Origin of the sequence: Acidihalobacter yilgarnensis (assembly GCF_001753245.1) — a bacterium.
Taxonomy (GTDB): domain Bacteria; phylum Pseudomonadota; class Gammaproteobacteria; order DSM-5130; family Acidihalobacteraceae; genus Acidihalobacter; species Acidihalobacter yilgarnensis.
The window spans coordinates 565257-622075 of sequence record NZ_CP017415.1; the positions used below are offsets into that span (position 1 = coordinate 565257).

At 59.6% G+C, this 56819-nt stretch carries 54 protein-coding genes and 2 pseudogenes (2 of these 56 cut by a window edge); 39 read left to right on the forward strand and 17 right to left on the reverse strand.

The window, feature by feature from the left end; genetic code table 11:
* The 4 genes and pseudogenes from BI364_RS02775 to BI364_RS02785 form a co-directional block, all read left to right on the forward strand.
* On the forward strand, positions 1-80 hold the final stretch of the coding sequence (locus BI364_RS02775; RefSeq protein ID WP_156782598.1) for a hypothetical protein. 133 nt of this gene lie to the left of the window's left edge; only the last 80 of its 213 coding nucleotides appear in the window; its start codon lies off the left edge, out of view; the stop codon is at positions 78-80.
* A 201-nt stretch (positions 81-281) separates the two neighbouring features.
* Positions 282-422 (forward strand): annotated as a pseudogene (locus BI364_RS17195) (LemA family protein); the annotation flags it as partial.
* Positions 423-739: 317 nt separating this feature from the next.
* Complete coding sequence (locus BI364_RS02780; protein ID WP_070077460.1) at positions 740-2152, forward strand: APC family permease; 1413 nt, start codon at positions 740-742, stop codon at positions 2150-2152.
* A gap of 353 nt (positions 2153-2505) precedes the next feature.
* Complete coding sequence (locus BI364_RS02785; protein ID WP_197495808.1) at positions 2506-3087, forward strand: dienelactone hydrolase family protein; 582 nt, start codon at positions 2506-2508, stop codon at positions 3085-3087.
* A 123-nt stretch (positions 3088-3210) separates the two neighbouring features.
* On the opposite strand, the pseudogene BI364_RS02790 reads toward BI364_RS02785, so the two are convergent.
* The 4 genes and pseudogenes from BI364_RS02790 to BI364_RS02805 form a co-directional block, all read right to left on the reverse strand.
* A pseudogene (locus tag BI364_RS02790) lies at positions 3211-3905 on the reverse strand (helix-turn-helix transcriptional regulator).
* Between the two features lie 80 nt (positions 3906-3985).
* Positions 3986-4633, reverse strand: coding sequence for a glutathione S-transferase family protein (locus tag BI364_RS02795; RefSeq protein WP_070077461.1), 648 nt, complete (start codon positions 4631-4633; stop codon positions 3986-3988).
* Between the two features lie 549 nt (positions 4634-5182).
* Entirely contained in the window at positions 5183-6055 is an 873-nt protein-coding gene (locus tag BI364_RS02800; RefSeq protein WP_156782599.1) for a PEP-CTERM sorting domain-containing protein, read from the reverse strand.
* Positions 6056-6288: 233 nt separating this feature from the next.
* The gene (locus BI364_RS02805) at positions 6289-7278 is read right to left on the reverse strand and encodes an aldo/keto reductase (protein WP_070077462.1); all 990 of its coding nucleotides are present in this window, start codon (positions 7276-7278) and stop codon (positions 6289-6291) included.
* 434 nt (positions 7279-7712) lie between these two features.
* On the opposite strand from BI364_RS02805, the gene BI364_RS02810 reads away from it, so the two are divergent.
* The 6 genes from BI364_RS02810 to BI364_RS02835 all read left to right on the forward strand — a co-directional run bounded on the left by BI364_RS02810 (position 7713) and on the right by BI364_RS02835 (position 17176).
* Positions 7713-9227 carry an esterase/lipase family protein gene (locus BI364_RS02810; RefSeq protein ID WP_070077463.1) on the forward strand — a complete coding sequence of 505 codons (1515 nt, stop codon included), beginning with the start codon at positions 7713-7715 and terminating at the stop codon, positions 9225-9227.
* A 255-nt stretch (positions 9228-9482) separates the two neighbouring features.
* Positions 9483-10691: a PAS domain S-box protein gene (locus BI364_RS02815; RefSeq protein ID WP_083251117.1), complete on the forward strand. Its 1209-nt coding sequence runs from the start codon at positions 9483-9485 to the stop codon at positions 10689-10691.
* An 18-nt stretch (positions 10692-10709) separates the two neighbouring features.
* Entirely contained in the window at positions 10710-11795 is a 1086-nt protein-coding gene (locus BI364_RS02820; RefSeq protein WP_070077189.1) for an IS5 family transposase, read from the forward strand.
* Positions 11796-11909: 114 nt separating this feature from the next.
* Positions 11910-12704, forward strand: a complete 795-nt coding sequence (locus BI364_RS02825) for a sensor domain-containing diguanylate cyclase (protein ID WP_083251118.1) — start codon at positions 11910-11912, stop codon at positions 12702-12704.
* 478 nt (positions 12705-13182) lie between these two features.
* Positions 13183-14511 (forward strand): GGDEF domain-containing protein, encoded by a 1329-nt coding sequence (locus BI364_RS02830; protein ID WP_070077466.1) that lies wholly within the window; start codon positions 13183-13185, stop codon positions 14509-14511.
* A 298-nt stretch (positions 14512-14809) separates the two neighbouring features.
* A complete protein-coding gene (locus BI364_RS02835) occupies positions 14810-17176 on the forward strand; it encodes a TonB-dependent receptor (protein WP_070077467.1) in 2367 nt (788 codons plus the stop codon).
* Between the two features lie 137 nt (positions 17177-17313).
* On the opposite strand, the gene BI364_RS02840 is transcribed toward BI364_RS02835, so the two are convergent.
* A complete protein-coding gene (locus BI364_RS02840) occupies positions 17314-17721 on the reverse strand; it encodes a hypothetical protein (RefSeq protein WP_070077468.1) in 408 nt (135 codons plus the stop codon).
* Positions 17722-17994: 273 nt separating this feature from the next.
* Positions 17995-18219, reverse strand: a complete 225-nt coding sequence (locus BI364_RS02845; protein ID WP_156782600.1) for a hypothetical protein — start codon at positions 18217-18219, stop codon at positions 17995-17997.
* Positions 18220-18625: 406 nt separating this feature from the next.
* Between BI364_RS02845 and BI364_RS02850 the strand changes: the two genes are divergently transcribed.
* Together BI364_RS02850 and BI364_RS02855 are read left to right on the forward strand one after the other, a co-directional pair.
* Positions 18626-19759 (forward strand): porin, encoded by a 1134-nt coding sequence (locus tag BI364_RS02850; protein WP_070077470.1) that lies wholly within the window; start codon positions 18626-18628, stop codon positions 19757-19759.
* A 243-nt stretch (positions 19760-20002) separates the two neighbouring features.
* Positions 20003-20458, forward strand: a complete 456-nt coding sequence (locus BI364_RS02855; protein WP_070077471.1) for a bacteriohemerythrin — start codon at positions 20003-20005, stop codon at positions 20456-20458.
* Between the two features lie 546 nt (positions 20459-21004).
* Here the strand turns inward: BI364_RS02855 and BI364_RS02860 are convergent.
* Entirely contained in the window at positions 21005-21811 is an 807-nt protein-coding gene (locus BI364_RS02860; protein ID WP_070077472.1) for a transglutaminase-like domain-containing protein, read from the reverse strand.
* Positions 21812-22328: 517 nt separating this feature from the next.
* Between BI364_RS02860 and BI364_RS02865 the strand changes: the two genes are divergently transcribed.
* The 9 genes from BI364_RS02865 to trxC all read left to right on the forward strand — a co-directional run bounded on the left by BI364_RS02865 (position 22329) and on the right by trxC (position 31786).
* Positions 22329-23423, forward strand: coding sequence for a hypothetical protein (locus tag BI364_RS02865; protein WP_156782601.1), 1095 nt, complete (start codon positions 22329-22331; stop codon positions 23421-23423).
* 562 nt (positions 23424-23985) lie between these two features.
* Positions 23986-25908, forward strand: coding sequence for a PrkA family serine protein kinase (locus tag BI364_RS02870; RefSeq protein ID WP_070079841.1), 1923 nt, complete (start codon positions 23986-23988; stop codon positions 25906-25908).
* A 13-nt stretch (positions 25909-25921) separates the two neighbouring features.
* Entirely contained in the window at positions 25922-27187 is a 1266-nt protein-coding gene (locus BI364_RS02875) for a YeaH/YhbH family protein (protein WP_070077474.1), read from the forward strand.
* Positions 27184-28686, forward strand: coding sequence for a SpoVR family protein (locus BI364_RS02880; RefSeq protein WP_070077475.1), 1503 nt, complete (start codon positions 27184-27186; stop codon positions 28684-28686). The genes BI364_RS02875 and BI364_RS02880 overlap by 4 nt, the downstream gene beginning before the upstream one ends.
* Positions 28687-28730: 44 nt before the next feature.
* Positions 28731-29363, forward strand: coding sequence for a LysE family translocator (locus BI364_RS02885; protein WP_197495812.1), 633 nt, complete (start codon positions 28731-28733; stop codon positions 29361-29363).
* Between the two features lie 313 nt (positions 29364-29676).
* Positions 29677-30633: a DnaJ C-terminal domain-containing protein gene (locus BI364_RS02890; protein WP_070077476.1), complete on the forward strand. Its 957-nt coding sequence runs from the start codon at positions 29677-29679 to the stop codon at positions 30631-30633.
* Positions 30630-30944, forward strand: coding sequence for a chaperone modulator CbpM (locus tag BI364_RS02895; protein ID WP_070077477.1), 315 nt, complete (start codon positions 30630-30632; stop codon positions 30942-30944). Before BI364_RS02890 ends, BI364_RS02895 begins: the two co-directional genes overlap by 4 nt.
* A gap of 154 nt (positions 30945-31098) precedes the next feature.
* Positions 31099-31311, forward strand: a complete 213-nt coding sequence (locus tag BI364_RS02900) for a hypothetical protein (RefSeq protein ID WP_070077478.1) — start codon at positions 31099-31101, stop codon at positions 31309-31311.
* A 37-nt stretch (positions 31312-31348) separates the two neighbouring features.
* A complete protein-coding gene (gene trxC, locus BI364_RS02905; protein ID WP_070077479.1) occupies positions 31349-31786 on the forward strand; it encodes a thioredoxin TrxC in 438 nt (145 codons plus the stop codon).
* On the opposite strand, the gene BI364_RS02910 is transcribed toward trxC, so the two are convergent.
* Both BI364_RS02910 and BI364_RS02915 read right to left on the reverse strand, forming a co-directional pair.
* A complete protein-coding gene (locus tag BI364_RS02910; RefSeq protein ID WP_070077480.1) occupies positions 31783-32295 on the reverse strand; it encodes an Lrp/AsnC family transcriptional regulator in 513 nt (170 codons plus the stop codon). The genes trxC and BI364_RS02910 overlap by 4 nt on opposite strands.
* Before the next feature lie 50 nt (positions 32296-32345).
* A complete protein-coding gene (locus BI364_RS02915) occupies positions 32346-33350 on the reverse strand; it encodes a succinylglutamate desuccinylase/aspartoacylase domain-containing protein (RefSeq protein WP_070077481.1) in 1005 nt (334 codons plus the stop codon).
* Positions 33351-33666: 316 nt separating this feature from the next.
* Here BI364_RS02915 and BI364_RS02920 point away from each other — a divergent pair, with 316 nt between their 5' ends.
* The 5 genes from BI364_RS02920 (at position 33667) to BI364_RS02940 (ending at position 39894) form a co-directional block, all read left to right on the forward strand.
* Entirely contained in the window at positions 33667-35142 is a 1476-nt protein-coding gene (locus BI364_RS02920; RefSeq protein WP_070077482.1) for an NAD-dependent succinate-semialdehyde dehydrogenase, read from the forward strand.
* A gap of 22 nt (positions 35143-35164) precedes the next feature.
* On the forward strand, positions 35165-36601 hold the full coding sequence (locus BI364_RS02925) for an aminotransferase (RefSeq protein WP_070077483.1): 1437 nt from the start codon (positions 35165-35167) through the stop codon (positions 36599-36601).
* Positions 36591-37577, forward strand: a complete 987-nt coding sequence (gene eutB / locus BI364_RS02930) for a hydroxyectoine utilization dehydratase EutB (RefSeq protein ID WP_070077484.1) — start codon at positions 36591-36593, stop codon at positions 37575-37577. The genes BI364_RS02925 and eutB overlap by 11 nt, the downstream gene beginning before the upstream one ends.
* 1 nt (position 37578) lies before the next feature.
* Positions 37579-38568 carry a cyclodeaminase gene (locus tag BI364_RS02935; RefSeq protein WP_070077485.1) on the forward strand — a complete coding sequence of 330 codons (990 nt, stop codon included), beginning with the start codon at positions 37579-37581 and terminating at the stop codon, positions 38566-38568.
* 75 nt (positions 38569-38643) lie between these two features.
* Positions 38644-39894, forward strand: a complete 1251-nt coding sequence (locus BI364_RS02940) for a M24 family metallopeptidase (RefSeq protein ID WP_083251119.1) — start codon at positions 38644-38646, stop codon at positions 39892-39894.
* Between the two features lie 19 nt (positions 39895-39913).
* Here BI364_RS02940 and BI364_RS02945 read toward each other — a convergent pair whose 3' ends face one another.
* Positions 39914-40885, reverse strand: a complete 972-nt coding sequence (locus tag BI364_RS02945; RefSeq protein WP_156782602.1) for a phosphatase domain-containing protein — start codon at positions 40883-40885, stop codon at positions 39914-39916.
* A 219-nt stretch (positions 40886-41104) separates the two neighbouring features.
* Here BI364_RS02945 and BI364_RS02950 point away from each other — a divergent pair, with 219 nt between their 5' ends.
* Both BI364_RS02950 and BI364_RS02955 read left to right on the forward strand, forming a co-directional pair.
* Entirely contained in the window at positions 41105-42589 is a 1485-nt protein-coding gene (locus BI364_RS02950) for a Do family serine endopeptidase (RefSeq protein WP_070079844.1), read from the forward strand.
* Between the two features lie 130 nt (positions 42590-42719).
* Positions 42720-43319 (forward strand): DUF938 domain-containing protein, encoded by a 600-nt coding sequence (locus BI364_RS02955; protein ID WP_070077487.1) that lies wholly within the window; start codon positions 42720-42722, stop codon positions 43317-43319.
* A 388-nt stretch (positions 43320-43707) separates the two neighbouring features.
* Here BI364_RS02955 and BI364_RS17200 read toward each other — a convergent pair whose 3' ends face one another.
* Complete coding sequence (locus tag BI364_RS17200; protein WP_083251120.1) at positions 43708-44427, reverse strand: PEP-CTERM sorting domain-containing protein; 720 nt, start codon at positions 44425-44427, stop codon at positions 43708-43710.
* A gap of 352 nt (positions 44428-44779) precedes the next feature.
* Here BI364_RS17200 and BI364_RS17205 point away from each other — a divergent pair, with 352 nt between their 5' ends.
* From BI364_RS17205 to BI364_RS02980, 3 genes are all read left to right on the forward strand, one after another.
* Positions 44780-45466 carry a flagellar brake protein gene (locus BI364_RS17205; RefSeq protein ID WP_197495813.1) on the forward strand — a complete coding sequence of 229 codons (687 nt, stop codon included), beginning with the start codon at positions 44780-44782 and terminating at the stop codon, positions 45464-45466.
* Positions 45467-45664: 198 nt separating this feature from the next.
* The gene (locus tag BI364_RS02975) at positions 45665-46363 is read left to right on the forward strand and encodes a YoaK family protein (RefSeq protein WP_197495814.1); all 699 of its coding nucleotides are present in this window, start codon (positions 45665-45667) and stop codon (positions 46361-46363) included.
* A complete protein-coding gene (locus BI364_RS02980; RefSeq protein ID WP_070077491.1) occupies positions 46360-46764 on the forward strand; it encodes a GFA family protein in 405 nt (134 codons plus the stop codon). Before BI364_RS02975 ends, BI364_RS02980 begins: the two co-directional genes overlap by 4 nt.
* A 33-nt stretch (positions 46765-46797) precedes the next feature.
* Here BI364_RS02980 and BI364_RS02985 read toward each other — a convergent pair whose 3' ends face one another.
* From BI364_RS02985 to BI364_RS02995, 3 genes are all read right to left on the reverse strand, one after another.
* A complete protein-coding gene (locus BI364_RS02985) occupies positions 46798-47733 on the reverse strand; it encodes an AEC family transporter (protein WP_070077492.1) in 936 nt (311 codons plus the stop codon).
* Positions 47730-48422, reverse strand: coding sequence for a GntR family transcriptional regulator (locus tag BI364_RS02990; protein ID WP_070079846.1), 693 nt, complete (start codon positions 48420-48422; stop codon positions 47730-47732). Before BI364_RS02990 ends, BI364_RS02985 begins: the two co-directional genes overlap by 4 nt.
* Positions 48423-48631: 209 nt before the next feature.
* Positions 48632-49579 (reverse strand): NAD-dependent epimerase/dehydratase family protein, encoded by a 948-nt coding sequence (locus tag BI364_RS02995; RefSeq protein WP_070077493.1) that lies wholly within the window; start codon positions 49577-49579, stop codon positions 48632-48634.
* A gap of 109 nt (positions 49580-49688) precedes the next feature.
* Here BI364_RS02995 and BI364_RS03000 point away from each other — a divergent pair, with 109 nt between their 5' ends.
* A complete protein-coding gene (locus tag BI364_RS03000) occupies positions 49689-50591 on the forward strand; it encodes a LysR family transcriptional regulator (RefSeq protein WP_070077494.1) in 903 nt (300 codons plus the stop codon).
* 99 nt (positions 50592-50690) lie between these two features.
* Positions 50691-51158: a peroxiredoxin gene (locus tag BI364_RS03005; RefSeq protein ID WP_070077495.1), complete on the forward strand. Its 468-nt coding sequence runs from the start codon at positions 50691-50693 to the stop codon at positions 51156-51158.
* Positions 51159-51224: 66 nt separating this feature from the next.
* On the opposite strand, the gene BI364_RS03010 is transcribed toward BI364_RS03005, so the two are convergent.
* Entirely contained in the window at positions 51225-51974 is a 750-nt protein-coding gene (locus BI364_RS03010; RefSeq protein ID WP_070077496.1) for a ferredoxin--NADP reductase, read from the reverse strand.
* Positions 51975-52104: 130 nt separating this feature from the next.
* Here BI364_RS03010 and BI364_RS03015 point away from each other — a divergent pair, with 130 nt between their 5' ends.
* From BI364_RS03015 to BI364_RS03035, 5 genes are all read left to right on the forward strand, one after another.
* On the forward strand, positions 52105-52539 hold the full coding sequence (locus BI364_RS03015; protein ID WP_197495815.1) for an acyl-CoA thioesterase: 435 nt from the start codon (positions 52105-52107) through the stop codon (positions 52537-52539).
* 1 nt (position 52540) lies between these two features.
* Positions 52541-53038 carry a GFA family protein gene (locus BI364_RS03020; protein WP_070077498.1) on the forward strand — a complete coding sequence of 166 codons (498 nt, stop codon included), beginning with the start codon at positions 52541-52543 and terminating at the stop codon, positions 53036-53038.
* 456 nt (positions 53039-53494) lie between these two features.
* The gene (locus tag BI364_RS03025; protein WP_070079847.1) at positions 53495-54418 is read left to right on the forward strand and encodes an AraC family transcriptional regulator; all 924 of its coding nucleotides are present in this window, start codon (positions 53495-53497) and stop codon (positions 54416-54418) included.
* A 90-nt stretch (positions 54419-54508) separates the two neighbouring features.
* Positions 54509-54949: an alternative ribosome rescue aminoacyl-tRNA hydrolase ArfB gene (gene arfB / locus BI364_RS03030; protein ID WP_070077499.1), complete on the forward strand. Its 441-nt coding sequence runs from the start codon at positions 54509-54511 to the stop codon at positions 54947-54949.
* A 144-nt stretch (positions 54950-55093) separates the two neighbouring features.
* A complete protein-coding gene (locus BI364_RS03035) occupies positions 55094-55636 on the forward strand; it encodes a 2'-5' RNA ligase family protein (protein ID WP_407639343.1) in 543 nt (180 codons plus the stop codon).
* Positions 55637-55640: 4 nt separating this feature from the next.
* Here the strand turns inward: BI364_RS03035 and BI364_RS18190 are convergent, their stop codons facing one another.
* Both BI364_RS18190 and BI364_RS18195 read right to left on the reverse strand, forming a co-directional pair.
* Entirely contained in the window at positions 55641-55985 is a 345-nt protein-coding gene (locus tag BI364_RS18190) for an EamA family transporter (RefSeq protein WP_197495817.1), read from the reverse strand.
* On the reverse strand, positions 55982-56530 hold the full coding sequence (locus BI364_RS18195) for a DMT family transporter (RefSeq protein WP_197495818.1): 549 nt from the start codon (positions 56528-56530) through the stop codon (positions 55982-55984). The genes BI364_RS18190 and BI364_RS18195 overlap by 4 nt, the downstream gene beginning before the upstream one ends.
* A 100-nt stretch (positions 56531-56630) precedes the next feature.
* Between BI364_RS18195 and BI364_RS03045 the strand changes: the two genes are divergently transcribed.
* Positions 56631-56819, forward strand: the 5' end (the start) of a protein-coding gene (locus tag BI364_RS03045; RefSeq protein ID WP_070077501.1) for a LysR substrate-binding domain-containing protein. It continues 702 nt past the right edge of the window; only the first 189 of its 891 coding nucleotides appear in the window; its start codon is at positions 56631-56633; the stop codon falls past the right edge of the window.

A 56819-nucleotide genomic window follows, 5' to 3' on the forward strand; every position in this document is an offset into this window, starting at 1 on the left:
CCTACCGCTATCGAAAAATTGGCGAGTACATCGGGCTGCACTTGGCGACGGGCGGGTACGTCGTTCGCGCGCGATCGTGATAAAGCGCACGGACGCGTATCGGCGGTCGCGCGGCGGGGAGACCTATACTCTTTAGCTTGGGCATCAATGTCTGCCGCATCAATGTCTGCCGCAGCAATGGCTGGCTGATTGACGGTTAATTACACGGTGTGCGGCCAGGACTCGCTGCATGCGACAAGGGCAGGATCTAACCGGGGGGTGAGATTGTGGGAATATCGACGATTGTGGTGTTGGTGCTGATCGGGGCAGGCGTGCTCTATGCCATCGCCATCTTCAACCAGCTGGTGGCGCTGAAGAACCGTTACACCAACGCCTTCGCGCAAATCGAGGTGCAGCTCAAACGTCGCTACGACCTGATCCCCTAACCCATCTGGATTCAGGAACGGCGGTTCCCAATTTGAAGTCGAATATCCGTTCGCGTTGATCCCGCCATCAAAAAGATTGCGCTAAGGGGGAGTCCATATACGCCCGGGTTTTGTGGAGGCCGTTGATCGTCTCGGCCAGGGCATTATCAGAGGTCAGAATACCCTATGCGACCCTGAATGGACTGAACACTGAACCTCGGTCATGGTCAGAACCAGCATAAGCGAAAAACATACAAAGGTTTTCACCACGACGAGACATTTCGCTGCAACGTTCAAATCCGTCGGATCACGACACACCCTTGGGAGAACTGCCCATGACCGGCACATCGCCGCTGCGCCCGGCAAAACTCCGCCAAGGCGAACTCGGCCTTGGCTACATAGTTTCCGCAACCCTGGCCAACATCGCCCCGGCGATGAGTTTCTACTTCGGCTTTGCGGTCATCGCCGTCGGTGCTGGCGTGGCGGCACCGCTGACCATTTTGGCCGCCATGGTTGCGGTGTTGTTTCTGGCCAATACGCTGGCTGAATTTTCACGATTCACGCCTTCGGCTGGTTCTTTTGTCACTTTCATCGGTAAGAGTTTCGGCCCGACCGCAGCGGTTACCGCAGCGGTCTTCCTCATTTTCGGCTACATCCTTGCTGGCTCAGCGGTAGTTGCCATTATGGGTGGTTGGACGGCTGAGACGATCCACAGGTATTTAGGCATTAACATTCCCTGGGAAATTCTCACCCTAGCCGCCATCATCCTGGTCGGGACGATGACGGTACGCGGCGTTCGCCTGTCCACCGCATGGGCAGCCGCCGCTTTTTGGGTGGAATTGGTGGTTCTAGTGGGCGTCGGCATCGCCATTCTGGCGGTCCACGGCCAGCTCAATCTGCATCCCTTCGAGCCGCACTATCTCGACGGCGGATTGAAAGGCCTCGGCCTCGGCTTCCCCATTGCCATTTTTTTATTTGTTGGCTGGGAGAACGCCTCGATGATGGCTGAAGAATCCAAGGAGCCGCGCCGCCTGGTGCCGCGTGCGCTGTTCACCAGCGCCATCGCCATCGGTGTGCTCTACACCTTTCTCGCCTACGCCACCGAAGTGGGTTTCGGCTACGACGTAAAAGCGCTCAACGCTGCGCAAGTACCTTACGTCGACCTCGCCACACACTTGCTCGGTGGCATCGTCGTACTGCTGTATCTGGCCGGGATCACCAGCATTTTCGGCTCGTTGATCGGGCTGGTGAACGCGCAATCGCGAATCCTTTTCAACAGCGGGCGAGAAGGCCTACTACCGAACGTGTTCGGTGCCGTGCATGCAGAGCACCAAACGCCGTGGGCGGCTATCGCCACCTTTTTGCTGATCGCGTTGGCCTTGTTATTCATGTTCGCCGGAAGCAAGCATCCGGTGGTCTACTTCGGCGAAGCAGCAACCTGTGGCACCATTCCCGTCGCTATCACCTACGGCGTGACCAACCTGGCCTTGCCGTTCTACGTTTGGCGCAAACAACGCACTGCCTTCTCATGGCTGCGGCACGCGGTGCTGCCCGTACTCGGCTTCCTGGCCATGATTTTGCCCGTGTGGGGGCTGATCACACCCGGTCAGCCCTATCCGTTCAACCTCTACCCCTATGTCGCACTGGTAGTGTTCGTCCTCGCCTTCCTCTACGCGCGGCACGTGGTCAACCGCGATCCCCGCGTAGGTGAACGTATCGGTTCTGTGGTTGCCGACGAGGCTAAATAGTAACTATTGGTATCGGTGCAGATACACAGGCACCGAGGCCGGTCACGGAGCGTGTTCAGACGGCATTGGAGCGTTGGGCATTATTGCCTGCCGCATCGCAGGGAACCGATACCGCCGTTGGGGGATCAGAGAGTAGCGGGCTGACACGACGTTCAGCGTAATATGCGGACTCTTCGCGTTCGGTATTGCCGAGTCACGTGACAGGGGCCCGATAATTCACATGCAAATTCCAGGAGTTAACAGATGGGCGAAATGATCAGTTTCAAGCGGCCTGACGGTCAGGATTCGAAGGGGTACCTCGTCGAGCCGGCACAGGGCAGCGCTGCACCAGGTATCGTGGTGATCCAGGAGTGGTGGGGCTCAACGACCAGATCAAGGGCGTTGCGGAGAAGCTGGCCGCTGTCGGTTATCGCGTGCTGGTGCCGGATCTTTATCGCGGTAAGTTGGCGCTGGAGGCGAATGAGGCCGAGCATCTGATGGGCGACCTCAACTTCGGGGATGCGGCGGGGCAGGATATCCGCGGTGCCGTGCAGCATCTCAAGGGCACGGGCAGCACTAAGGTTGGCGTCACTGGCTACTGCATGGGCGGCGCGCTGACGGTGCTCGCGGCGGTATTCGTGCCGGAGAGCGACGCCAATGCCATCTGGTATGGTTATCCGCCGCTCGAATACGTCGACGCCACTCAGGTCAAGGCGCCGTTGCTCGGCCATTGGGGCACCCAGGATCAGTTCTTCGCCATCGATGGCGTGGATGCCCTGGAAACCAAGCTGAAGGCCGCCGGCGTCGGTTACGAGTTCCATCGCTACGACGCCAAGCACGCCTTCGCGAATGAGGAGGCGGATTCGAAGAACCTGCCGCCGCTCGAATACAACCCGGAAGCGGCTGAACTCGCCTGGACTCGCACGCTGGCTTTCTTTGACAAGCACCTGCACTGATTGAACGGTTGCCCCGGTCGTGCGCAACGCGCGGTCGGGGCGATGGAACCCGCTCGCCCGGCCACGGCCCCGATCTGCCGACGATGACATCCTGCGACGAATCTGCGCAGGATGATTGTAGTGTCAGGGTAACTGATTCGGCGCCCCGACCGCTTTCAGGTAGGCCGCGAGATCACGGCCGACACCGTCCCCGAAGTTTTCCCCGCTGTCTTCGATTCGCGTCAGGCGGTCGATGCGGAAGTTGCGAAAGTCCTCGCGCAACCGGCACCAGGCGCCGACGGTCCAAGCATCCCCCAGAATGCCAGACACAGCGGTTCGATCTCGCGCCGGCTTTCGCGCCCGGATTCGTCGCGATAATCGATGTGCAGAACCCGGTACTCGTGGATGGCTTCGTGAAGGCGATCGATCATCCCGGAGGTGGCTTCGTACCAGACCTTGGGTGGCGCGAACACGCGAGTTCGGCTGGCGTGTAGTCTCAGCGACGACGGAATGACGGCGTCGATCTTGAGCATGGCCGCGCGCGCGCCAGTCGCGAGATGACCGCCTGCGAAGGCGCATACGAACCGTGCGCCGACGGCCAGCGCCTCGATTTCCGCCGCGCTGAACATTAGCGGCGGTATGTCCGCGCCCTTGCGCAAGACGTAGCCAATGCCGGCCTCGCCTTCGATGGGGATGCCGGACAGTTGCAGATCTGCGATATCGCGATAGACCGTACGCAGCGAGACACCCAGCGTTTCCGCCAGCGCACGGGCGGTCAAGGCCGTGCGCCGGCCGCGCAAGGCATGGACGATCAAAAACAGGCGGTCCGCACGACGCATGGCGGCATCATGCCCGGGAAACGAGGCTGCTGCGAGCGCGACCCGGCCGAGCGATCATGCGGTCCGGCCGGACCATGATCTCAAGTTGTGACCCCGGCATCCTGCGTCTCGGCGAGTTCGATATCGGCGGCATAGGTGCGTTGCACGGCAGGGCGGGCAAGATAGCGGTCGATATAGGCGCGGATCGCCGGGTGCTCCGGTATGAGTTCAAAGTGTGTCGTAAAGTTGAGCGAGGAAGCCCAGAGTATATCGGCCGAGCTGAAACGTTCGCCCAGCATCCAAGGGCCTTGGTGTTCGAGATGATCGGTGAGTGTTTTGAACAAGGTATCGAAATCGCCATAGGGTGAAGTCGAGTAGGGTGCGGGTGCGTGCTGCTGCTGGCGATCGATGACCGCGGGTTCGAAGCAGGAGCCGTAGAGCGCCAGCCAGCGCAGATAGGGACCGCGTTGCGGATCGTCGACGGTGGGTGCGAGTCCGCCCGCTGGGAAACGGTCAGGCAAGTAAATGTGTATGGCGACGCGTTCCGTGATCACAGCGTCACCGTCCTTCAGGGCCGGCACCTTGGCCAAGGGGTTGATGGCGCGATAGCTGGGGTCGTATTCGGCCTCGTCCTTGAGATTGATGGCGTGTATTCGATAGGGCGCACCCAGCTCTTCAAGCAGTACGCGAACGGACGAGGAGCGGCTGTGCGGCGCGTGGAAGAAGGTCAATTCGGATGGGCTGTTCATGGCTTGGCGACTCCTGACGGTGGTTGTGTTGTGCCCGGTTTGCGATGAGGCGAGCTGGGCAAGGAGATGCTCAGTTTGCGAGGGGGCTGCTGACACCCTGCTGTCAGCAGGATTGAAGTCGATTGCCCCGAACGCCGCATGAGGCGTGCTGGGTGATGTCGTCAGGTTGGCGGCCCCATGGATTGGGCCTGCTTTTGATCCGCGCGACTTCGATTCCGTGATGGTGATTGCTGACAGAGCCCCATCGCCCGTACGCCGTGATGCGCCTTGGCGATGGGGCGTTCGAGGCTTTATGAGTAAAAGGATGTGAGACGGGCTTGGCGGGGCAGGCGGTCGGGATGGTGTGTCTACACCGTCGTGACGAAGCTTGTGCCCACTTGGCAGAGGATCTCCGCCCATCACTCTGTACTCGAGTGTGAGTGATGTGTGGTGGCTTGCATGTGGTTCACTTGGGGTGCCCGGTGATGTGCCGGATTTTCTGGAAATCGCCCCACCTGCGTATCGGCAGGTGGGGCGATTGTGGTCTGGACAGATGGTGAGTGGGGCAGCTCAGGCGAGCAATGGATGCCCACTAGGTATGCGCTTGCCTGCGGCGCGCTGGCGCCAGCCGAGGAAACCGAGGATCGACAGACCCAGGCCCCAGGTGATCAGCGTGGAGGGTTCGGCCACATTGAGGCCACCGCCACCGACCGAGCCGATGGGTACCGAGGCGAAGCGCAGCGTACCGCCCGCAACCAGATATTCACCGAAGCCGTCGCCGAAGAAGGTGACCTTCGAGAAGGTGCTCGCGCTATCGATTGCGCCGATGAAGTTGGTATAGCTGTTCGCGGCGGCATAGCCCGGATTGTCGTTGGCACTGAGGGCATTTGCGGGCAGCGTTGCGGTACCGCCATCGAAGGCGATCCACAAGCCGGAACCCGTTGCCGGTACGCCGTAGGTTGACTGGATCGAGGCGGGTCGCGTGCCGGCCATGCAGCACGTGGCCCAATCGCCTACCTCGAAGCCGAAGGCGTTGATCGGCGAGCTGAAGTCGAAGGTGAGTCCCGAGTTGTAACCGGGAATCGGTTCGCCCGCGCTCGTATTCGGGTTGATGATCCAGACCGCGCCCGACAGCGCGATACCGTTACTGCTGTAGCCTGAGGTCATGGTCGGCGTTCCGCCATTCGGGCGGCTGACCGTAACGGTAGCCGCGTTGCCGCCGGCATCGGTGTAGTTGTAGGTGTTTTGCCCGTTAACGACCTGGGTTGTGACTACCGAAGTACCGGCGCCGTTGACCACGTTATCGAATTGGGAACCGATACCGGAGAGCGGCGTATCGACCACGTAAGGAACCGCCAGCGCCGCAGTGCTGGCGACCGATAATGCAATCGCTCCCGCGATCGCGACCGCGCGCGTGTGAAGTTGCAAGCCCGTTATGTGCATTTTGATTTACCCCCTTAATATTTTCGGTGTGTTAACCGGAGACATTTCATGTTTTGAATGTCACATACGGATCAAAGCACAAAACAAGCCATATTTTTATTGTTTTAATATTCAATGTGTTATTTATAATCAATGCGTACAGTGTGGTTTATTGTAAGGTAAATCGACACTGGTTTGGGGGTAAGCGGCCTGTGGGTTGCTTGCCCCCTGGGCGAAATGCGAGCGGGTTAGGCTTAGCGATCCACCATCGCCATCATCCGTTCACTGTAACGTGCACCGGAGGCCGTACCGGGCGGAAGAGCTTCGTCTAGGGCGAGCATTTGGGCCGCATTTAGCGCGATGTCGGCGGCAGCGATGTTTTCTTCCAGGTATTGCCGACGCTTGGTGCCGGGGATGGGCACGATATCGTCACCTTTGCTCAATAACCAGGCGAGGGCGATTTGACCCGGCTTGACGCCAAGCGTGGCGGCCAGATCGCGTACTGTCTGCGCGGCGCGCATGTTGGCGTCGTAGTGCTCGCCTTGGTAGCGCGGGTCGTTGCGGCGGAAGTCGTCCTCGGGGTATTCCTCTGCGCGCTTGACGGTGCCGGTGAGAAAGCCGCGTCCCAGCGGCGAGAAGGGCACGAGGCCGATGCCGAGTTCGCGCAGCACGGGAATGATGTCCTGCTCCAGGTTCCGTTCCCAGAGGGAGTATTCGCTTTGTAGCGCGGAGACGGGATGCACGGCGTGGGCGCGGCGAATGTTGGCCTCGCCAGCCTCCGAGAGGCCGAAGAAGCGTACCTTGCCTTCGCTGACCAGCTCACCGACCGTGCCGGCGACGTCCTCCATCGGGACTTCATGGTCGACGCGATGTTGATAGAGTAAATCGATGTGGTCGGTGCGCAGGCGCCGGAGCGAACCTTCCACTGCCTTGCGGATGCGTTCGGGGCGGCTGTTGGCGCCCGTGATCCCGCCATCCTCGATCTTGAAGCCGAATTTGGTTGCGATCACCACCTGATGGCGTTTGCCGGCCAAGGCACGGCCCAGTAGCGTCTCGTTGGTGTAGGGGCCGTAGACCTCGGCAGTGTCGAGAAAGGTGCAGCCGAGTTCGATGGCACGGTGCAGTGTGGCAATGGATTCGGCTTCGTCCGCCGGGCCGTAGGATTGGCTCATACCCATGCAGCCCAGGCCGATGGCCGGGACTACGAGTCCCTGGCTACCGAGTTTTCGTATGTGCGATGTCATCAAGTGCTTCTCCTGCGTCAAGGGGGCGGTGTGGCGTTTGGCGTCTATATGGGACGCCGCCGCCGGGTGTGCGGTGTTGAATCGCGTGGCCGCGGGCCGGGTCTTGCGAAGCCGATCGAGCAGGTTGCGATTGTGACTGAGAAATCGTTACTCGGCGTCGTCATAGCGTCGCTGATTCGAGGGTCTCGACCGGCCGATTGCATCTTGCTTTAAGGTTTGAGGACACCCGGTGCCCTGGGCCGATTTGCCTGAACGAAGGCGTTCTTTGTACGCCCGCATGTCGGTTAACAAGCGCTTGGATGACCTGGCGTCAGGTGTTACCCGCACAAACGCGTTCGCGGACCCTATATTAATATGTATGCGTCGGCGCGTACGCGAGTGGTCTCGGGAGTGACCTGCGTCGAGGTTGCTGAGACGCGGGAGAGGAGGTGCGGATGGCGTCTCAGACGGGGCGATTGGTGGTGCTGGTGCATGGCTGGAGCGTCTATGAGACGTCGGTATACGGCGGCTTGGCGGAGCGACTGGAGATGGAGGCACGGCGCGAGCCGGGGCTGGGAATTGATGTGCGGCAGATCTGGTTGAGCGAGTACGTCAGCTTTCGCGACGAAGTTCGTCTGGAGGATGTGTCACGGGCCTTCGAGGCTGCCGTGCGCCGCGAGCTGGGCCCACTACTCGACGCGGGGCGTCGATTCGCCTGCATCACGCATTCTACTGGCGGACCTGTGGTACGCGACTGGTGGGATCGCTACTATGTCCAGCGGTCGGGTGGCGGCGTGTGCCCGATGAGTCATCTGATCATGTTGGCGCCCGCTAATTTCGGCTCCGCACTGGCACAGCTCGGCAAGGGCCGGGTCGGGCGTTTGCGAGCCTGGTTTGCGGGCGTGGAGCCAGGCCAACATATGCTTGACTGGTTAGAACTGGGGTCCACGGAGGCCTGGGCGCTTAATCGGTCGTGGTTCGACTACCCCCGCGTGCCGGCAGCGCGACAGCCGGTGTTCCCCTTCGTCCTCACCGGGCAAAGTATCGACCGACATCTGTACGACCCGCTTAATACCTATACCGGTGAATTGGGTTCGGACGGGGTGGTGCGCGTTGCGGCGGCTAATCTCAACGCGACCCTTATTCAATTGGAGCAGCGTGCGCCAGTGCAGACGAACGCGGGCCCGCATCCAGGTTATACGGCGAAAATGTTGCGACTGAAGGCTGTACGCCGTGCGCCGCGTACGGCCTTCGCGCTGATCGCAGGCAAGGCGCATTCGGGCGAGAAGATGGGCATCATGCAAAGCATCCGAGCCGATGCGACGGCGGATGCAACTGTTGATGCGGTCCTGGCGTGTCTCCGGGTAGGCAGTCGGCAGGATTATCTGCGTTTGTGCGATGTGTTCGATACCTTGACCGCTGACGTGCAGCACCGGGAGCGCGTGGAGACACCACCCGGCATTCTGCTGCCGGGACGGCGCTTTATCCACGACCCGTATTCGATGCTAATCTTCCGGGTTCGGGACGATGCTGGTTACATGGTCGAGGACTTTGATTTGGCGTTGACGGCGGGTCCGGGAAACGACCCCAATCACTTGCCGGCGGGCTTTTTCGCGGACCGACAGAAAAATGGGCGTAACAAGAATGCGCTGACCTTTTTTCTGAACCACGCGATCATGGCGGGAGATCATCCGCTGTTGGATGTACAGGGTGGCGTATTACGCGAGGCGCTACCCGGCGCTGGCAGTTTGGGTATTCACATTCGGCCCTACCCCGGTGAAGGCCTGGTGCACTATCTGCCGGCCGCACTGAAGGCGAGCGTGCGGCGTCTGGCGCAATTTATGAATCCACACGAAACCACCTTGGTGGATATCACGTTGCGACGTATCGTCCGGGCGCGCGTGGCGCGTCTGACAAACGACAAAAATCCGAATGATTTCAGGCAGGGAGACGCGGGGCCGGCGTTATGAGGCAAGCAGGTGTCGCCAAGGCTTGCATCCTATCAGCGCGCTTACCGGAACTGATCGGTACGAAGGTGAATACCCATGTCAGCAAAGTGGCATATCGAGGACGATCAAAGACTCGGTTATGGTACGCGGCGCCTGAGGCGGCTTCCGGTTCTTGGCCCGCCTGGGACAATGGTAGTGCGCCCGGAGACACTTTATATGTCTGGCTGAAATTCGCCGGGAATATGAGCATCAATTCTCAATCGAGTCTGTAACACGATGGAAAGAACAAAAATAAATCAGGCAAAAATAATCCTAATGGCGAGGATTATTTTGGTCATAGCAGCCGTATCGGTTGGTATGACGGTATTTTATGTAATGAAGAACAATGCTGAAAATCAGTTAGTGACAGGTTTGCGCTCATCCCTGGAAAATATCGTGGTGCTGGAGGAGGCCACCATAAAGCATGGTTTCGAGAAAACCATGACGATTGCCACGCGCCCGTTTTTGATCAAGCAAATCGAAGTGTTGAATGCGCAGCCTGGCAATGCGACCGCGCAGATCGCATTACAAAAAGGCGTCAATTCGTTTCTCCTGACAGGGCCCTCAGCGATTACGCTGTACGACAAGATGGGACACGAGGTCGCACATGCCGGACGCTTTGTCCGAAGTCCTGAAGTGATGGTCCCCATCCGAGTGCCTGGGCACGCGCAGCTGCTGTATAGAAACGGGTATTTCCTACGCTCGATGATGAAGGTCGAGCTTGGTGGGCAGGCGATCGGGAAGGCGGTCGTGGAAACGCCCCTACCCACCCTGGATCAGCTGTTTAAAAGCACCGGGCGCCGGGGAACCACGGCGGAATTGGTCATGTGCGTGCCCTCAGGCGAAGTCAACATGAGTTGTTTCCCCACCTCGCTGACACGCAAGCCGCTGCACTTGTCGAGGACATCCCGCACTGGGATACCACTGCCGATGAGTTATGCCTTGCAGGGAAAGGTCGGTTCGATTATTGCGAAGGATTATCGTCACAAGGAGGTGGTAGCGGCCTATCGTCCGGTCGGTCGGACAGGACTTGGCGTGGTTCTGAAAATCGATAGCGCGGAGTTGTATGCACCCATCTGGAAACAGCTGAGGTATCTGTTGCCGTTGCTGGCCGGTTTGTTGTTGATCGCCCTGTTGTCGCTGCGCTGGCTGTTCACGCCGCTGGTGGCGGAATTGGTGCGTTCCGAGCGGGACGCCCACGAGGCGAACGAACGCTTGCGCGACAGCGAGAGCCAGGTCCGGACCCTGGTGGAGAGTGTCAACGAAGGTATCGTTGCCATCTCTGAAAATGGAATCATCGAGCTGTTCAATCCGGGGGCGGAGCGTATGTTCCAATATCGCGGTGAAGAAGTCCTGGGCCGAAACGTTTCATTGCTCATGCCAGAGCCCTTCTCTAGCAGGCTGTTGAAAAACTCCCCAGATTGTCGAAGATGGGGTCTCGGATAAATAAGGACGATAGCGAAGATGCGAGGAGCTGATATTCAGCAGGACGGGCTGTTCAGCACGGTGAGTCCGGAGCAACGAGTGCCGAAGGATCACCCACTTCGGCCGATCCGGCAGATGGCCGATGAGGCGCTTGCGGCATTGGATGGCGACTTCGATGCGCTTTACGCAGGACTGGGGCGCGACTCGATCCCACCGGAGAAGCTGCTGCGGGCCCAGCTGCTGATGGTGCTGTACTCGATTCGAAGCGAACGCCAGCTGATGGAGCAGCTCGACTACAACCTGCTATTTCGCTGGTTCGTGGGCTTTTCGATGGATGACAAGGTCTGGCACCACTCGACGTTCACCAAGAACCGCGATCGGTTGCTTGAGGGCGAAGTGGCGCACCGCTTTTTTGCCCAGGTGCTCAAGCAGGCCCGGGGTGCGGATCTGCTGTCCAGGGAGCATTTCAGCGTCGACGGCACCCTGATCGAGGCCCTGGCTTCGCTCAAGAGCTATCGGCCGAAGGATGAAGACGAACCGCCGACGCAGGGCGGCGGCCGCAACCCCTCGGTGGACTTCCGCGGTGAGCGCCGCACGCGCGACACCCATGCCTCGAAGACCGACCCGCAGGCCTTTCTCTTTCGCAAGAGCCAAGGCACGACCGCCAAGCTCAGCTACATGGGCCATCTGCTGATGGAGAACCGCCACGGCCTGGTGGTCGATGCGCGGGTCAGTCAGGCGACGGGCCGGGCCGAACGGGAGGTGGGTGCCGAGATGGTCGAAGCGCTCACAGGCACGCATCGGGTGACCGTGGGCGCGGACAAGAACTACGACACACGGGGCTTCGTGCGGCGGCTTCGCGAGGCGAACGCCACGCCACACGTTGCGCAGAACGACACCCGGCGTACGTCGGCGATCGATGGACGTACCACGGCACATCCTGGCTACCGCAGCAGCCAGACGATCCGCAAGCGGATCGAGGAATGCTTTGGGTGGGCGAAGACGATCGGTGGGCTGCGCAAGAGCCGGTTTGTAGGTCCCGAGAAGCTCGACTTTCAGTTCGTGCTGACGATGGCCGCCTACAACCTGGTTCGGATGCGCAATCTGGGGGTGGCGGCATGTTGAGGGCTGTCATTCGAGGGATTACTGCGTCCGAAACACCGATTTCCAGAACCATTGACCCAACAATTGGCGTAATTCATCCGTATCGGCATTTGCAGACGATCTTTCGCGCCCAAAATGCCGAGAAATCGCGGCCAATTTCAACAGCCTGCTAGTGAACATGACGGGTATCTGACCCGTTATTGGCGAACAGGCGAGGCACATGTGATCGGGCATCCGCGCGAGGTCACCGCCAGGCGAAGCAATGGCGAGATATTCCCTGTTGAGCTACGGATTTCCCAGCTTGATCGAGAGGGTCGTAGGGGATTCATCGGAATGCTCCATGACATCACGGAACGCAAAACCATCGAGGCGCAGATGACACACTTTGCGAATTACGATGCGTTGACGAATCTGGCCAACCGGCGGCTGGTCCAGGATAGAGTCCAACAGGCGATCATGCATGCGCAGCGCGCACAGGCCCGCTTTGCGGTGATGTTCATCGATCTCGATAAATTCAAGCGTGTCAACGACAGCCACGGACACGATGTGGGTGATCAGTTGCTACAGGCGATCGGCCGACGCTTGGCCGCCTGCCTGCGTGCCGAGGATACGGTGGGGCGTCAGGGCGGGGATGAATTCATCGTGTTGTTGGCCAAATTGAGGACGCCCGCGGATGCTGTGCGTGTGGCGGAGAAGATCCTGGAAGGTTTGTCCATGCCGTTTGCGATCATGGGCCACGACTTGCGTATTGGCGCCAGTATCGGCATCGCGGTCTATCCCGGCGATGGTGAAGATTTCGAAACCCTGATCAGGCACAGCGATGCTGCGATGTACCAGGCCAAGAAATCGGAGGACTTAAAGTATCACTTCTTCGATCCGATTGAAGGCGACACGCCTCCTGTCGACGAAGTCGTGGCACCGAGTGAATAAGTATCCGCCAGATGGTCAGGGCAGATCTGTGAGGGGAGAGGCGTAATCGCGGCAATATGCATGCCGATGCCGGGCTCGTGTCGAAGATGCCCGAATTCTGGCGTCGGCGTCATCAGCGGGACTGGCGATTCTTGCTCGCGCGCAGACTACCGTCGCTGAAGGCGATGCGGACCCCAGCGTACACGTTGGCGGCACCGTGGTGTGGTTTGTGGTGTGGCCGTGGGATTTTTCCGGCATGTCTTGTGGTGTGGCAACTTCTGTGCGCGCCAGGACTTCGTTGACGCCATCGTTCTGAACATCCACCCACCATGCGCCTCTATGCGGGGAGGGCCGTGAGTGGTTTGCGGGTGGTATGCGACGGCATCGAGTGAGATTGGGGTGAGTATGTTGTCGGTCGGTCATGGAAGTCAGGAGAGCATCAGACGTCCCAGGGCCATTCCGCCTGCGCAAACACGGACATGTCGCTATCATAAGGCCGATGGATGAGCCTCTTTCCGCCAAAATAATGGACCTGCTGATCGACACCATTTGCGTGGTTGATCATGCGGGATGCTTCATCTATGTGAGTGCATCAGGCGAGCACTTGTTCGGTTATGCACCGGAAGAACTGCACGGTCGTAACATGATCGAGCTGGTGCACCCGGATGATCACGCACGCACGCTGTCAGCGGTCGATGAGATCATGGATGGCGAGCCGTTGATGCATTTCGAAAATCGTTACGTGCGCAAGGACGGACGCATTGTGCACATCATGTGGTCTGCTCGCTGGTCCGAATCCGACCGGCTACGCCTTGCGGTGGCGCGCGATGTCACCGAACTCAGACGCGCGGCACAAATCAAGCAGGCGCTTTACGAGATTTCCGAGGCGGCGCATGCGGCCGAAGGGCTGCCTCCCTTGTATCCGCTGATCCACCGGATTATCAGCAAGCTGTTGCCAGCCGAGTGCTTCCATGTCTGTTTGTACGATATGGCGAGCGGCCGGTTAAGCTTCCCCTATTACATCGACGGACGGGATGGCGAGCCTCGCGCCGAACCGGATCGTTCGTTGCAGGAAGACCCGTTCATCGCAGAGGTGATTCATTCCGGCCATGCCTTAATCAGGTCGGCGACCCTGGCGCCCATGCCGGATGGCTCTGAAGCGGTTTGCGAGGGGGATTGGATAGGCGTACCGCTGGCTTCGCAGAACGGCGTGATTGGAGCACTGGTGCTGCGGACACACGGTTCCAATGGCCGTTACACGGCCGAGGACATGGAGCTATTGCAGTTCGTTTCAACCCAGGTCGCTACGGCCATCGAGCGCAAACAGGCCGAAACTCGTCTTCAGTATCTGGCGTTACATGATGCCCTGACTCGATTGCCGAACAGAACGCTATTTTATGATCGGCTTGATATGGCGCTCGAACACGCAAAGCGTGACGGCAACCAGTTGGCGTTGCTCTATCTGGATCTGGATGATTTCAAGCGCATTAACGATGAACATGGTCATGAAATGGGTGACCATCTGCTACGCGCCGTGGCCGAGCGATTGGTGAAATGTGTGCGTGCGCAGGATACGGTTGGGCGTATGGGGGGAGATGAATTCACCGTGCTGCTGAGCAATATCCAGGGTCCAGTTAACGTACAGACAATAGAAAATAAAATATCAAAAGAGCTGTCGAAACCCTTCGTGATCGGCGCCGAATGCTTATCGATTACCACCAGTATTGGCAGGGCCATTTATCCAGATGATGGCGATAACCGTGAAGCACTGCTCCATCTGGCCGATACCGGTATGTATGCAGGCAAGCGTAACAGCGGCATATCGTAGACTGGGCAAGGCAAGGCAAGGCAAGGCGTAACGTGCGCCTGAACAGGCATGTTTAGCCACGATGGGCCTTGGTAGCGATGATGTTTTCCATGTCATTAATTGATGATGAATTATTCAATAATAATACACAAAAACAATAGTTTTTTGTTTTTTATTGATTTTTTGTGTCACATGAAATGTAAATTAAGTTTCATGTCAGGTTCTAGGGCGCCACTTACTCTGAAAATCCCTCGCTGTTGCTGATATCCACGATCAGGGTGGATGTCCTCTGCAGATCCATTTCAATCGAGGTGAGTCTATGTGTGGTCTCTTTACCGTCCGTCCCATTATGTTTGCGCTGGTGGCATTCGCTGCAAGTGTGATTTCTCCAATGGTTTTCGCCGCGGGCGAAACCACGATGCCGAAGACTACGAAGCCACAAGCCGATATCAACGTCGGTGAAGTGAGTGCGACGGTTGGTTCAAAATCCGGTGAACTGGGCAATGCCGTAAAATCGTTGACGCCAGAAGCGAATTTTAAGTCTGGCCAGTCGGTCAAGGTTCTCGGGCGGCACGAAGTGACAGCTGCAGGCCCGGTTGGGGGCAGCGCACAGGCATTGAGCTATGCGCCCGGCATCAGTGTGTCCGGTTATGGTGGAACCGGTGCGACCAAGAACTCCATCAGCGTCAATGGTATCAAACAGGGTTGGGGTGGTTTTGCCGGCGGACAAATTGACGATGGCAGTCTGTCGGTGACTTTCGATGGCGTACCCATGGTCGATCCATCGACTGGTTTGTGGGAAAGCCCGGAAGTGCCACAGCTCGATTTACTGCAGGGGATTGGCATTACCTATGGTCCTGGTAATCCACTTGATCGTTGGTACAACAACATTGGCGGCCAAATCGCCTTCGTGCCGCTACAGCCGACACGTAAGGTCGGCGGTTCGGTCAAGCTGACTTACGGTAGCTACGGTTCACGCAAGCTCTTCGTGGAAGGCCGCACCGGCAGCGTGGGTGGTTGGTCCACCATCGTTGCGGGTGGCATGGGTTCCAGCAATAGCTACCGCACGAGCTCCGATGGTTTCCTGAATCCTAGCTACAACTACGCCTGGTTCGCCAAAACCATAAAAACTTTTAGTAATGGTGATTTTTCGGCAGGGGCCTATCTGGCCAAGGGTTCCGGTTACCGTCCGGTGCCAATACCGATCAATCCGATTGTCGGTGTAACGATGAATGGTACTGCAAACAGTCCGCTGTACAGTCAGCAAACATCGGGATACTACGCCGCGCTACCAGGCTCGGTATGGCACAAGCAGGACACCAACGGCACTTGGCTGTTGTACAGCAAATTGAATGTAGAGATGGACCAGATTTCTTCGGTACACAATATAGCTTGGTATCGTCATGGTTATCGAGTCCATTTTCATTACAATAACTATGGATTGAGTAATCCCAGCAATCTCTACGAATACAATAATCCACATGATGATGTTTACGGTGACAAGCTCTGGTTCTCCGTTGACCTTCCCTATGACGAATTGGATTTCGGTGGATTTTTTCTCAATAGCCAATACAATTCAAGAAATGCATTTTACAATTCGAATTCACCGTATTACGGCTCAGCAGAAATCCCAAATGCAAGCTATCGCAGTGATTACTGGGACCAGACGGATATCGCTGCCTTCATTCAGGACAGAATCAGTCCTGTCGCGAATGTGCATGTGACCCCGGGTGTGCGTGTGATTAAGTATTTTACGCGTTATTATCCTGCGGCACTACAGGATTTCGCGCAGGCATACGCGCTTTACCCAAGCAATAATCAAGGGCAGTTGCCGCCGTCTAAAAATAACTTTTCCAAAATTGAGCCATCGCTCGATTTCAACTGGAAAGTACAGAAAAACATGGCGATTTTCGCCAATTATTCGATTGCACATAAAGAGCCGCAAGTGGGTGGCGGTGGTGGCTTGTACCAGTCGACGCCAGCGGTTTATAGCTTGGAGAGAAGCACTGATTTCAACGTCGGTGTAAAAATACATGTGCCAGATGAGCGTCATCTGCATGATTTTCTGCTGAGCGCAAGTTATTACCATTTGCATTACGCCAATCAATACATACCACTTTATGATACCAGTGGTAATTATCTCGGCGATGCGAATGGTGATTCGACATATCAGGGTATCAACCTGGCAGTGACTGACAAGCCTTACGCAGGAGCCGATGTGTTCGCTAACCTGAATGTGGAGAAGGCGATATTCACGCGGTATGTGACCGGTGGTGTCAGTTACGATGGCCTACCCGTTTCTAATGTTCCTGACAGCACGTTCAATATCGGAGGTGATTACAATACCTATGTTGCGGGCGGCGTGTTGACGCCTAGGACGTGGTATCAGTACTGCGGTGCGCAGGCAATCTTCAACGACAATACGGGAGCGCCTAGCCGGCAAAAACTCGCGGGTTATGGCACGCTTAATCTTGGAGTGGACTACACGATCCCAACCGCATCGAGCGGTATGGGATTGAAGGATATCAAGCTGAGTCTGGATGTGCTGAACGTGACGGACAGTCACTATAATGTGTTCGAGTACATCACGGGCGGTGGTCTGCTTGGTGGTAATTCTGCAGGCCAAGCGCTGGTCCTGCCGGGGGCGCCCCTAACGATTTACAGCAGCCTTTCGGCCAATTTCTGATATCCCCGACACTAGGGGTGGCGAAGCATCCACCCCTAGTGTCGATTCAAGTCCGTTTTTGTTGATGTTGTCCGTGGGTTACCAATATCGAAATAAAGCCGCCTGATCGTGATATGCCGCCAGTCTCAGCCTGAGATTCAGCGTCCGGGTAGGGTGATCTCAAGGCTTTTGCCGCCATAGCCATAGCGTTGATCCCGAGCCTGAATGATGATGTTGTGTACCGACGGCGGGATTTTTACGCCATAAAGATCTCGGGTGAAAGGCTGTTCCTCCGCGTGATCGTGCCACAGCTTGCGTTCACCATAGATCACGCCATTCGGCCCGGTGACACGAAAACCATCGGCATAGCGTTGAGGGGTATCGTAAGGCGACGAGATGGTGACGTCGAAGTCGAACGTATCCGTGCCGTGTGGTTTGACATCCGCCACCACCACGTCCGGAAATTCCTGTTCGGCGGCTCCTGCCTCGCCCGGCACCGCCGTGAAGTACCACAGGAACGCGAAGGCAAGAAATGCGCAATAGCGATTATGGTTGTGTCGATACATGTTCAGATTTCCAGGTTAGGTCATGCAGGGGCGAGAAACACGACAAGGTTTGGCATACATCGGATGATACGAGCTTATTGATGTGCAGGTAGGGCGTAAAGCGTCTTAAGCTGATTGACGAATTGCAGTGGGTGGGCAATGACACCTGAGAGAGTCCGTATGCGGGCGCCGTTCTTGTAGGCGATTTGGGAGGGCAAGGCAGCGATGCCGAACATCTTTGCCCCTGCTGGCAATTTGTACCATGGCGTCCATTGGACCCGTACGAACGAAATTCTATTGTCGAAATGGGTGGGTGCTCACGGCATCAAACGGCGGGTTGGCATGTACGCAATACGTGCAGTCGGGGTCCGGACTCGTGAATTGAGCCACGACGTTTGCATGCGCGTGCAGGTAAACGGGGAGCGCCTTGACCGGTATGGTCATGACCTCGGCTATGACCGGCGTGGGTAGGCAGGTGCCGAGCAATAATACGGCCGTTGCCCGAATAAATCGTTGCATCGAATGCTCCTTGGTGAGCGAGACCGAATCCATCGGAACACTTAAGCATGCCGCCGTGATGATGACAAGTGCATGTGCTAGCCGGGCCTGGCCGTTTCATATTGGCGCACGAGACCAAGGCGTCATGATGCATGTGGCGGTGGTCAGTTGCGTGCGTGGCTTAACGCCATTGGTGCGCATTAAAATGGTCTCATATTGATCGAAATCAAAGTCCTCGTATTTTCCTGCGTGCGGGTGCTTGCGTGGCGGTAATCGCCTGCGTACTTTCGCTTACCCTCCAGCCTTCTAAATCAGTACGCATTACGCGGATGGTGATGTGCGTGTCCAATTTAAGGTGGGTCTTTATATGGTATCCGGAATATCGGTTCGGGTATTCGCATCGAAAATTCGCAAGGAGTCATGACTCATGAAGAAAACCCTTATCGCTGCCGCGGTGGGCGCGGTGATTGCGGTCCCCGTCGTTGCACAGGCGGATGTGACCCTGTACGGCAAATTCGAGCCATCGCTCGACTACCTCAACACCAACACCACCGGTGGCGTGACCAACGGCAGCTCGACCAGCAAGAGCATCTCTGGGTTCTCCCTGAACAGCTCGCGTTGGGGCGTCAAGGGTTCCGAGGATCTGGGTGACGGCCTGCGCGCGCTGTTCCAGGTCGAGAGCACGATTTCCACCGACGGCAAGGCCGCACTGGGCAACCGCAACACCTTCGCGGGCATCGCCGGCGGCTTCGGCACGGTGATTGCCGGTCGTCACGACACTCCGATGAAGAGCTTGGGCCGTGCGGTCGACCTGTTCGGCGATCAGATTGGCGACAGCCGTAATCTGATCAGCGGCAAGTACAACGGCAGCGTGGGTTTCGATTTGCGCGTACCGGATGTGGTCGCCTATGTCACCCCGCAGATAGGCGGTTTCAAGGGTGTGGCGGCCTATGTGTTTGATGGCGGCGTCAGTAACGCAGGGACGTACAGTCTGCTGGGCGAATACAAGATGGGTCCGGTGATGGTGGGCTTGGCCTACGAGAGTCACGGCAAGGGCCTGTACAACGGTGGAAGCGGAACCACTGCCTCGCCCTATACCTACGGCACGAATGCCGAGACCGGCGTGCGTTTGGCGGGTAGCTACAAGATCGGCGCCTTCAAGCTGGTGGGCCTGGTCGAGCAGCTGACCAATCTGGGCGGTTACCAGTACATCGGTAACAGCTCCGCGAACCCGAAGGCCAAGGCCACCGTGTATGGCTTCGGTGGCATGTACACCATGGGCTCGAACGCGATCAAGGCGCAGGTGTACCAGGCCAACCCGGATGGCAGCAACAACAACTCCACGATGTTCGCGATCGGCTTTGATCACACCTTCAGCAAGCGTGTGATGGCCTTTGTCGACTACGCGCACATGACCAACCAGAGTGGCGCGATGATGAACGTATGGGGCGGCGGTCACAGCGCCACCTACGTCAATGCCAACAACAGCCCCGCGACCGTTACGGTGGGTGCTGGCAAGAACCCCTATGCCATCTCCACCGGCATGATGATCAAGTTCTAAATTGCGCCGCTTGTGGCCGTACGGTTCGGGTGCCGTCTGGCACCCGAACCGTTTTTGGGGAAAGGGCGGACGAATTCGGTCGCCTGAGCAGGTATGGATAGTTTATAGGCTATCGAATTACAAGTTCACGGACCAGGGGCTGGTCTTGAATGAGATGTTTGGAAATTGGATTCGCTTGTGTATCGGGTGGGGAGCGCATGAATGCCATAGATCAGGGCAATGGCGAAATCAGGAGAATGCGTAATGACCATCAGATGGACAGAGGATTTGAATACCGGTATCGAGGTGATCGACAGGCAACACATGAGAATTGCCGATTACATTAACGAATTGGAGCATATCCATCAAAAAAATGACCGCGTCGTGACCGGTCGGGTACTGGACGAGTTGATGGATTACACGCTTTCGCACTTCGCATTCGAAGAGAGTCTGCAGGAAGAAGCCGGCTACGAATACCTGCGACCGCATCAGAAGGTACATGAGCTGTTTACGCGTCGGATCAATCAATATTTGAATCGCTATCGGTTGGGGGACGACGTGGCGGGTGAAATTCACGGACTGTTGCGTACTTGGTTGGTCAGTCATATCAAGCACGACGATGCGGATTACGTGGCTGCGGTTCGGGACAATATGCTCGCCATTCTTGCCGAGAAACAGCGTAGCAAGCACGAAGGTTGGTTGAGCCGATTTTTCCGCTAGAAATTTGTATGGCGGTGGTTGGCGGCTGTTGCGATACGGCGATCTGGCGACAAACCGCTTCGCGTCTCAACGGGATGTGGCTAGGGCCGCCTGTACGCGCATCTAGCGTCTGCTGATAATTATTTTCATGATACGTTTGTTTTATAAGAAAAATATAAGAGGTATGACAAGATGTTGGTGTCTCCGAACGAGACGGGATTATTGGTGCCGCTTGAGATCAATCGGGCGTTGCCTGAATCGCACTGGCCGTGGGCACTTTTGGTGTGATGCTGCTATATGTGCTGCTATTCGGGATTCCCCTTATTCGGGCAATCCGCATTCATCTTGGCTCTTAAGGGCAATGGCGTGAAAATCACGCCAGAGCAGTTTCAGCATTCTCATCTAAAGACTCTTCAAGGCTTGCGTGCGTCTGGACGTTGCAGCCGCTCTCCTTTTGCTCGTGGTGGCGATGATCGGTACCCTAGTCAAGCGATATTGGCCGTAGGTATGCCGTTAATCGCCGGATAGTCGAGGCTTGCCGACAAGTCAGGCGAATGCGGCGTCGGTTCATGATGGGTCGGTGGCGTGCGCCTCGATACGCTGTACCTGGATGAGCTGCGAGCTGGGATAGACGGCTGGGCCGAATTGGCTGTAGACCGCGACATCCGCCGCATCCCGACCATAGCCGATGGCGACATAACCACCGCGCATGACCGTTTGTGTCGCGTCGAAGGTATACCAGCGCCCGCCAACATAGGCTTCGAACCAAGCGTGTAGGTCCATGGGGACCAAATTATGCAGATAGCCAACCACCATACGTGCGGGGATGCTCAGGCTGCGGCATAGGGCGATGCCCAGGTGAGAGAGGTCGCGACAAACGCCCGACTGCCTGAGATTGACCTCCACCGCCGATAGCGGAAGATCGCTGCTGCCGGGGCGGTAATCGATGTGGCTCTGTAGCCAGTCAACAATGGCTTGGACCTGATCGTAACCTGGCGGCGTATCACCGGCGATTTCAGCTGCCATTAGGCCGAACCGGTCAGATTCGCAATAGCGGCTGGGCAACAAATAGCTGAGTACGGCATCCGGCAGGCGCTGAACATCGACAAAGGGTGCGCCGGGCGCTTGGTCGATATGGTCCGCAGTCTCGACCTCTGCAGCCGTGCATACGGAGAATGCGCCGGCTGGCGCGATCAGGCGCTGACAGAGATTACCGTATCCGTCGGTGAATTCAATGACCGGGACGCTGGGTGTAAGGCGATATTCTTCGCGCGCGATCCACTGCTGGGCCCCGCTGCGCGGGCGCAGCATCAGAACGAACGGTGTCGGCAGAGCGATCTCGAAGGCTAGTTCACAGCTGGTGTGTAGCCACATGAAGCACTATTCCGGTAGGGTGGGGTAGGCAGTGAAGCATCCTCGAAGCGCACAAGCAATCAAAGCCATCAATCAGATGGGGTGCCGGCCTGGGCGGCGAGGGTCAATGAATTGCCCTGTTCGCGCCATACTGGCGTAGGCGAGAGTGATTCAAGCTCAGTATTCATTAATTTTGGTCAATCGTACGCCGTCCAATGGACGTATGCTTTCAGCGAGCGAAGAAAAAATGCTGGCGCGCGGCATGGTGTGATATGCGGCCAATGTTTGGCTGCGCCTATTATCGATAAAACTTAATAACTGATTGTATATGAAATAATATTTATGGTTTTTCGGTTTTGTTCCAGGCGTAAACTGTGTTTAGAATAAAGATATGTGTGCGCGGTAATCGCCAAATCAATCATAAGGGGGGCATGGCGACACTGGAGTAAGTAATATGAATCGATTGACAGATTGGAGTGCGACCGGCCTAGCCGTGGCGGCGGGCCTGTTGTGTTGCGGCCAAGCGAAGGCGACAGAGGTGTCGACACCAAATCACTTGACGCTGGGTGGCGGTTTGGTGACGGAATACCAGTACAAGGGATACGCCTATGCGCAACAAGCTCCAGGCGGTGACTTCAAGCTCGATTATTTCGAAGTGAACGTCAAGGGACGGCATGGTCCACTGAGCTATGCTGCCGAGGAACGATTCTCCGGAGTCAATTTCAATAGCCCCTACCAATTGCTGCACTACGGCTGGGCCGCCTACCGCTTCGGCGCAGCCGGGGATGAGCAGATCAAGGTCGGATATTTCAAAGTACCGTTTGGTACATTGCCTTATGGCTATCAAAGCTTTTGGGGGAATCTCGGTTATTACATGGGTCTGACGGATAATCAGGCGGCAGGTATTGGTTACAAATACACGCCGGGTAACTGGCGGTTCGATGCCGATTTCTTCAAAAATAACACCCTCGGTCAGACCACGACTTATGGAATTAACCCGGTCGGTGATTACCACAGTGTCAACACCGGGAATGTGCGCGTTGGTTACACTTTTCACGAGGGGGCTGCACATCGCATTACTTTTGCCTGGTCGGGCAAGGCGGGTCAACTCGAGCTGGGACCAACACCGAACAACCAACACACGGGCAAACAATGGGCGACTGCGGCTTCGATAAACGGCCATTGGGGACCCTGGATGTTGCAAATGCAGGCCACGGCCTATGCCTATCACGTCCCTGGAAGCAGCCCCTATCAGCGGCATTCGATCACGGTCGAAAGTTATGGCTATCAGTACCAGATTCCTGCAAAGGGACAGCTCTACGACATCAGTCTGGGGAAAAACTTCGGCATCAGTTGGGGACCGTTTCACAAACTTCAGGTTTATGACGATTACGGTTACCTCAAGGTGGCCACGCCATCGAGGCGTTTCCTCGACGCCAGCGGGAATACCGTGGGCGACATTCAATTGAACGAAACCGGCGTGGAGGCTGTGGCGGGTCCGGTCTATCTATGGGCGGAACTGATCGCGGGTAAGAATGCGGCTGGCCCTGGGTTCACCGGATACGACAATGGCAACTGGTATTCGCGCATCAATGTGGCGATGGCATATTACTTCTCAACGGCCAATGGCTGATGAGTGAACGGGCCGCTTTACCGCGCGGAACCGATTTGCCCCCTGCACCGGCAACGAACGGGCGCCGGTGCAGGGGGCACTGCCTGTGCGCTGCAGGCTTTGTGCGGTATGTATATGCGTGAGGCGCGCACCAGTTTGGTGCGTTCCGGGGGTGGTTGCGCCGAGGCTAAGCGTGATATTTTCCTGTTGATCCAAGTGCTTTTTGACTGGATTTGCACTAGCTTTAAAGGGAAGAGGAGCCCCATTGTGGTGCGGGTCGCGCCAACACTGCTCTTCTGCTTACAGGGAATTTAAGCGTAAACTGACAGGCGAATCGGAGGGGCTGGGCTAGGGCATTCGGTGAGCCGCATGCGGATTAGCAGTCGGCACGGAGGATCGCCGCGCATCAATGATTTTGTGTCCGTACCGGTTGGGTTCCCGTGGCACTGCAATTGCATCGGTTCATGTGGAGGCGTCCTCTGTAGGCCCGTGCCGATACCAAAATCAAGAATAACGGAGCCGGGGCAAACCTCAGGTGGAACGTCCGTATCTGAAACGGTTAGTTTCGAGAGAGGGTATGTCCATGACCATATTCAATCGCTATCAGTCACGATACGCGGAAAATCGAGAAGAGGAGTTGTCTCTTCAGGCGTATCTGGAACTTTGTAAACAAGATCCCACCGTGTACGCCACAGCAGCAGAACGTATGCTGATGGCAATTGGCGAGCCGGAGTTGGTGGATACGCGCCACGATGCTCGATTAAGCCGACTTTTTTCCAATAAAATTATAAAAATCTATCCCGCATTCAGGGAGTTCTACGGGATGGAGGAGAGTATCGAGCAAATCGTGGCCTATTTCCGCCATGCAGCTCAGGGTTTGGAGGAGAAAAAGCAGATTCTGTATCTGCTGGGTCCTGTGGGCGGTGGCAAGTCATCGTTGGCTGAGAAGCTCAAGTCATTGATGGAGAAGGTGAGTTTCTATGCCATCAAGGGTTCGCCGGTAAACGAGTCACCGCTGGGCTTGTTTTCGCCGACAGAAGATGCCGATATCCTCGAAGAGGACTACGGTATTCCGCGTCGCTACCTCAAGGGAATTATGTCGCCCTGGGCGGTTAAGCGCCTGCATGAATTCCACGGCGATCTTTCAAAATTCACGGTGGTTAAGCTCCGCCCATCCGTGCTCGAGCAAATTGGCATCGCCAAAACAGAGCCTGGCGATGAAAACAACCAGGATATCTCCTCGCTTGTGGGTAAGGTTGATATCCGCATGCTGGAGCAGTATTCCCAAGACGACCCGGATGCTTATTCCTATTCCGGTGGGCTCTGCCTCGCCAATCAGGGCTTGCTCGAATTTGTGGAGATGTTCAAGGCTCCGATCAAGGTGTTGCATCCTTTGCTGACGGCAACCCAGGAAGGTAATTACATGGGGACCGAGGGCCTCTCAGCCATACCATTCGATGGGATTGTGCTCGCGCATTCCAACGAATCCGAATGGTTATCGTTCAAGAACAACCGTAACAATGAGGCATTCCTGGATCGTATCTACATTGTCAAAGTGCCTTATTGCCTGCGCGTCTCCGAGGAAGAGAAGATCTATCGCAAGCTGTTGCGTAATAGTTCTCTGTCAGAGGCCGCGTGTGCGCCGCATACGCTTGAAATGATGGCACAGTTCGCCGTGCTTTCTCGTCTTAAGGATCCGGATAATTCAAATACTTACTCGAAAATGCGGGTCTATGATGGTCAGAATCTCAAGGATGTGGACCCCAAGGCCAAGTCCTATCAAGAGTATCGGGAGTATGGGGGTGTGGACGAGGGCATGAATGGCTTGTCGACGCGATTTGCCTTCAAAATCCTTTCGCGAGTATTCAATTACGATCATCAGGAAATCGCTGCCAACCCTGTGCATCTACTGCATGTGTTGGAGCAGCAGATCGAGCAGGAACAGTACCCACCCGAAGTGCGGGATGCCTACATCACTTACCTCAAGGAGTATTTGGCGCCGCGATACGCCGAGTTCATCGGCAAGGAGATTCAGACGGCGTATCTAGAATCGTATTCTGAATATGGCCAAAACATATTCGATCGTTATGTCACTTACGCTGATTATTGGATACAGGATGAAGAATATCGGGATCAGGATACTGGCGAGATCCTGGATCGTGTGGCTCTCAACGAGGAATTGGAGAAGATCGAGAAGCCGGCGGGGATTAGCAATCCCAAAGACTTCCGGAATGAGATTGTGAATTTCGTGTTGCGGGCAAGGGCTAACAATCAGGGCAAGAACCCAGCGTGGACCAGTTACGAGAAGCTGCGGGAGGTGATCGAAAAGAAGATGTTTTCGAATACTGAGGATTTGCTGCCGGTTATTTCCTTTAATGCCAAGGCCTCAACCGAGGACCAGAAGAAGCATCAGGCCTTCATCGAGCGCATGGTGGACAAAGGATATACTGAAAAACAAGTGCGGTTACTCGCCGAGTGGTATTTGCGCGTACGTAAGTCCTCCTGAGCGGGGTGCCTGAATGAGTCAGCTCATTGACAGAAGATTAAATGGACGCAACAAAAACGCGGTCAATCGCCAGCGTTTCATACGGCGATACAAGAATCAGATCAGGCAAGCGGTAGGCGAAGCTATTGCCGGCCGTAGCATTACCGATGTCGACAAGGGTGAGCAGATCAGTATCCCGGGAAAGGACATTTCAGAGCCGATCTTTCATCATGGAAAATCGGGACGGCACGAAGCGGTACATCCGGGTAACCATGATTTTATCGTGGGCGATCGGATCAAGCGCCCGGCTTCCGATTCGGCAAGCGGTGGTGACGGCGCCAGTCAGGATGAGGGAGGAGAGGATGATTTCATTTTCAACCTTTCCCAGGAGGAATTCCTGGAGTTTTTCTTCGAGGATATGGCGTTGCCGGATCTGGTCAAGACTCAGCTGGCGAAGATGGACGATTACAAATCAGTTCGCGCCGGCTATACACCGAGCGGCGTACCCTCCAATATCGATGTGGTGCGATCACTGAGAGGCGCGCTGGCGCGCCGTATTGCATTGAGTGCGCCTCATCGCAGGACACTGCGGGAGCTTGAGACGGCAATGGAAGTGCTGTTGGCGGAGGCTGACCCGTGTGAGCCGGTGAAAATCGAGTCGCTGCAACATGAAATGGAAATGCTCCGGCAGCGTATCGAGCGTATCCCGTTCATCGATACCTTCGATTTGCGTTTCCGCAATCGCATCAGACAACCCAAGCCGGCATCGCAGGCTGTGATGTTCTGTTTGATGGACGTGTCTGGTTCCATGGATGCTGCGCGCAAGGATATCGCGAAACGTTTTTTTATCCTTCTTTACCTTTTTTTAACGCGAAATTATGAACATATCGAGGTTGTGTTCATCCGTCATCATACAACCGCAATGGAAGTGGACGAGCACGACTTTTTCTATGCGCGAGAAACAGGTGGCACTGTGGTTTCAAGCGCTTTGGAATTGACGTACGAAGTCATCCGCGAGCGCTATCCTTCCGCCCAATGGAACCTGTACGTTGCCCAGGCATCTGATGGGGACAACTGGAGCGATGATTCACCGTTGTGCCGAGATTTGTTGATCGAAAAAATAATGCCCTGTCTGCAATATTATGCTTATGTTGAAATCGAGGCTGAGAAACCACAGAATTTGTGGATGGAGTACGAAAAGGTCAGGGCGATGCATGAGAATTTCGCAATGCAGAGAATCAGGACGCCTGGCGATATCTACTCCGTGTTTCGCGAGCTTTTTAGGAAGCGTGAATCATGAGAAAAAAATGCTTGTCCGAAGGGTCTGAATGGACGTTTGAGCTAATTCAGCGCTACGAGCATGAAATTGCAAGAGTGGCGGCGCATTATGGGCTGGACACCTACCCCAACCAGATAGAGATTATCAGCGCGGAGCAGATGATGGATGCCTATTCGTCATCCGGGATGCCCGTCGGTTACAATTATTGGTCTTATGGGAAACAGTTTATCGCGGTGGAACAGCGCTATAAGCGCGGCCAAATGGGGCTGGCTTACGAAATCGTCATCAACTCGGATCCCTGTATTGCCTATCTCATGGAAGAAAATACCATGATGATGCAGGCCTTGGTCGTTGCCCATGCTTCCTATGGGCATAATTCTTTTTTCAAGGGTAATTACCTTTTCCGCACATGGACCAATGCAGACGGGATCATCGACTATTTGCTGTTCGCGAAGAATTATATTAGTCAGTGTGAGGAGCGTTATGGTGAGGAAGCGGTCGAGTTGTTGCTCGATTCCTGCCACGCGCTGATGAATTATGGTGTGGATCGCTACAAACGACCAACACGACTGTCCGCACAGCGGGAGAGGGCGCGTCAACAGGAACGCGAGGCTTATCAGCAATCTCAGGTCAACGACCTTTGGCGGACATTGCCAGTCAGGGCCATGGATGAATCGTTTGTCACGGACGAGGCGCGCTTTCCGGGTGAGCCACAGGAAAATCTACTTTATTTCATCGAGAAGCACGCACCATTGCTCGAGCCTTGGCAGCGCGAGGTCGTGCGTATCGTACGCAAAATTGCGCAGTATTTTTTTCCGCAGCGCCAGACCCAGGTTATGAACGAGGGCTGGGCGACCTTCTGGCACCATACGATCATTAATCATCTGTACGATGAAGGCCTGCTGAGTGACGGCTTCATGCTGGAATTCATGCAGTCGCATACCAACGTGGTATTCCAGCCGGGATACGACGATCCGCGCTACAGCGGTATCAACCCATACGCGCTGGGCTTCGCAATGATGACTGACATCAGGCGAATCTGCGAGCGACCGAACGAGGAGGATCGCCAATGGTTCCCGGAGCTTGCCGGGTCAGATTGGCTGCAGTCACTCGATTTCGCGATGCGCAATTTCAAAGATGAGAGTTTTATCGTGCAATACCTATCGCCCAAGGTGATTCGCGACCTCAAGCTATTTGCGATACTCGACGATGATAGTCGCGAGGCGTTGGAGGTGTCGGCAATACACGACGATATGGGTTACCACCATGTGCGTAACGCGCTGGCCGAGCTGTATAATCTTGGCAGCCGCGAACCCGATATTCAGGTCTACCGAGTCGACCGTCGGGGTGACCGTTCGCTCACGTTACGCCATACCCAGCACAATCGGCGTGAACTAGGTGAGTCGACGGATGAAGTGCTCCGCCACGTCGCTCGCCTATGGGGTTTTGATGTGCGACTGGAAAGCGTCTTCGATGACGGCTCCGTCGAGTTGACCCATTCTTGCCAGGTACCCCACTGAAACCCGCCGGACGCGGGGTGGAAAACTCTGGCCCTGGAGGCTGAATGTCGCTGCCGCTATCCCATCTCGCCGGTTTCGGCCTCGTTAGCCTCGCTATGGTCCTGACCCCAGGACCGAACATGATCTATCTGGTGTCGCGCACGCTCTGTCAGGGACGGCGTGCGGGTCTGCTGTCGCTCGCCGGCGTGGCCACCGGCTTCATGTGTTACATGCTGTGCGCCGCGCTGGGCATCACCGCGTTGCTGATGGTCGTGCCCTATGCCTACGATGCGCTACGCGCGGCCGGCGCCGCCTATCTGTTGTTGCTTGCCTGGCAGGCGGTACGCCCCGGTGGACGTTCGCCGTTTCAGGTACGCGCCCTGCCTATTGAACGTGACGGCCGGCTGTATCTTTCCGGCCTGCTCACCAGCCTGCTCAATCCCAAGGCCGCGGTGCTCTCCCTCTCACTGTTGCCGCAATTCATGACGCCACATGGCGATGCGTTCATACAGTCGCTCGAACTCGGCTCAGCGCAGATCGCCATTAGCCTGACGGTGAATACTCTGATCGTCGTCGCTGCGGGCGCGGTCGCCGTTTTCCTGAGCGCCCGTCCAGGTTGGCTGATCGCGCAACGCTGGCTGATGGGGGTGGTGCTGTGTGGGCTGGCGCTTCGGCTGGCCTTCGACCGCCCTCAATAATACCGGCCGATCATCGAGACGCGTGGCCAGGGACGGAGGCTGTGAAAATCAGGTATATCCCTCGAATAAACAACCGCGCGTTTTAAGCGTGAAAACGCAGAGCGCCTGAAGATCGGTTTTGATACTGTGCAGCGCATGTCGCCATGGTTTGGCACGCCGTCATGGGCCTTGTCCGCGCAGTTTTGGTCGAATCTTCAATCGTGTGAACAGGCACACATTCGTCGGGAACTTGATCCCGGTCGTCGCACGACTGCTTGGCGTCTCCCATAATCCTTAAGATGGATATCGCGCAACGGTGCGAGGGCGGACAGGCATGGAATTCAAAGACTACTATCGGACCCTCGGCGTATCGAAGGATGCGACACAGGACGAGATCAAGCGGGCCTACCGCAAGCAGGCGCGCAAGTATCATCCGGACGTGAGCAAGGAGGAGGACGCCGAGGCGCGCTTCAAGGAAGTGAACGAGGCCAACGAGGTGCTCAAGGACCCGGAGAAGCGCGCCGCCTACGATCAGCTCGGCGCCGACTGGAAGTCAGGGCAGGACTTCCGGCCGCCACCGGACTGGAATCAAGGCTTCGAGTATCACGATGTCGACCCTGAGGCTGCGGCGCAGTTCAGCGACTTTTTCGAGAGCCTGTTTGGCGGCAATTACGCCGGTGGCCATGGCCGTCGTGCCCATGGGGCGCACTATCATGCGCGCGGCGAGGATAGTCATGCGCGGATATTCATCGAACTGGAAGATGCCTATCACGGCGCGACCCGTGCTCTTGCGCTCAAGCATACCGAGCTGGGGGAGGACGGGCGTCCGCACGTGGTCGAGCGGACATTGAACGTTCGTATCCCCGGGGGCGTGCGCGAAGGGCAGATGATTCGCCTCGCTGGCCAGGGTGGGCCAGGGCTCGGAGAAGGGGGGGCGGGAGACCTCTATCTGGAGGTGGTCTTCCGGCCGCATGCGCTTTATCGCACCGAGGGACGCGATGTCTACCTTACGCTGCCGGTCGCGCCCTGGGAGGCAGCGCTGGGCGCGAGCGTGCAGGCGCCGACACCCGCCGGCCGCGTCGATCTGAAGATTCCCGCCCACTCGGCCGGCGGGCGGCGCCTGAGACTCAAGGGCCGCGGCATTCCCGGCGAGCCGGCGGGCGATCTGTACGTGGTGCTGGCGATTGCGTTGCCGCCGGCTGATACCGATGCCGCGCGCGAGGCCTACCGGGCCTGTGAGCGGGCCATGCCCTTCGATCCGAGGGCTCAGCTTGAAGGAGGGCGCTCATGACACGCGAACCGTTGACGCCGTTGAGCGGCGAGTTGATCGGCGATGAGCTGGAATTGACGCTGACCGAGTTGTGCATCACCTGCGGTGCGTCGAGCGAGCACATCGTCGAGCTGGCTGAGGAAGGTATTGTCAGCCCGCTGGGCGGCGATGTGCCGGCTTGGCGCTTTCGCGTTATCGAGGTTCGTCGTGTGTACCGCGCGCTGCGCCTGCAGCGCGATCTCGGCGTCAACGTAGCCGGTGCCGCGCTCGCGCTGGAGTTGCTAGATGAGATCGAGGCCCTGCGGGCGCGCCTGGGTACGCCGGGGAGCTGAGTGCGGTGGCAGGTTACATCGATGTGCGGGCCTTGCGACGATGTGCTTGGCGCTAGGTGCCGCAAGCCGTCGTGTTGCTGGCCGTCATGGCCAATTTCCCGACCCTATTCGGTTCGATGTTGTGGGAGGCGGCTGGTCTGGTACTGTTGGTCGGATGGTCGATCGTATCCTGCGGCCGGTGCCGCCGCCAGAGCTGGCGACGCGTCGTTTCGGTGTCGTGCCGGAGGGGTCGCAGCAGTTATTTGGCCTGTGGTCGCTGCAGGCCGAATTCAGGCCAACGCCCGGCGGACCCGCCGCCGATTCCGGTAACGGGCACCCGCTATTCCATTCCGCTCGTCACGCCACCTCGGTGGGTTTCTGTTTCTGAGCGATTTGTTTCCGTAATCTGACGATGAGGTTATTCCGTGAGCGATTCACTGCATATCGTTTGTCCGCACTGTGATGCGATTAACCGCATCTCCGCTCCCCGGCTGAGCGATGGTCCGAAGTGCGGGGGGTGCCATCGCCCACTGTTCACGGGCGAGCCACTGTCGCTCTCAGGCGAGCGTTTCAACAAGCACGTTGCGCGCAGCGACATCCAACTGCTGGTGGACTTCTGGGCGCCCTGGTGCGGTCCCTGCCGGATGATGGCGCCGTACTTCGCCGAAGCAGCGGCGCAGCTTGAACCGCACATGCGTCTGGTGAAGGTGGATACCGAGGCCGAGCCTGCACTGGGCGCGCAGTTTTCGATCCGCAGTATCCCGACGCTGGCCTTGTTCAAGTGCGGACGCGAGGCGGCGCGCCAAGCCGGTGCAATGGGGGTGGCCGACATCGTGCGCTGGGCGCGTGCCAATGGGGCCTAATCGGTTTCCGGCTCGCCGCGCCGGCGGCTGGTCCAGAAGCGCTCCAGCGGAAATTGCCCCACCTGTTTGACGGTGCGGGTGACGACGTAGGTGAAATAGCGCTCGACGCCCATGCCGTCTTCCAGCCAAGCGTCGATCATGCTCTGGTAGGCGGCGATGTCGTCGGCCACGACTAGCAGCAAATAATCGAAGCCACCGGCGACCGCGTAGCAGGTCAGTACCTCCGGACGCTGCCCGACCGCGCCCTCGAAGCGCACGAAATCCTCCGCGCGGTGCCGGCTGAGCGTCACCTCGACCAGGAAGTGCGCCACGTCGAGCAGCTCGCTGATGGCCACCTCTGCGTGATAGCCGAGGATGAAGCCCTCGCGCTCGAGACGGCGCAAGCGCTCCCAGCAGGGGGTGGGCGAAAGGTGGATCGCTTCTGCGAGACGCAGCTTGGACATGCGCCCGTCGCGCTGCAGCGCGGACAGGATGGCCAGGTCGTAACGGTCCAGGCGCGCACGTCGCATCGTTCAACCCTGGGCCGGCCACGCGCCGGCGGTGGTTCTGCGTATGAAACTCATGGTCTTCGCTTGTCGTCGTGGCCGATCACGGCCAGCGTGTCGCCGCGCGCCACGCCGCCGCGCGCCGCCCGGCACACGAGGATACCATCCCGCGGCGCGTGCAGCGGCAGCGGCGCCTGTAACGGGGTGTCGATGTCGTACAGCTGCGCGATGGTCTGCCCCGCTTCGACCGTATCGCAGACCTCGACGAGCGGTTCGAGGAGTCCGTCGCGCAGCGCCATCACGTAGCCGTCCTCTGGCACCTCCAGAAAGCGCGTCGGCGTTGGTGTCTGCGGGGCGTCGTCGATCATGCCGAGCGCGACGAGACAGCGCAGCAGGCCTTCGTGAGCCAGGGTCACGGTGGCGGGCGTGACACCACCGCCGCCGCCGAGTTCGGTCGACAGGAAGGGCAGGCCCATAGCCTCGGCCGCGCTGTCTAGCTCGCCAACGCTATCCAGCTCAGTCAGTACCTGGGTGAAGGGAGCGGCGAAGGCCTCGGCAAGCGCACGCGTCGCCGCCCGCTGGGTTGGATCCGAGAGGTGATGGATGACCGCGCTGGGGGCGAAGCGCAGGGTACTGCCCCCGGAGTGGATGTCGATCACCGCGTCGGCGAGCGGTAGCAGTTGCGAATGCATCCAGTGCGCGATGGCTGCAGTAGGGCCGCCGTCTGCATGGCCGGGGAAGCTGCGATTCATATTGGTGCCATCCAGCGGCGACAGTCGCTTGCCCGCCTTGAGCGCGGGGTAGCACAGCGCCGGTAGGGCGAGAATACGCCCGCGCAGCGGTGCGTCGGCCAGACCCTGCAACAGACGCATGATGCCGAGCGGGCCTTCGTATTCGTCGCCATGGCTCGCGCCGCTGAGCACCAGCGTCGGCCCCGGCGCGCCGACGCACGCGACGATCGGTGTGAGCAAGCGTCCCCAGGCGGAGGTGTCGGTAGACAAGGGTAGGTGCAGATTGCCGGCACGCAGGCCGGGAGCATCCAGGTCGATATCGCAATGTACGCGGCTGTTGCCGTTCATGATTTTCTCCCGTGTGATGGCATCAAGAAACCGTGATGCTGCCGGCGAGTCAAGCGCCGTGCGTGTGGCGGGCTGCACGGTCGCGGGCGCGACAGACGGTAACCGCTGGCGCAGCGCCTTGTTTGTGCTGATTTTATGGTCTTACATGTCGGCGACCGGTCCAATTTGAAGCGGTACTACAGGGAGAACTCTCCGCCAGAGCGCGGGGCTAAAGACCACGGTGTTGCCTGGTCGCGGCCATACTGTATGGCAGGAGTGCCGGCATAGCGTCGGTATCGTTTCGTGCATTCGTACACCGTCATCCGGAGGGCGCCATATGACCGCACAAGCCATCAGTCGCGACCTTGCCACAGGCCTTGCTGAACCCGATCTCTGGCGTGAACGGGATTGGGTCGCGGGAGAATGGATCGCCGAGGGCGGACGTATTCCGGTTAGCGACCCTGCCACCGGCGAAACCTTGGGTCATGTGCCTGCAGTCGGTCCGGCAGTGATGCGTCGCGCCATCGATGCCGCGTCCGAGGCGCTGCCGGCCTGGGCGGCGTTGACGCCGGACGCGCGGGCCGAGCGTCTGCTGGCCTGGTACGAGGGCATGCGCCGTCATCGCGAGGATCTTGCGCGCATCATGACGTTGGAGGAAGGCAAACCCCTGGCCGAGGCACGCGGCGAGATCGACTACGCCGCCAGCTTCGTGCGCTGGTTCGCCGAGGAGGGTCGGCGCGCCTACGGCGAAACCATTCCCAGCCACCTGCCGGGGAGCCACCTGAGCACGGTACGTCGGCCCATTGGCGTTACCGCCGCGATCACACCCTGGAATTTCCCTTCGGCGATGGTGACGCGCAAGGCTGCCGCCGCGCTTGCCGCCGGCTGCCCGATGATCGTGCGACCGGCGAGCGAGACCCCGTTTTCGGCCCTGGCGCTCGCGCGTCTCGCCGAGCTGGCTGGCATTCCCGGCGGGGTCTTCCAGGTCGTCACCGGCGACGGCCGCACGCTTGCGGCCGAGCTGATGCGCGACGTGCGCGTGCGGGGGCTGAGCTTCACGGGTTCCACCGAGGTCGGCAAGGCCCTGATTCGCCAGTCGGCGGACACGGTCAAGCGACTGACCCTGGAGCTTGGGGGCAATGCGCCGTTTATCGTATTCGACGATGTCGATCTTGATGCCGCGGTCGCGGGCGCGATGGCGGCCAAGTTCCAGACCTCCGGCGAAGACTGCCTAGCCGCCAATCGCATTCTCGTGCAGCGGCCACTCTACGCGCGCTTTCTCGAACGCTTCGCCGCGGCCGCATCGCGCCTGCGTGTCGGCCACGGCCTGGATCGCGATACCGAGATCGGCCCGCTGATCGACGAACGCGCGGTGGCCAAGGCGGCGGCGCACGTCGCCGATGCGCGCCGCCTCGGCGCCCGCATACTTGCTGGCGGCGAGGCGCTCGGCGGCAATTTCTACGCGCCGACCGTGGTCGCCGATGTTACGCCAGAAATGGCCTTGTTCCGCGAAGAGACCTTCTCGCCAGTCGCCGCCGTGATGCCCTTCGACGATGAGGCCGAGGCGATCCGCCTGGCCAACGACACCGAGTACGGCTTGGTCGCGTACTGCTATACGGATGGTCTTGCCCGCGCCGCACGCGTCGGCGAAGCGCTTGATTACGGCATGGTGGCAATCAATTGCGCCAAATTGACCGGCCCGCCGATCCCCTTCGGTGGCGTCAAACAGTCCGGTCAGGGACGTGAAGGCTCGCGCCATGGCCTCGACGAATACAGCGAAATTAAATACACCTGTCTCGCCCTGCCGGCGTGAGACGTACCCACTGGAGGACATCATGACCCTGGAAGCCACTACTCCCCGTGACAGCGCCGCTCTGGCCGAGCTAGAAGCTGCCGACCGCGCCTACGTGTTGCATCCGTCCACTCAGCTCAAGGCTCACGCCCACGGCTTGTCGGGCGGCCCGCAGATCATCACCGGCGGCCAGGGCGCGACCATCCGCGACGCCCACGGCAATGAATTTCTCGACGGCTTCGCCGGTCTGTACTGCGTCAACATCGGTTACGGCCGCACCGAGGTGGCCGATGCCATTTCGCGACAGGCGCATGCACTGGCCTATTATCACAGCTACGCCGGCTACTCGAACGAGCCGCTGATCGAGTTGTCCGAGCGCTTGATCCGCATGGCGCCTGCGGGTATGAGCCGGGTGTATTACGGCCTGTCCGGTTCGGATGCCAATGAGACCCAGATCAAGCTGGTCTGGTACTACAACAACATCCTTGGCCGCACCACCAAGAAGAAGATCATCTCGCGCCACCGCGCCTACCACGGTTCCGGTGTGATGACCGGTAGCCTGACCGGCCTGCCGGTGTTCCATCAGGCTTTTGATCTGCCGATGCCGCAGATTCGGCATACGCTCACGCCGCACTACTACCGGCGCGAGGACGCCGGCATGAGCGAGCTGGAGTTCTCGCAGTACTGCGCTGACGAGTTGGAGCGCATGATTCTCGAGGAGGGCCCGGACACGGTCGCGGCCTTTATCGGCGAGCCGGTGCTCGGCACCGGCGGCATCATTCCGCCGCCCGAGGGTTACTGGGAAGCGATCCAGGCGGTGTTGCACCGCTACGACATCCTGCTCATCGCCGACGAAGTGATCACCGGTTTCGGTCGCCTGGGCACCCCCTTCGGTTGCGATCGTTACGGCATCGAACCCGACCTGATGACCCTGGCGAAGGGACTGACCAGTGCCTACGCGCCGTTGTCTGCGGTGATGGTCGGCGACCGCGTGTGGCGGGTACTTGAGGAAGGCGCCGACCGTCTCGGCGCGCTGGGCCATGGCTGGACCTATTCCGGCCACCCGCTGGGCACGGCGGCTGCGCTGGCCAATCTCGACATCATCGAGCGTGAAGGCTTGATCGAAAAGGCGCGCACCACCGGCGACTACCTGCTTTCCAGTTTGCGCGAGGCACTCAAGGATTCGCCCATCGTTGGCGAGGTCCGTGGCGCCGGCATGCTGGCCGCGGTCGAATTCGCACGCGACCCAGCGGCGCGTCTGCCGTTCGCGCCCAAGTATAAGGTCGGTGTGCACGTGTACGAGGCTTGCCGTGCGCGCGGCGTGCTCGCTCGCGCCATGCCGCATGGCGACATCCTCGGTTTCGCGCCGCCACTGGTGCTGACCCATGCCGAGGCCGATCGCATCATCGAGACCACACGCGAGGCCGTGGCCGCCGTGACCGACGACCTGAGCAATCAGGGCGCGCTGAGTGGCGGCTGAGGCAGGCACGCCGACTCCGGCCGACGTCTACCGCGCCCGCGCCCGCATCGCCGGGCGTGTGGCGCGCACGCCGCTGCTGTCCTCGCCGCGTCTGGCGCGCGCGTGCGGTGCTGACACGGTGTCGCTCAAGCTGGAGATGCTGCAGCTCAGCGGGGCCTTCAAGTTGCGCGGGGCAACCAATGCCTTGCTGGCGTTGGCGCCCGAGGTTTGCGCGCGCGGTGTGGTCACCGCTTCCACCGGCAACCACGGTCGCGCGTTGGCCTACGCGGCGCGCGCCGAGGGCGTCGCCTGCACCGTCTGCCTGTCCGGGCTTGTGCCCGAAAACAAAGCGGCGGCCGTGCGGGAGCTGGGTGCTGAGGTCGTGCGTACCGGCGATGACCAGGACGCCGCCGTGGCCGAGGCGCTGCGCCTCGCGGCCGAGCACGGTTTCAGCTATATCCCGCCCTTCGACCACGCCGAGGTGATCGCCGGGCAGGGGACCATCGGCCTGGAGCTGCTGGAGGACGCACCGGATCTCGACACCGTGATCGTGCCGCTGTCCGGCGGAGGACTGCTCGCCGGTGTCGCCTTGATCGTCAAGGCGATCAATCCCGCTGTGCATATCGTCGGTGTCAGTCCGGAACGCGGCGCGGCGATGATCGAGAGCCTGCGTGCCGGGTATCCGGTCGAGGTCGCCGAGGAGGGCACCCTGGCCGATAGCCTCGGCGGCGGCATTGGCCTGGACAATCGCCATACCTTCGCTCTCGTGCGTGGGCTGGTGGACGAGGTCGTGCAAGTGTCGGAAGGGGAAATTGCCGCCGCCATGCGGGGGCTCTACCGCCACGAGCGCCTTGTCACCGAGGGCGCGGCGGCAGTCGGCGCGGCACTGCTCGCGCGCGGCGGAGTACCCGGTGGCGGTGGCCGCGTGGCGGCTCTGATCACCGGCAACAACGTCGATATGGACGCATTCACCCGCCTCGTGCGCGAGAACGACTGACATGAGTGTACTGATCCTGACCGAGCGCGAGTTGCGCCGACTCGTACCCCTGAATCTGGCCGCGATCGGCGCCGCCGAGCAGGCGTTTCGCGCCCTTGGCGAGGGTCGAGCCATCCAGCCGCCGGTGCTGGCGCTGGAGATCGCGCCGCGCAATGCTGAAGTCGATATCAAGACCGCCTACATCGACGGCCTGCCGCAGCTTGCGATCAAGGCTTCCTCAGGCTTTTTCGATAACCCGGCACGCGGCCTGCCCAGCCTGTCCGGCTTCATGGCGGTGCTCGACGCCGAGACCGGGCGCATGGCCGCGATCTTGCTGGACAACGGCTATCTCACGGATCTGCGTACCGCCGCCGCCGGCGCACTGGCGGCGCGTACCTTGGCGCGTCCCGACGCCCGCATTGCCGGCGTGCTTGGCTGTGGCCTGCAGGCGCGGCTACAGATCGAGGCGCTTGCCCTGGTGCGCCCGCTCGAACGCGTGCTGGTGTGGGCGCGCGATGGTGTGGCCGCGCGAGCTTATGCGGCCGAGATGAGCGGCCGTCTTGGCATCTTGGTCGAGTCCCGCGATACGGCCGAGGCCGTGGTGCGCGAGGCGGAGATCGTCGTCACCACCACGCCCGCGCGCGCGCCGATCGTGCAGGTCGAATGGCTACATCCGGGCTTGCACCTGACCGCGATGGGATCGGATGCGTACTACAAGAACGAAATCGCCCCCGCTGCCGTCGCGCGGGCTGATTGCTTCGTCTGCGACGTGGCTGTCCAGAGCCTCGCCCTCGGCGAGCTGGGGCCGGCGGTGGCGGCTGGTGCCATGCCCGCTGACACCGCGCCTGCCGAGCTGGGCGTGGTGCTTTGCGGGCAGGTGCCGGGCCGCGGCGGTGACGAAGCGATCACGCTCTGCGATCTGACCGGCACTGGTGCTCAGGATACCGCGATCGCTGCATATGCACTGGCGCGTGCGCGCGAAGCGGGGTACGGTCTGAGCATTGGGGACTGAAGCGCTGAAGCGAGGCCCGACGCGGAGAGGGGGCCGGCACCGAGGCCGGTGGAAGATAGATCGAGAGGCTAATGCATGACGAGTGAAACCCCCTACCAGCATGCCAGTGCAGTGTCACCGGTCGGCTGTCCCGCGCGCCACAACGGTACCTGGCCGCTGACCTTCAGCCCGCTGGAATACGCCGATCGTCTGCTGCGCACCAAGACGCTGATGAAGGCGCAGGGCATCGAGGTGCTGCTGGTCTTCGACCCGGCCAACATGAATTACCTGACCGGTTACGATGGCTGGTCCTTTTATGTGCCGCAGCTCATTGTGGTGGCTCTGGCGGAGCCGGAGCCGCTGTGGATCGGGCGCGGCATCGACCTCAACGGTGCGCGCGAGACGACCTACGTCGACGATGGCAACATTTATGCCTACTCGGATCGCTACGTGCATCACGACCATCGCCATCCGATGGATTTCGTGGCGCACATCCTGCGCGAGCGCGAGCTGGATAATGCCCGCATCGGCCTGGATATGGACAGCTACTACTTCTCCGCACGCGGCTTTGAAGTGCTGCGTCGCCAGCTGCCACACGCAAACTTCACCGACGTCACCCGGCTGATCTCCGGCCTGCGCTCGATCAAATCGCCGCAAGAACTCGAATACATGCGCCAGGCCGGGCAGATTATGCAGCGCGTGATGAAGGTCGCGCTCGGGCACATCGAGCCCGGCATTCGCCAGTGTGACGCCGTGGGTGAAATCTATCGCGCACAGATGCGCGGGACCCAGGCCTACGGCGGCGACTATCCGGCCATCGCGCCTATGCTACCTACCGGGCGCGGCACCTCCAGTCCCCACCTGACCTGGACCGACAAGCCTTTCGTACGCGACGAGGCGTGCATCCTGGAGCTGGCCGCCGCGCGTTACCATTACCATTGCCCGATGGCGCGCACCGTGTACATGGGCTCGCCGCCCAAGCGCCTGGTGGACGCGGCGATGATCGTCGCCGACGGCGTGCAGGCCGCGCTGGAGGCGGTCAAGCCGGGCGCCACCTGCGAGGCCATCGAGGCGGCTTGGCGCTCGGTGACCGCGCCGCGCGGCATCGTCAAGGAATCGCGCATTGGCTATTCCATGGGCTTGAACTACCCGCCCGACTGGGGCGAGCACACCATGAGCCTGCGTCCTGGCGACCGTTCCGTGCTCGAACCGGGCATGACCTTCCATCTCATCCCTGGCATCTGGATGGACGACTGGGGCGTGGAGATTTCCGAGAGCTTCGTGGTCACCGCCGACGGCCACGAGCTGCTCGCGCCGTTCCCGCGCAAGCTGTTCATCAAGCCCTGAGGGCGCAGGTGAGCAAACCCTAGAAATAGCCTTCCTGCTCGGCGACGGCGTTGACCAGCGCGCGGCCGCCGTCGAGGCTGTTACTGATGCCGTGGCGGTGGTCGATCCACCAGCGCGCCTCGGTCTGCGCCTCCAGGTAGGCCGTCGCCCGCGCGATACCCTGTTTGATTGTGCGCCAGTGGTCTGGGTCTTCGCGCTCGGCCTCGGCATCGACGCGCGCGACCCAGACGGTGAGCTTGTCGATACCGCCGAAGGCGGATAGGCGCACGCCCTCGGCCCAGGCGACCTGTTTTTCGGAGCCCTCCAGCGGCGGTAGCCCGCGTGCCTGCGCGGCGAGGCGCGCGGTGGCGGCCTGTCGCGCGCGTTCGGCTTCGGCTTCCTCCGCCTGGCAGAGCAGGCAGGCACCGGCGGTGAGCTGCTGAATGCGGTCGGCCCAGGTGTAATCGTCGTCGCCGTAGAAGGGGTAGAGCGTCACGTGCTCGCAGGCGTGACGGACGGTCTTGAGCTCGAACTGCTCGCGGGTGGCGCCATTGCCTTGGTTTGGCCCGAAGAGCGTGCAAGGGATGCCGCGCGCGGTGTAGTCGCGCGCAACATCCAAGTGTTGCGCCGACTCGTAGACGCGGCGGATGCGCCGCCCGGCGTAGTGCCGCTCGATCACTTCGGTCTTGAAGGCCAGTGCCGGGCGGCGATCGTGCTCGGGGCGCAGCCACAGGGCGTCGTGTGTGATCTGCCAGTCGTGCAGCCATTGCTTCGTCTGCACGCGTACGGCGGCGCTACGTCCGCTCAGCAGGACTACCGGCGTGCCTGCCTCGCGGGCCTGGTTGAGGCGGTGAATCAGTGGCAAATTGGGCATGTCGTCGATACAGGCCGCGTGGAAAGCCGCCCAGTCACGCTCGCCGGACTCATTGTGCAGGTGATGCAAACGATGTTCGACCAAGGCAAGCACGCCGTCGAGGCCGCAAATCGCGATTTCTTCGGCATCCTCGTTCATCGTGATATCCCCCTTGCGGATACCGCCGTGCGCGGCAGATGCGTAAAAACGGGTAAAGCTTTGCGGTGTCGGCACAGACTGAAATCGCCGGCAGACCGCGCGGTATCTGACTTTTCCGCATTTACAGACAAATCAGCGAGGGATGATGCTCTGGAACCCCTGCAGCGGATTTCTGTCCATCGGCCAGACATGCGTTTGCCAGACAGGGAGAAAAACATCATGAAAAGGACAACTCTATCGCTGCGGTCACGGCGGACACCGGGTATGTGGTTCACCGCATTATTGGCGGTGATCTTCGGGCTTGGCGTGGGCGCGACCGGTTGGGTGTACGCGGGTACCCGCGATCTGCCTATCCATCCGAACACCTCACCTCAGAGCCAGTTGGTCAATTTGCCGAACTTGACGCCCATCATCAAGCGCGTCGGCGATACCGTGGTCAATATCAGCAGCACCAGCTCGAAGGTGGTCAACGCAGGGCCGCGCGATCCGTTCCCACCGAACTCGCCGTTTCATCAGTTCTTCCGGCAGTTCATGGCGCCGGGCGGGCAGCACCATGAGAAGGTGAGCGATCTGGGCTCGGGCTTCATCCTCAGCCCCAATGGTTACATCGTCACCGCCGGGCACGTGGTACGCGGCGCCAGCCATATCATAGTGACCCTGACCAACCATCATACTTATCCGGCTAAGCTAGTCGGCCTGTCGGTGCGCTACGATACCGCGCTGCTCAAGATCGATGCGCACGGTCTGCCTACCGCGCCCATTGGCAACTCCGATAATCTCCAGGTAGGGCAATGGTTACTCGCGGTCGGCGCACCGTTCGGCTTTTTCAACACGGTGACCCAAGGCGTGGTCAGCGCGGTTAACCGCACGCTGCCGCACGACGACGAATACATCCCTTTCATTCAGAGTGACGTGCCCATCAACCCCGGCAACTCGGGTGGTCCGCTGTTCAACATGTCCGGTCAGGTGGTCGGCATCAACGACCAGATATACACCAGTAGTGGCGGTTATATGGGCTTGTCGTTCTCCATCCCGATCGATGCCGTGATGCACGTGGTGGACGACTTCAAGCAACATAAGCCGGTGCAGTTCGGCTGGCTGGGTGTCGAGGTTCAGGATGTGAGCACGCAGATGGCGAAGGCCCTCAACCTCAAAGAGCCGGTGGGCGCGCTGGTTGCCTCGATTTCGCATCACAGCCCCGCGACCAAGGCCGGTCTCAAGCCCGGCGACGTCATCGTGACCTTCAACGGCAAGCCGATCGACAACGTCGGTCAACTGCCGCCGATGGTGGGTAACACCATGCCCGGCACACAAGTCGATATCGGCATCCTGCGCGATGGCAAGCCGATGACCCTGCATGCCACCGTGGGTGTGTTGCCGCAGCATGGCGACGGCAGCGGATCGACCGCGGGCGGCAACATCTCGCGGCTGCATATCCAGGTCCAATCACTGACGTCGAAGGAGAAAAAGCATCTCGGCGTCGATCATGGCGTGTTGGTCATCGGCGTCGGTGAAGGGCCGGCCGCCGAGGCAGGCATCACACCCGGCATGGCGATTCTGGACCTCGCTGGGCATCCGATCGACACACCCGAACAGCTGCGCCATCTGGTCGATAGTCTACCGGCCGGGCACTCCATCGCGGTACGCGTACGCCAGGGCAATCAGAGCTTGTTCACCGCCATCATCCTGCCGCCGGCCCATTAATCCGGTTGCAGGTCTGTAAACCGCGCGGCGGTGTCCTGGTGGGCGCCGCCGCGCGCTTGTTTCCGGCGTACGGATGTTACGCTTGCGCCTCGTTGTCACCCTCGCGCGCACCCTTGCTAGGAATCTGCCTATGTCCAATCACAAACCTTACTCCGAATCCAGTGAACAGAACCGGATGCCGATCCTCGCCGTCTTGAGGCGTCTATTCGCGGCTTCTGGCCGCCTGCTCGAAATCGGTAGCGGCACGGGTCAGCACGCCGTGTATTTCTCCACCGATCTGCCACATCTAGCCTGGCAGCCCAGCGACGTCGCCGAAAACCTCCCCGGTATCCGTGCCTGGCGTGACGCGGCCGGTCTCGACAATCTGCTCGAACCCGTTGTCCTGGATGTGAGGCAGCGCCCCTGGCCGATCGAGGCTGCCGATTATGTCTATTCGGCCAACACCGCCCACATCATGTCCTGGCCTGCCGTTGGTGACTTTATTGCCGGCGTTGGCGAAGTGCTTGCGCCCGGCGGCCGCTTCGCGCTCTACGGCCCCTTCAATTACGGTGGGCAATTCACCAGCGAGAGCAATGCCCGCTTCGATGTCTGGCTCAAGGGCCGTGATCCGCAGAGCGGTGTACGCGACTTCGAGGCCGTGGACGCGCTGGCCATCGCCGCCGGTTTACGGTTGCTGGAGGATATTGAGATGCCGGCGAACAACCGGGTGTTGTGCTGGGAGCGGGTTTGAGTGGCGGAACATACAGGAGGAGCTTTTCGCTGAATGACGTATTTTGTGGCGATAAATGTTCCGTATGATTCGTGCCAGGAGAGGGAAACTCACCGCTGCTGGTTGATCGCCTTCGAATGACGGGAGGGCGTCCAGAAACCGTGCAGTATTCGTTCTGATAAGGTTTATCAGTGTGAAATCCGGAGTTCTAATCGCGGCCTGGCGGATGGCCAAAACCATGTTTCTAGAATGGTTTTCGTGGGCGTGACTTGTAACAACTCAATATTCGATGCCGACGATTTCGCCGAGGTACTGAATTGTCGATGACCGACCTGGATTGATATTCATGGCCGCACAGGAAATCGGCGGCGCCCCTCCCTCTAAGAGCGCCGCCTACGGCCTTAATCTATTAGCTCGCCTTGCGGGCCTTGCGGCGACGTGCCAAATAGGACACGCCCAGTAGGCCAATGCCGAACATGCCAAGGCTGGCGGGTTCTGGGACAGGTACAGTATGGGTGACGTTAAATGTAACGAAGTTGCCGCCCAAGGCATTGTAGTCCTGTGTGGTCGAGAAGTTGAACAGAGCTTGGCTGCCGTTCCAGGTGCCTGTACTAGCTGCTCCGCCCAAGCTGCCGGACGCGTAAGCAACGCTTTGGATGGGTGACACAAAATTAAAATTACTCAGGTCGATCGAGAATGAACCTGGTCCGGCACCAGCGGTTGATCCGTAAAAAGAAAATGTAATCGTGTCCAGTGTCGGAGATACGTTGGCGAATGAAAAGCCGCCCGACACCCCTGAATTGTAGGCGCAATTGGGCGCTGTAATAGTGGATCCAACACAGAATCCTGGGTTGCCTGGGTCGGTATAAGTGCCCGCTGACGCGTTGATCACGGTGTTGCCGGTACTGGAGGTGGTAAATGAGTATGTCGAACCGACAATCGTGGAACTACTGATTAGTGTTGCGTCGGCGACGGCCGAGAAGCTTAGCGTTATCGCTGCCAGCAAACTAAGGGTCAGGGATTTTGCGTATTTCATTTTTTCTCCAGTGTTCCAGATTGAGAGGCTTTTTTTCGAAGTCTGACGACCAAAGCAATTACCATGCCGATATTTATTTTCCATATAAAACATTATGTTGTGATTCTGTGTGTTTGGGATCTGTAAGTATTTCCGACACCAATGTGTAGAGGCTGGTGTTAAGACCGATATCCATGATGTCCTGACGGTGGCCTATAACCGCTTTCGGCTATTGCCATGGCATGTGATTTGCTATGGTTTGCGCGTTAAGCGGTCGTCCAGGTGACAAGTATGTCGATGGGGCGGGTGGATGAGTCCTGCGGACTCTTGCCGATATCAGAAATCTAATCGAAGTGAACTTGTGGTATCTATTTGGACCACAGCGTGGGCTGTGGTCTGTAAAAATTTTATTTTAATGAAGCGGCGGCGAACTATCGGCAGTCGCGTAACGAGCGAGAATCTAGGTGTGAATCAACAACAGGATGTTGCTGAAATAAAAAAATGGTCGGAAGAATCAACTACCGAAAATATCGCTGCTGTTTTGATGGGAGGGTTGAAGGTTTTTGTTCAGATTCCGCCTTACACGACACGTTTTGAGGCGAGCGTGCTGGGCTGTGTGTCCGATGAGTATTTAATATTCAGGACTGCCAGGGACAAGGCGTCTGGCGCACCGACAATCCCGCCGAGGGTGGGCGATAAGGTCGTCGTGCGTTTTTTGGTCGATGGCGTTGCGTATGGGTTCTTGAGCTCTGTGGTTCACGCAATTTCAATACCAGAGCCATTGCTGTTCATGCAGTATCCGGATGCGATCAAGCAAGTGAGTGTCAGACAGCACAAGCGCTTGGCCTGCCGCCTGCCGTGTACGCTGACTAACGATGCGGGTCAAAAGGAAACCGTGTTATTGCTGGACATTTCCGAGCAGGGCGCGAAGATTGCGTGCAGGGAACAGTCGGTGGAAGGGCATGATTCAGGTACGCCGGTCGGGCTGGAACTGACATTGCCGGGGCCGCATGGCATGCAGGCGATGATCGGAAAAATCGTTCGAATTACACAGCAAGGCAAGGCGAGTATTGCAGGCGTCGTGTTCGATCAGCCATATCCGGAATTGCTGGCAAATTTGTATGCGATTCTTTGTCTCGATCAATTGTTGTGAGTATTCAACGTACGCGTTGTAAATCTGACTGCGGCGGGTCGGCATGATGCGATTTCGCGTGCGGCAATGTGATGCCAATGCTTCAAATATGGGTAGCCGGGCCCGATATGCACCATGAGGGCACGCCCAGCGGTACGAGACGATGACTTCCGATGGGAGACCTCGAACGTGAGCCTCTGAACGCGATATGCTGCGCGCATGCCCTACACACCCTTACCGGCGCACGGTACCGCAGGCCAGGACGATGCCGCGACGATGGTATTGTTCCTCGTGGCTGGGTTGCTGGCCGCGCTGGCCGGCTATGTCAATGCCGTGATGCTCAGCTATGCCGGTCTGCCGGTCAGTCACATGAGTGGACCGGCCACCTTGCTGGGGATCGATTTGGGACATCTTGAGCTTCATCGCTTGTTGCTGTTGCTCGGGATCATGTCGGGTTTTCTGCTTGGCGCGATGGCAAGCGGTCTGATGATTTCATCCACTGTGCTGCGGCCGGGGCGAAGTTATGGCGTCGCGTTGCTCATCGAGGGGGGGTTGCTGGGCCTGGCCTCTTTGAGCGCGACGTTCGGCCATATGCCGCTGTCGCTGATGTTGGCGGCGATGGCTTGCGGATTGCAAAATGCGTTGGCTGCGAGTTACCGCGGGCTAACGCTGAGAACGACGCATGTGACCGGTATCGTGACGGATATTGGGGTGTTGCTGGCACATCGGTTACGGCGCAAGCAAATCAAGACCTGGAAGCTGCTTCTGTTGGTATTTATTCTGGTGGGTTTCATCGCAGGCGGCTTCGGTGGTGTGCTGGCGTTCATGCGGTGGGGCGCGCAGGCGTTGAATTTATCTGCCGCACTTTGTCTGTTGATCGCGGTGGTCTATCTGCCGCGACAGGCGAAGTCGGAATGATCGAAGGTGGTTGCCACTGCGGCGCATGTCGCTACCAACTCGATATCGACGCACTCGACGACGTGGCGGTGTGCCACTGTTCCGTATGCCGGCGTAGTAGTGGGGGGACGCACGTTACTTGGGCGACCGTGCCACTGGGGGACTTCAGGTGGACGCGTGACGCACCGTTTTGTTACAGGCCTTCCTGCGGCGGCGAGCGTTATTTCTGTCCGGCCTGTGGCGCGCAGATGGCCTTGTGGACGCCGCTCGCGTCGGAAACGATCGATGTCAGTGTGGTCACGCTGGATCAGGCGGACCGTTTCCCGCCGGATAGGCATATTTGGATTGGTAGCCGGCTGGCCTGGGTGTCGCTGAACGACGGTCTGGCACGGGAGGATGAGGAAATTTATCCGCATGAGTGATCGCGCGGCGACGTGGTCGGCGGTGGATATTTTTCAGCCGGTGCCGAGCCAGGCAGCCAATCCCGAGATGGTCAGCACCGAGATCAGCGTCGAATAGAGGATTGCGTGAGAGGCAATACCGGCCTCGCGGTCGTAGAACTTGGCGAGCATGAACGGCCCGGTGCCGACCGGCAGGGCGCTCATCAGTAGCGCGGTGTGCGACCAGACCGCCGGCATGTCGAAAACCCACAAGGCGAGCAGGCCGGTCACCAGCGGCTGCAACACCAGCTTGAGTCCAACGATGCGCCAGACGCTGCCGCGATTTCGTCCGGGCTGGCGGCGCGAGAGAAACAGTCCGATGGTGACCAGCGCGCAAGGGCTGGCGGCGGCACCGAGCAGGCTGGTGAAACGTAGTACGGGTTCCGGCAGCGGCAGCCCGGTGAGCGCGTAGATCAGGCCCAGCAATGGCGATAGCAACAGCGGGTTGCGCAGCAGCGAACGACCGACCTGGCGGAGGGTGCGGCCGAGGTTTGGGTTCTGCTGCAGGTCGGTCTCGATGAGCACGATGGCGGCACCGAACAACACGGTGGCGGTGATCAGTGTAGCGATGATGGCCGGCGGCAAGCTGTCCTTGCCGAACAGGATCAGGCACAGCGGGATGCCCATGTAGCCGGTGTTGGCGTAGGCCGCGCTCAGGCCTTCCAGGCTGAGATCGGCCAGGCGTCGGCCCGGTGAACGGCCGAGCAGCAAGGCGACGACGAAGGTCACGGTGACGCCACCGCCGAAGGCGATCAGAAATCCCGGGTGATCGACCTCCTGCCAAGTAATTTGTGCCATGGCCTGAAACAGCAGCGCGGGCAGGGCGAGCCAGACCACGAAGTTGTTCAGGCTGTCGGTTGCGGCTGCACCGAGCAGGCCGCGCCGGCCGGTAATGAAGCCGGCGAGAATGAGGGCGAACACAGGTAGTACGGAGCCCAATACGGAGGTCATGGACGATCTCCCGGCCCTGTTTGACGTGACTCCAGGCGCCGAATCATGCTTGCGCCGGCACGTGCGGCATGAGTGCGCGCGGCCTCGGCTGCCGTGTGCTCGTCGCCATCTAAAATGTGGCGCAGGATCAGCGTATGTTCGTCCCAGGTGCGGCGCGCGGCGCCGCTCTCACGCAGGACCACGGCCATGGCGCGCATCAGATGGGGCCAGTGCGGCGCGATCACCGCTTCGATTTCTGGGTTTCCGGAGGCGCGATAGAGCGCGGTGTGGAACGCGCGGTCGGCACTCAGCAGCGTGGCCGCCGGGGGTGCGCCATCGCCGTCCGTGCCTGAGAAAGGTTGTTCCAACGCGTTGCGCTCGGCTTCGGACAGCGCGCCGGCACCCGCACGGCGGGCGGCGAGCCGGGCCGCGAGCGCGTCCAGGGCCTCGCGCACCTCGTATCGCTGGCGGATGCGTTCGGGGTCGATCTCGGCCACGGCCAGTCCCTTGCGCCCACTTTCCTGTACCAGTCCGTCGCGCTTGAGCAGCTGCAGGGCATGGCTGACCGGCTGACGTGAGACACCAAGGCGTTCGGCTAGCTCGGCCTGACGCAGACGCTCGCCGGGTGCCAGATCGAGTGTGCAAATGGCGTCACGCAGCGTCTCGTAGACCTGGTCGATCAGGGCGGGGTGTGCGGGGAGGCTTAGCATGATCGCTTCGGAATTCTGAATTCCGAAATCATGGCGACCAGGCGTGAGGCTGTCAACCATAGTTGAGCGTGCCCGCCGACGCGGTTTCATTCCTCATGCCCAAGGCGTCGTGCGCGGTCCAACTCGCGACACGCGCAAGCGGCGATACCATGAGCGGGAAGGCGTCACGGTTCTACGGTGACGATCTAGAAATCGTCAATCGTCAATCGTCAATCGGCATTGCCTTGCTCGATATCCATTGCCCAAGACCGGCGCAATGCCTCGCCCAGCGGCGTATGCGTTGTCGTGAGACCTATTTCGCACAATTTGCGGTCGTCGAGATGGATCTCGCAGCGCCATAGATAACGCATTTCGAGTACGCCGCGTGCCAATGGCGAAAATGGCGCAAGCAGGTGCAATGGCCACCAGCGCATCGGGTGCAGCACCACCGGCTGACCGCTGATCGCCTGTAAGGCTGCCGCGATTTCGGCGAGGCTGGCGCGGTGCCCATGAAAGTGGAATAGGTTCCAGGCGGGCAGATTGTCGCGGGTGGCGATGAGCGCGGTGGCTACGTTGGCTGCGTCCGGTAGGTAGGCCCAGGTGTGCGTCATGGCCGATGGCCCCGGCGTGGTGAGCCGGCAGCCGGATGCTTGCCGCCTGATCAGGTGGTGTAACCAGGCACTCGGGGCATGTGGTCCAAAAAAATCGCCCATGCGCAGGACGATCACGCGTGCGCCCCGGCGTGCCGCGCGTTCGAGCCTTGCCTCCATGGCCAGGCGCAGGCGCCCTTTGCCGGTCTGCGGGCACCGGGGCGAGGTCTCGTCGAAGATGGGGCCGTCGGCAGGGTCGAAGACGTAAACGTTGGCGGGGAACAGTATGGTCAACCCCCGAGATTCCGCGATGCGCGCGGTGACTTCGAGCATGGGTAGGGCCATGCCCCGCCAGCGATAATTCGATGGGTTGGCGGCATAGACGATCAGCTCGACGTCTTCGGTGGCCCGCCACACGGCATCGTGATCACGAGCATCGCCGCAGACGATTTCCGTGCCATCCAAGTGCGGTGGCAAGTGTGTGGGCTCGCGCATCAACGCGCGTAGCTGCCAGCCGTGTGCACGTAAGGCTTCGGCCGTGGCGGCCCCGAAGCCGCCGCTGATTCCCAGTATCAATGCCTTGGGCATGCAGTACTCCGCGAATATGGGCGCCGATTGACGCTGGATGTGTGGCGCTTAGCATCCACTATGTGTATATGTTGCGAAATAGACATTTTTGTCTGATGGATATGCGTATATGAATAGCATTGACTGGCGTTGGATACGTGCGTTTCTCGCGGTTGCGGAGACAGGCAGTCTCTCTGCCGCTGCGCGGGCGCTGGGTGTCTCGCAACCGACACTAAGCCGTGAGATGCAGGCGCTGGAGCAGACGACTGGCCTCAATCTGCTGCGTAGGACGACACAGGGCGTGACATTGACGGCTGCAGGTGAGCGCCTGATGGCGACGGCTGCACGGATGGGTGAGGCGGCCGACGGTTTTGCTCGCGAGGCTTCCGGTCTTTCGGCCGCGCCGGCGGGTGATGTGCGCATCAGTGTCAACGAGGTGCTCGGCACCTATCTGCTGCCGCTTGCACTGGCTGCCTTGCGCGTCCGTTACCCGGGTATTCGCGTGGACGTGGTCATCACCAATCGTGTTAGCAATTTGGGCCGGCGGGAGGCAGACATCGCCTTGCGCATGTTCCGCCCGGCTCAGTCCGACCTGGTGGTGCGTCGACTGCCAGATATACCGCTTGGTTTTTACGCGCATCGGAATTACGTGGCGCAACATGGCGACCCACGATCATGGGATGAGCTGGCGTGCCATAGCCTGATCGGCAACGATCAGGACCGGGATTTCATCGATGCGGCGGAGCGGCTGGGTTTGCCGATCGGGCGTGCGGATTTCAGTCTGCGTTGCGATCATCTGCCGGCGCAGATCGAGCTGGCGAGGGCTGGGGCGGGTATTTGTGCGATGCATACGGGGCTCGCGGCGCGCTGGCCGTCGCTGGTGCCGGTGATGAGTTGGTTATCGCTACCCCCGCTGTCGTGCTGGTGCGTAACACATCGGGATGTTCGTTACAGTGCGCCGATTGCCGTAACGATGCGGTTTTTGATCGAATGGTTCGCCGATGACCCCTACGCGCATGTCGGGGGGATATGATCGATTGGTGCGCGGGTACGGCATGGCGTGCGTTGCATGGCAGAATGCCGCAGGGTATCCCGCAGAGTACCGAACCACCCACCTTGAGGAGTGACGAACATGCTTGAAACGGGACAGATGGCACCCGCCTTCGACACGATCGATCAGAACGGCACGCCGGTTGCGTTGGCAGATTTTGCGGGGCGGCAGCATGTGGTGCTGTATTTCTATCCCAAGGACGACACGCCAGGCTGCACCATCGAGGCGAACGATTTCACACGATTGGCCGACGATTTCACGGCTGCTGGCGCCGCCGTGCTTGGCGTGAGCCGGGATTCCTGCGAGAGTCACCGCGGTTTCATCGACAAGTTTGGGTTGCGTATTGGCCTGTTGGCGGATACATCCGGCGAGTTGTGCGAACGCTACGGGGTCTGGCAGGAGAAGGAGAAGAACGGTGAGCGGCGCATGGGTATCGTGCGCTCGACGTTCATCATCGATCGAGATAGCCGGTTGGTCTATGCAGAATACGGGGTTGACCCCAACGGGCACGCAGCGGCGATGCTGGCGCGGGTGGCGCACCTCGGGTGACGCATCTGTAGACAGCCGCTTGGGTGCAGCCCTCCCGCGGCACCATACGGCGGGGAGGGTGTGGAATCAGTCTTCCTTGGCGAGAACGAAGGCCTTCTCGACGGTGAAGTTGCCGACACCCTTGTAGTTGGTCATCACCCAGCCCTTGTCTTCGAGGTGATCGGTCATTTCCTGATTCATGTGCGGGTTGCCGCAGAGCATGACGCGGTCGTGCTCTGGCTCGGGCGCGGGCAGACCGAGCATCTCGGTCAGCTCGCCGGAGCGGAACAGATCCGCGCCGCGACGGCACACCTCGAAGGGCTCCTGCGTGACCGTGGGGACGTAGCGCAGACGGTCATTGCACAGCGCCTCGATTTCGTGGCGGTAGGCCAGCTCCGGTGCCGTACGTACGGTATGCAGCAGGATGACGCGCTCGTGCTGCTCGAAGGTCGCCGGGTCGCGGATCAAGCTCATGAACGGTGCGAGTCCGGTGCCGGTGGCGAGCAGGTAGAGGTGGCGTCCGGGGCGCACATAGTCCAAGGTCAGGGAACCTGTGGCCTTGGTGTTGATCCAAATACCGTCGCCCTCGCCGATATGTGCCAGGCGGCTGGTCAGCGGGCCGTCCGGGACATGTATGCTGAGGAATTCGAGATGATCGGCGTCATTCGTCGAGACGATCGAGTAAGCGCGCGCGATCAGCTTGCCCTCTGGGCGCAGGCCGAGCGTGACGAATTCGCCGTTCTTGAACTGGAAATTTTCCGGGCGGGTGGTCGTGAGGCTAAAGGTTTTGTCCGACCATTTGCGGACGGAGGTGACTTGCTGTTCCGTGTAAGGCATTGAATACTTCCCGATTTCTCTTGGTCTGGCGGCGATTTGGCATGGTCGTGGAGCCTCGCCGCGGTTCAAGTCAGTCCGGTGCGCGCGCGGGTTGTCGGCGCATCGGGATATGTGCTTGGAGGTGCCTATTGTGACACCTGAAAGCGGGCGCTTCGAGGTGCGCCTGACGGTTACGCCGGCGGACATCGACGCCCTGGGCCATGTCAACAACGTAGTTTACCTCCGTTGGGTTCAGGATGCCGCAATCGCGCACTGGCGGGTGGTCGCCACCCCCGAACTGCGGGCTGCGTTGTTGTGGGTGGTGTTGCGTCACGAGATCGACTACAAACGGCCAGCCTACGAGGGCGATGCGATCCTGGCGCGGACCTGGGTCGGCGAGGCTTCGCGGCGGCGTTTCGTGCGTTATACCGAGCTGCTACGCGCCGCCGATGGCCGCTTACTGGCGCGCGCGCGAACCTTCTGGTGCCCCATCGACCGGCATACGCGCAAGGCCATAGCGGTGGGAGAGGAAGTGCGTACCTGCTTGTTGGCACCGATACCGGAACCAAGCGATACGGAGAACTGACATGTTGCTCGAAGGTGCTTGTCACTGCGGCGGTGTCCGCTTCACGGTCGAATCGGCTCAGCCCTATCCCTTCAACCGCTGCTACTGCTCGATTTGTCGCAAGACGGCGGGCGGTGGCGGATATGCCATCAACCTCGGCGCAGACAACGCCACGCTCAAGGTCGAGGGCCAGGAATATCTCACCGAATATCGACCGCTAATGCCTGATCCCGAGACCGGTGAGCGCCGGCCTGACCCGGGGCGACGCTATTTCTGCAGTCGTTGCGGTAGTGCGTTGTGGCTGTGGGATGCACGCTGGCCCGAGCTGGTACACCCGCTTGCCTCGGCCATCGATACACCGCTGCCGGTGCCGCCCGAACATACGCATCTGATGCTTGGCTCCAAGGCCGTTTGGGTGGAACCCGATTTTGGTCCACACGACCGATGCTTCGAGGTTTATCCGGATGAATCGCTGGCCGAATGGCATGCGCGCCTGGGGCTGACTTCATTCCGGGGCTGAGACCGGGTGCCTATGCGGGCACGCGCGGAAGAAGTCGCCCCCTGTTTTGAGTGACCTGGATTTCCCTGCATGGCCATGCCACTCAGCGGGTAGGAGATGTCGCGTTCTGTACGTTGGTAGTGAATGGCTTGGCAAGGGGCGATTCACCGCAGTGAAACCATGCCTCATGGTTTTGAGGCCATCGGTATGTACGGTTCCGCAGACCGCCATGGGCGGGCTTATGCGGAAAGTCCGACGGCCCCGGACGCAGGGTCCATGCGGAGGTGTCCCGGTCTATTTTCTGTCATCCGTCGTCCGTGATGGACACATTGGTATGGCGTGTCCCTGGCGGCCCATGTCCAAGGCCATCCCACAACGACACGAACACAGGTTGATTGCCGTGGCCCCGGTGCCGTGGTCTGATGGGCTTCCCGTCACGTACGCTCACACGAGTCACAATGACGTATGGCACCCACCATGGACAGTCGATATCAGGCCAGAATCAACCAGGCCATCGAGTATATCGAGCATAATATCGGCCAGCGTCTGCCGCTGCAGGCGGTGGCCGAGGCCAGTCACTTTTCCGCGTTTCATTTCCATCGCATCTTCAAGGGCATCATGGATGAAACCCTTAGCGACTATGTTGCGCGCCGACGGCTCGAACGTGCCGCAAGCATGCTTGCCTGCGACGCCGATGAGACCATCACCGACGTGGCATTGCGTTTCGGTTTTTCATCGAGTGCCCATTTCTCGCGAGCTATCAAGGCCCGTTTCGGCTGCAGTCCATCCGATATCAGGCGTTCGGACAAACTCGAGCACGATAAGATCGGGACGAATTTCAGCCAGTATGGAAAGACTATGGATCCTGCGGATCTGTATCCTGCCCGCCTCACACTCGAGTCGATGGATGACGCGATGGACTCAGATGCCGTGCAGGTAGATGTCCGGGATATCGAAAGTCGGCGCGTGTGTGTGCTTGCCTCGCGCGAGGGTTATCGGCCTGAAGCGATCGCAGAGACCTGGGACCAGCTCACGGCTTGGGCGGTCGCTCAGGGCATCGAATTGGCGGCGCAGCAGCGTTATGCTTTCTGCCACGATAATCCAGTCGTGACGGCGATGGCTCGATGCCGCTACGAGGCTGCGGTCGTGATCGTGCCCGGCGTGCGGGTCGAGTCACCGTTTACAAAGGCGACGATCGCGGCGGGCCGTTATGCAGTGATGCATTTCAGGGGAACGCCGGAAGATACGCTCAAGGCCGAGCTGCGTCTGTTTGCAGACTGGTTGCCGTCCAGCGGCTTCGAGCCGGACAACGCCCCGCTGATGGAGCATTACCTCAACGAGGTAAGAGAAGACGGCTATAGGGAAATGGAGGTTTTCCTCAAATTGAAGGCGCTGGCCTGACGCTTCGGAGACGTATCCATTGCCGCGTCGCTGAAAGGTCTGTCCGGACGGTTGTATGCTAGGCCGTCCGAAGACGATGCGATATTCGAGATGAATCCCGAAAACACCGATATCCAAATTTCCGGCGAGGTGACGATTCCCTCGCGGGAGATAGAGCTGACGGCGATCCGCTCGGCGGGACCCGGCGGCCAGAATGTGAATAAGGTGGCGACCGCCATTCACCTGCGTTTTGATATCACGGCATCCTCGTTGCCGGCAGGTGTGCGCGAGCGCCTGATGGCGCATGCCGACCGACGGATTAGCCGTGACGGTGTGGTGATCATCAAGGCGCAACGTTACCGCAGTCAGGACCGCAACATTGAGGATGCACGCACGCGCCTGCAGACATTGATCGAGTCCGCGCTAATAGAAGCCAAACCGAGGCGCGCAACGCGTCCGACGCGCGCCTCGCGCGAACGGCGACTCGCGGGCAAGACGGTGCGCGGGAAAACCAAGGTTCTGCGCGGGCGTGTGAAGGGATCTGACGACTGAGGCGGGATATCTGGGTGAGCGCGAAACACTGGCGGCGCGTGCTGCTGGGGTGCTGATGTGTGCCACCGGAGGCTCGACCTAGGCGGCGGACGAAGTAGTAGGGTATGACGTATTCTGATCCTAGGTTCGGCGCTGCGCCCGATCATCACCTCGCTGGCGCGACAATTATCGGCGCAGGGACTGAGACCGCTCTATGCACATGCTTTCCTGCCGCACGTCACACTTTATCTCACTAACTACCTGGCGGGGCGCCTGCCCCAGATCGAAGGGCGCCTGCGTGTCCTGGCGGCGGGCGTGCATCCCTTCGATCTGCGACTGGGTCGCATCGTCGCGACGCCGAGCCACTGGCTGTTGCTGAAAGTGATGGCGAATCGGCGCATGCAGCGGCTGGCCGATGCGGTGACCCGTGCGCTCGACCCGCTGCGCGTGCCGCACCCGCCGATGTCGGGCTGGGTCAAGGCCTACCCGGAGAAGCGAGAGGTGTTCCGGCGTTGGGGGAGTCCGCAGTTCCAGCCCCATCTAACCCTGCTGACCCCGGCCGATCCGGCACGCATTGCGGCCTTCATGCGTGGCCCGAGCGGGTGTTTTACAGGCGAGGGCGTGCGCGCGGTGGGCATTGGTATCGCCGGGGTTGATGCCCACGGGCAGACGCATCGGGTACTGGTACGCATCCCATTCGAGCCCTAGTCGCTCAGGCCGGAGCTGGCTGGCGACGCGGCAGCATGGCCAGGGTCACACCGCCAATCACCAGTGCTCCGCCAACGAGTTGGGCGGCGGTCGGCAGAATGCCGACGAGCGTATCGAGCAACATGGCGAAGACGGGCACGAGATTGAGGAACAGCGAGGTGCGGCCCGCACCTAAGTGGGCGATGCCGATGCTCCAGAAGAGATAGAACAGCACCGTACCGCCGACGACCATGATCGCCAGTGCGGCCAAGGTCTCGCCGCCGGGCATGGCCAGGGGCTCGCCCGAGCCGAGGGCGACGAGCATCAACAGTATGGCGCCGGCGGCCATGACCAGCGAGGTATTGGTCAACGGGGGCCGGCCGGCATGAAACGCCGAGTGAGGACGTTGTAGGCTGCCCAGGCAAAATCAGCGGCAATCATCAGCGCGTCGCCGCTGGAGATCTTCAGCGCGGCGAGGCGTGCAAGGCTGCCGCCCGAGATCACCACTACCACGCCGATCAGGGCCAATGGCAGTGCCGCGATCTGGCGTGCCGTTGGACGTTCGCCCAGGGTGGCTGCCGCGAGTAGCGTGGTGAGCAGCGGATTGGTGGCCAGGATCAGGGCGGCGTTGGCCGGTGAGGTGTGCTGCAGCGCGAAAAAGAACAATAAGTTGAAACCGCCGATGCCGACGACGCCGAGCATCAGGTAGACCGGGGCATGGCGCCGCGCGGCACCGATCAGGTCGCCGCCACGCCAGGCCACGATGGCCATGATCAGCAACGTGCCGAAGAGGAAGCGGGCGGCTGCGGCCCACAGCGGCGGGAGCGCGGTCATGACCGGACCGGCAAGGGTGAAATTGGCACCGCCGAAGAAGACGGCGACGGTGACGAGGAGATAGACGAGTCCCGTATTCACCTAAAGTTTTCCTTGAATTGAATTTATGACTGGCACAGCCTAGATTGCGATAATTAAGACTGCAAACGACATTTCATTGACTCAATTTAAAGAAAATCTAATGACAAGGCGATTGCCGCCACTGACCGCGATCCGTGCGTTGGAGGCAGCGATTCGTCTGCGTTCCTTCACGCGCGCGGCCGAGGAGCTGCACGTCACGCCCGCAGCCGTCAGTCAGCAGGTGAGGCAATTGGAAGACCTGCTGGGTGTCAGCCTGTTCCGACGCGGGCGAGAGCTGCAGCCGAGTGAG

Coding starts and splice junctions, on each gene's coding strand:
- BI364_RS03010 (WP_070077496.1), bottom strand. CDS start 51,974: ATGCCTTACACGGAACAGCAAGTCACCTCCGTCCGCAAATGGTCGGAC.
- BI364_RS03005 (WP_070077495.1), top strand. CDS start 50,691: ATGCTTGAAACGGGACAGATGGCACCCGCCTTCGACACGATCGATCAG.
- BI364_RS02925 (WP_070077483.1), top strand. CDS start 35,165: ATGACCCTGGAAGCCACTACTCCCCGTGACAGCGCCGCTCTGGCCGAG.
- BI364_RS02920 (WP_070077482.1), top strand. CDS start 33,667: ATGACCGCACAAGCCATCAGTCGCGACCTTGCCACAGGCCTTGCTGAA.
- BI364_RS02780 (WP_070077460.1), top strand. CDS start 740: ATGACCGGCACATCGCCGCTGCGCCCGGCAAAACTCCGCCAAGGCGAA.
- BI364_RS02985 (WP_070077492.1), bottom strand. CDS start 47,733: ATGACCTCCGTATTGGGCTCCGTACTACCTGTGTTCGCCCTCATTCTC.
- BI364_RS02935 (WP_070077485.1), top strand. CDS start 37,579: ATGAGTGTACTGATCCTGACCGAGCGCGAGTTGCGCCGACTCGTACCC.
- BI364_RS02990 (WP_070079846.1), bottom strand. CDS start 48,422: ATGCTAAGCCTCCCCGCACACCCCGCCCTGATCGACCAGGTCTACGAG.
- BI364_RS02875 (WP_070077474.1), top strand. CDS start 25,922: ATGAGTCAGCTCATTGACAGAAGATTAAATGGACGCAACAAAAACGCG.
- BI364_RS03000 (WP_070077494.1), top strand. CDS start 49,689: ATGAATAGCATTGACTGGCGTTGGATACGTGCGTTTCTCGCGGTTGCG.
- BI364_RS02995 (WP_070077493.1), bottom strand. CDS start 49,579: ATGCCCAAGGCATTGATACTGGGAATCAGCGGCGGCTTCGGGGCCGCC.
- BI364_RS02980 (WP_070077491.1), top strand. CDS start 46,360: ATGATCGAAGGTGGTTGCCACTGCGGCGCATGTCGCTACCAACTCGAT.
- BI364_RS02890 (WP_070077476.1), top strand. CDS start 29,677: ATGGAATTCAAAGACTACTATCGGACCCTCGGCGTATCGAAGGATGCG.
- BI364_RS02835 (WP_070077467.1), top strand. CDS start 14,810: ATGTGTGGTCTCTTTACCGTCCGTCCCATTATGTTTGCGCTGGTGGCA.
- arfB (WP_070077499.1), top strand. CDS start 54,509: ATGAATCCCGAAAACACCGATATCCAAATTTCCGGCGAGGTGACGATT.
- BI364_RS02840 (WP_070077468.1), bottom strand. CDS start 17,721: ATGTATCGACACAACCATAATCGCTATTGCGCATTTCTTGCCTTCGCG.
- BI364_RS17200 (WP_083251120.1), bottom strand. CDS start 44,427: ATGTTTTATATGGAAAATAAATATCGGCATGGTAATTGCTTTGGTCGT.
- BI364_RS03025 (WP_070079847.1), top strand. CDS start 53,495: ATGGACAGTCGATATCAGGCCAGAATCAACCAGGCCATCGAGTATATC.
- BI364_RS02955 (WP_070077487.1), top strand. CDS start 42,720: ATGTCCAATCACAAACCTTACTCCGAATCCAGTGAACAGAACCGGATG.
- BI364_RS02855 (WP_070077471.1), top strand. CDS start 20,003: ATGACCATCAGATGGACAGAGGATTTGAATACCGGTATCGAGGTGATC.
- BI364_RS02870 (WP_070079841.1), top strand. CDS start 23,986: ATGACCATATTCAATCGCTATCAGTCACGATACGCGGAAAATCGAGAA.
- BI364_RS02830 (WP_070077466.1), top strand. CDS start 13,183: ATGGATGAGCCTCTTTCCGCCAAAATAATGGACCTGCTGATCGACACC.
- BI364_RS02860 (WP_070077472.1), bottom strand. CDS start 21,811: ATGTGGCTACACACCAGCTGTGAACTAGCCTTCGAGATCGCTCTGCCG.
- BI364_RS02915 (WP_070077481.1), bottom strand. CDS start 33,350: ATGAACGGCAACAGCCGCGTACATTGCGATATCGACCTGGATGCTCCC.
- BI364_RS02850 (WP_070077470.1), top strand. CDS start 18,626: ATGAAGAAAACCCTTATCGCTGCCGCGGTGGGCGCGGTGATTGCGGTC.
- BI364_RS02800 (WP_156782599.1), bottom strand. CDS start 6,055: ATGCACATAACGGGCTTGCAACTTCACACGCGCGCGGTCGCGATCGCG.
- BI364_RS02950 (WP_070079844.1), top strand. CDS start 41,105: ATGAAAAGGACAACTCTATCGCTGCGGTCACGGCGGACACCGGGTATG.
- BI364_RS02820 (WP_070077189.1), top strand. CDS start 10,710: ATGCGAGGAGCTGATATTCAGCAGGACGGGCTGTTCAGCACGGTGAGT.
- BI364_RS02900 (WP_070077478.1), top strand. CDS start 31,099: ATGGTCGATCGTATCCTGCGGCCGGTGCCGCCGCCAGAGCTGGCGACG.
- BI364_RS02805 (WP_070077462.1), bottom strand. CDS start 7,278: ATGACATCGCACATACGAAAACTCGGTAGCCAGGGACTCGTAGTCCCG.
- BI364_RS02845 (WP_156782600.1), bottom strand. CDS start 18,219: ATGCAACGATTTATTCGGGCAACGGCCGTATTATTGCTCGGCACCTGC.
- BI364_RS02880 (WP_070077475.1), top strand. CDS start 27,184: ATGAGAAAAAAATGCTTGTCCGAAGGGTCTGAATGGACGTTTGAGCTA.
- BI364_RS02795 (WP_070077461.1), bottom strand. CDS start 4,633: ATGAACAGCCCATCCGAATTGACCTTCTTCCACGCGCCGCACAGCCGC.
- BI364_RS02810 (WP_070077463.1), top strand. CDS start 7,713: ATGGCGTCTCAGACGGGGCGATTGGTGGTGCTGGTGCATGGCTGGAGC.
- BI364_RS02825 (WP_083251118.1), top strand. CDS start 11,910: ATGCCGAGAAATCGCGGCCAATTTCAACAGCCTGCTAGTGAACATGAC.
- BI364_RS02940 (WP_083251119.1), top strand. CDS start 38,644: ATGACGAGTGAAACCCCCTACCAGCATGCCAGTGCAGTGTCACCGGTC.
- BI364_RS02910 (WP_070077480.1), bottom strand. CDS start 32,295: ATGCGACGTGCGCGCCTGGACCGTTACGACCTGGCCATCCTGTCCGCG.
- BI364_RS03020 (WP_070077498.1), top strand. CDS start 52,541: ATGTTGCTCGAAGGTGCTTGTCACTGCGGCGGTGTCCGCTTCACGGTC.
- BI364_RS02945 (WP_156782602.1), bottom strand. CDS start 40,885: ATGAACGAGGATGCCGAAGAAATCGCGATTTGCGGCCTCGACGGCGTG.
- BI364_RS02815 (WP_083251117.1), top strand. CDS start 9,483: ATGGAAAGAACAAAAATAAATCAGGCAAAAATAATCCTAATGGCGAGG.
- BI364_RS02895 (WP_070077477.1), top strand. CDS start 30,630: ATGACACGCGAACCGTTGACGCCGTTGAGCGGCGAGTTGATCGGCGAT.
- BI364_RS02975 (WP_197495814.1), top strand. CDS start 45,665: ATGCCCTACACACCCTTACCGGCGCACGGTACCGCAGGCCAGGACGAT.
- BI364_RS02885 (WP_197495812.1), top strand. CDS start 28,731: ATGTCGCTGCCGCTATCCCATCTCGCCGGTTTCGGCCTCGTTAGCCTC.